This is a genomic window from Candidatus Omnitrophota bacterium, from assembly GCA_021735655.1.
Lineage (GTDB): Bacteria > Omnitrophota > Gorgyraeia > Duberdicusellales > 4484-171 > JAHKAJ01.
This window is the reverse complement of the sequence record JAIPGM010000013.1, coordinates 1-41,502: the sequence shown is the minus strand read 5'-3', so window position 1 is coordinate 41,502 and position 41,502 is coordinate 1. Positions and strand designations below refer to the sequence as shown.

The 41,502-nt window shown below is 38.1% G+C and carries 43 protein-coding genes and 1 riboswitch; of the genes, 42 read left to right on the top strand and 1 reads right to left on the bottom strand.

Annotation, left to right across the window (positions count from 1 at the left end):
• Positions 1–143: 143 nt before the first annotated feature.
• The 41 genes from K9L86_08365 to K9L86_08165 all read left to right on the top strand — a co-directional run bounded on the left by K9L86_08365 (position 144) and on the right by K9L86_08165 (position 39,469).
• Complete coding sequence (locus K9L86_08365; GenBank protein MCF7908865.1) at positions 144–449, top strand: hypothetical protein; 306 nt, start codon at positions 144–146, stop codon at positions 447–449.
• Between the two features lie 213 nt (positions 450–662).
• Complete coding sequence (locus K9L86_08360) at positions 663–911, top strand: bacteriophage holin (protein ID MCF7908864.1); 249 nt, start codon at positions 663–665, stop codon at positions 909–911.
• A gap of 36 nt (positions 912–947) precedes the next feature.
• The gene (locus K9L86_08355; GenBank protein MCF7908863.1) at positions 948–1,475 is read left to right on the top strand and encodes a hypothetical protein; all 528 of its coding nucleotides are present in this window, start codon (positions 948–950) and stop codon (positions 1,473–1,475) included.
• Positions 1,476–1,495: 20 nt separating this feature from the next.
• Entirely contained in the window at positions 1,496–1,840 is a 345-nt protein-coding gene (locus tag K9L86_08350; GenBank protein MCF7908862.1) for a hypothetical protein, read from the top strand.
• 299 nt (positions 1,841–2,139) lie between these two features.
• Complete coding sequence (locus tag K9L86_08345) at positions 2,140–2,769, top strand: OmpA family protein (GenBank protein MCF7908861.1); 630 nt, start codon at positions 2,140–2,142, stop codon at positions 2,767–2,769.
• Complete coding sequence (locus K9L86_08340) at positions 2,766–3,101, top strand: hypothetical protein (GenBank protein MCF7908860.1); 336 nt, start codon at positions 2,766–2,768, stop codon at positions 3,099–3,101. Before K9L86_08345 ends, K9L86_08340 begins: the two co-directional genes overlap by 4 nt.
• Before the next feature lie 99 nt (positions 3,102–3,200).
• Entirely contained in the window at positions 3,201–3,905 is a 705-nt protein-coding gene (locus tag K9L86_08335; GenBank protein ID MCF7908859.1) for an isoprenyl transferase, read from the top strand.
• On the top strand, positions 3,898–4,689 hold the full coding sequence (locus K9L86_08330; protein ID MCF7908858.1) for a phosphatidate cytidylyltransferase: 792 nt from the start codon (positions 3,898–3,900) through the stop codon (positions 4,687–4,689). The genes K9L86_08335 and K9L86_08330 overlap by 8 nt, the downstream gene beginning before the upstream one ends.
• 7 nt (positions 4,690–4,696) lie before the next feature.
• Positions 4,697–5,851: a 1-deoxy-D-xylulose-5-phosphate reductoisomerase gene (gene dxr / locus K9L86_08325; GenBank protein MCF7908857.1), complete on the top strand. Its 1,155-nt coding sequence runs from the start codon at positions 4,697–4,699 to the stop codon at positions 5,849–5,851.
• Positions 5,848–7,233, top strand: a complete 1,386-nt coding sequence (gene rseP, locus K9L86_08320) for an RIP metalloprotease RseP (protein ID MCF7908856.1) — start codon at positions 5,848–5,850, stop codon at positions 7,231–7,233. Before dxr ends, rseP begins: the two co-directional genes overlap by 4 nt.
• Complete coding sequence (ispG, locus tag K9L86_08315) at positions 7,226–8,284, top strand: flavodoxin-dependent (E)-4-hydroxy-3-methylbut-2-enyl-diphosphate synthase (protein MCF7908855.1); 1,059 nt, start codon at positions 7,226–7,228, stop codon at positions 8,282–8,284. The genes rseP and ispG overlap by 8 nt, the downstream gene beginning before the upstream one ends.
• The gene (locus K9L86_08310; protein ID MCF7908854.1) at positions 8,271–9,521 is read left to right on the top strand and encodes a CpaF family protein; all 1,251 of its coding nucleotides are present in this window, start codon (positions 8,271–8,273) and stop codon (positions 9,519–9,521) included. Before ispG ends, K9L86_08310 begins: the two co-directional genes overlap by 14 nt.
• A 20-nt stretch (positions 9,522–9,541) precedes the next feature.
• Positions 9,542–10,702: a proline--tRNA ligase gene (gene proS, locus K9L86_08305; GenBank protein MCF7908853.1), complete on the top strand. Its 1,161-nt coding sequence runs from the start codon at positions 9,542–9,544 to the stop codon at positions 10,700–10,702.
• Entirely contained in the window at positions 10,692–11,156 is a 465-nt protein-coding gene (locus K9L86_08300) for a ribosome maturation factor RimP (GenBank protein MCF7908852.1), read from the top strand. Before proS ends, K9L86_08300 begins: the two co-directional genes overlap by 11 nt.
• Before the next feature lie 7 nt (positions 11,157–11,163).
• Entirely contained in the window at positions 11,164–12,399 is a 1,236-nt protein-coding gene (nusA, locus tag K9L86_08295) for a transcription termination factor NusA (GenBank protein ID MCF7908851.1), read from the top strand.
• 32 nt (positions 12,400–12,431) lie between these two features.
• The gene (gene infB / locus K9L86_08290; protein MCF7908850.1) at positions 12,432–14,339 is read left to right on the top strand and encodes a translation initiation factor IF-2; all 1,908 of its coding nucleotides are present in this window, start codon (positions 12,432–12,434) and stop codon (positions 14,337–14,339) included.
• 20 nt (positions 14,340–14,359) lie between these two features.
• Positions 14,360–15,355, top strand: coding sequence for a tryptophan--tRNA ligase (gene trpS, locus K9L86_08285; GenBank protein MCF7908849.1), 996 nt, complete (start codon positions 14,360–14,362; stop codon positions 15,353–15,355).
• A gap of 8 nt (positions 15,356–15,363) precedes the next feature.
• Positions 15,364–16,074 carry a segregation/condensation protein A gene (locus K9L86_08280; GenBank protein ID MCF7908848.1) on the top strand — a complete coding sequence of 237 codons (711 nt, stop codon included), beginning with the start codon at positions 15,364–15,366 and terminating at the stop codon, positions 16,072–16,074.
• Positions 16,075–16,079: 5 nt separating this feature from the next.
• Positions 16,080–17,105 (top strand): Holliday junction branch migration DNA helicase RuvB, encoded by a 1,026-nt coding sequence (gene ruvB / locus K9L86_08275; GenBank protein MCF7908847.1) that lies wholly within the window; start codon positions 16,080–16,082, stop codon positions 17,103–17,105.
• A gap of 17 nt (positions 17,106–17,122) precedes the next feature.
• Positions 17,123–18,241 (top strand): tRNA guanosine(34) transglycosylase Tgt, encoded by a 1,119-nt coding sequence (gene tgt / locus K9L86_08270; protein ID MCF7908846.1) that lies wholly within the window; start codon positions 17,123–17,125, stop codon positions 18,239–18,241.
• A gap of 5 nt (positions 18,242–18,246) precedes the next feature.
• Positions 18,247–18,942 carry a tRNA (guanosine(37)-N1)-methyltransferase TrmD gene (gene trmD / locus K9L86_08265; GenBank protein MCF7908845.1) on the top strand — a complete coding sequence of 232 codons (696 nt, stop codon included), beginning with the start codon at positions 18,247–18,249 and terminating at the stop codon, positions 18,940–18,942.
• 3 nt (positions 18,943–18,945) lie between these two features.
• Positions 18,946–19,293 carry a 50S ribosomal protein L19 gene (gene rplS / locus K9L86_08260; GenBank protein ID MCF7908844.1) on the top strand — a complete coding sequence of 116 codons (348 nt, stop codon included), beginning with the start codon at positions 18,946–18,948 and terminating at the stop codon, positions 19,291–19,293.
• Complete coding sequence (locus K9L86_08255) at positions 19,293–19,862, top strand: ribonuclease HII (protein MCF7908843.1); 570 nt, start codon at positions 19,293–19,295, stop codon at positions 19,860–19,862. The genes rplS and K9L86_08255 overlap by 1 nt, the downstream gene beginning before the upstream one ends.
• 29 nt (positions 19,863–19,891) lie before the next feature.
• Positions 19,892–20,404 (top strand): cyclodeaminase/cyclohydrolase family protein, encoded by a 513-nt coding sequence (locus tag K9L86_08250; protein ID MCF7908842.1) that lies wholly within the window; start codon positions 19,892–19,894, stop codon positions 20,402–20,404.
• Complete coding sequence (locus K9L86_08245) at positions 20,395–21,222, top strand: bifunctional 5,10-methylenetetrahydrofolate dehydrogenase/5,10-methenyltetrahydrofolate cyclohydrolase (protein MCF7908841.1); 828 nt, start codon at positions 20,395–20,397, stop codon at positions 21,220–21,222. Before K9L86_08250 ends, K9L86_08245 begins: the two co-directional genes overlap by 10 nt.
• A 1-nt stretch (position 21,223) precedes the next feature.
• A complete protein-coding gene (locus K9L86_08240) occupies positions 21,224–22,201 on the top strand; it encodes an NAD(P)/FAD-dependent oxidoreductase (protein MCF7908840.1) in 978 nt (325 codons plus the stop codon).
• Entirely contained in the window at positions 22,198–24,207 is a 2,010-nt protein-coding gene (locus K9L86_08235; protein ID MCF7908839.1) for a tetratricopeptide repeat protein, read from the top strand. The genes K9L86_08240 and K9L86_08235 overlap by 4 nt, the downstream gene beginning before the upstream one ends.
• 12 nt (positions 24,208–24,219) lie before the next feature.
• Positions 24,220–25,380, top strand: coding sequence for a GuaB3 family IMP dehydrogenase-related protein (locus tag K9L86_08230; GenBank protein ID MCF7908838.1), 1,161 nt, complete (start codon positions 24,220–24,222; stop codon positions 25,378–25,380).
• Complete coding sequence (gene guaA, locus K9L86_08225; protein ID MCF7908837.1) at positions 25,377–26,918, top strand: glutamine-hydrolyzing GMP synthase; 1,542 nt, start codon at positions 25,377–25,379, stop codon at positions 26,916–26,918. Before K9L86_08230 ends, guaA begins: the two co-directional genes overlap by 4 nt.
• On the top strand, positions 26,918–30,322 hold the full coding sequence (locus tag K9L86_08220) for a DNA polymerase III subunit alpha (protein ID MCF7908836.1): 3,405 nt from the start codon (positions 26,918–26,920) through the stop codon (positions 30,320–30,322). The genes guaA and K9L86_08220 overlap by 1 nt, the downstream gene beginning before the upstream one ends.
• An 87-nt stretch (positions 30,323–30,409) precedes the next feature.
• Positions 30,410–30,682 (top strand): integration host factor subunit beta, encoded by a 273-nt coding sequence (locus tag K9L86_08215; GenBank protein MCF7908835.1) that lies wholly within the window; start codon positions 30,410–30,412, stop codon positions 30,680–30,682.
• A 73-nt stretch (positions 30,683–30,755) separates the two neighbouring features.
• Positions 30,756–32,012 carry a histidine--tRNA ligase gene (gene hisS / locus K9L86_08210; GenBank protein MCF7908834.1) on the top strand — a complete coding sequence of 419 codons (1,257 nt, stop codon included), beginning with the start codon at positions 30,756–30,758 and terminating at the stop codon, positions 32,010–32,012.
• The gene (gene aspS, locus K9L86_08205) at positions 31,982–33,361 is read left to right on the top strand and encodes an aspartate--tRNA ligase (protein ID MCF7908833.1); all 1,380 of its coding nucleotides are present in this window, start codon (positions 31,982–31,984) and stop codon (positions 33,359–33,361) included. The genes hisS and aspS overlap by 31 nt, the downstream gene beginning before the upstream one ends.
• An 82-nt stretch (positions 33,362–33,443) precedes the next feature.
• A complete protein-coding gene (locus tag K9L86_08200) occupies positions 33,444–33,890 on the top strand; it encodes a LysM peptidoglycan-binding domain-containing protein (GenBank protein ID MCF7908832.1) in 447 nt (148 codons plus the stop codon).
• A gap of 30 nt (positions 33,891–33,920) precedes the next feature.
• On the top strand, positions 33,921–35,312 hold the full coding sequence (locus tag K9L86_08195; GenBank protein MCF7908831.1) for an HDIG domain-containing protein: 1,392 nt from the start codon (positions 33,921–33,923) through the stop codon (positions 35,310–35,312).
• Complete coding sequence (gene ybeY / locus K9L86_08190) at positions 35,263–35,694, top strand: rRNA maturation RNase YbeY (GenBank protein MCF7908830.1); 432 nt, start codon at positions 35,263–35,265, stop codon at positions 35,692–35,694. The genes K9L86_08195 and ybeY overlap by 50 nt, the downstream gene beginning before the upstream one ends.
• A complete protein-coding gene (recO, locus tag K9L86_08185; protein MCF7908829.1) occupies positions 35,676–36,428 on the top strand; it encodes a DNA repair protein RecO in 753 nt (250 codons plus the stop codon). Before ybeY ends, recO begins: the two co-directional genes overlap by 19 nt.
• Before the next feature lie 68 nt (positions 36,429–36,496).
• Positions 36,497–36,925: a preQ(1) synthase gene (queF, locus tag K9L86_08180; protein ID MCF7908828.1), complete on the top strand. Its 429-nt coding sequence runs from the start codon at positions 36,497–36,499 to the stop codon at positions 36,923–36,925.
• A 31-nt stretch (positions 36,926–36,956) separates the two neighbouring features.
• Entirely contained in the window at positions 36,957–37,907 is a 951-nt protein-coding gene (locus K9L86_08175) for an FAD:protein FMN transferase (GenBank protein ID MCF7908827.1), read from the top strand.
• The gene (gene panB / locus K9L86_08170) at positions 37,900–38,697 is read left to right on the top strand and encodes a 3-methyl-2-oxobutanoate hydroxymethyltransferase (GenBank protein ID MCF7908826.1); all 798 of its coding nucleotides are present in this window, start codon (positions 37,900–37,902) and stop codon (positions 38,695–38,697) included. The genes K9L86_08175 and panB overlap by 8 nt, the downstream gene beginning before the upstream one ends.
• 178 nt (positions 38,698–38,875) lie before the next feature.
• Positions 38,876–39,469, top strand: coding sequence for a hypothetical protein (locus tag K9L86_08165; protein ID MCF7908825.1), 594 nt, complete (start codon positions 38,876–38,878; stop codon positions 39,467–39,469).
• A gap of 42 nt (positions 39,470–39,511) precedes the next feature.
• On the opposite strand, the gene K9L86_08160 is transcribed toward K9L86_08165, so the two are convergent.
• Positions 39,512–39,841, bottom strand: coding sequence for a hypothetical protein (locus tag K9L86_08160; GenBank protein ID MCF7908824.1), 330 nt, complete (start codon positions 39,839–39,841; stop codon positions 39,512–39,514).
• A 93-nt stretch (positions 39,842–39,934) separates the two neighbouring features.
• A riboswitch (cyclic di-GMP riboswitch) is annotated at positions 39,935–40,013 on the bottom strand.
• A gap of 136 nt (positions 40,014–40,149) precedes the next feature.
• Here K9L86_08160 and K9L86_08155 point away from each other — a divergent pair.
• A complete protein-coding gene (locus tag K9L86_08155) occupies positions 40,150–41,376 on the top strand; it encodes a hypothetical protein (protein ID MCF7908823.1) in 1,227 nt (408 codons plus the stop codon).
• The last annotated feature ends 126 nt before the right edge of the window (positions 41,377–41,502 follow it).

The window sequence follows — 41,502 nt, the reverse complement described above, 5'->3', positions numbered from 1 at the left end:
GGGTATTTGAAGATTTTAGTAATTTTAAATTACAATCTGATAAAAAAGTTTACCATTTATCTCCAGCCTAATGTAGGGCTTGCGATAAATGGCTTGATATTTTGAGAGTAGAATATACTGGACAATTAACATAGGAGGATGTAATGACAGAAAATAATGGATTTAAAAAATTAATAATTACGGTAGTTATACTACAGATCGTGACTCTAGCCGCCCTTATTTTTTTACTGACAGACAGATTAGAATCAAAGAAGCAATATTTTAAAAATATGCAAGAATACGATCAACGGGTGAAAGAAAGAGATGAAAAATACAAGCAAGAAATTAAAGAGTACGAGCAAAGAGTGAAAGAGCACGAGCAAAGAAAGAAGAGAGACGATGAAGAGTATGAGCAAAAAATGAAAGAGTATGAACAGAGAGTGAAAGAAGATCAACAACAGAATAAATAATAACGAATATAAAAAAATAAAATAAATAATTTATAGTAATATCTTTGAATAAGACAATTCAGTGGATCCCAACTCCAATTGATATAAATCCTTTCCGGGGACTATTCTTTTCTATTTGACCGATTCTTTTTCCGGAGCTATCATATATTTGTAATTTTGGTAATCTAGAATTTTATTCAGGTCATTAGAGCCTTTAAGAAATAAGGAGGAACTATGGCAAAATTAGATGTAAAAGCTTTAGGGCTTACTTTGGGTATTGTTTGGGGGGTAGCTTTATTAATTATGGGCATGGTAGCAATGTTTTTTAACTACGGGGGTGGGTTTGTAAGAGCTCTGGGTTCAATTTATTATGGCTATGAGGCTACAACCTTAGGAAGTTTAATCGGAGGCTTTTGGGGATTTATAGATGCGGGTATTTGTGGAATTATAATAGCCTGGTTGTATAATAAGTTTGCTAAATAGATAGATAAAGTTCTGCAAAAACAAGGAGACGTGGAAATGAAGGTAGCACTTAAATCATTAGTTTTTTTGGCAGTTGTTATAATTGTTTTAGGATTTTTTCTTCCTTGGGTGCATGTTGAATCAAAACAGGTAGGAGCAATATCAAAGCTTCTAACCGGTAAAGCACAAAGTAATATTGCGGCAATTTCTGGTTTTCAAATCCCGGTTATGGCTAATGGCGCCGATTCAAGATTGGTTATTAGTATTATTCAGATATTTAATCCCGGCATAAAAAATACCGACAAGAAAAGCTTTGCCGTCTGGGCAGCTCCGGTTTTAGCGGTTATTATTTTTCTTTTAGTTTTGTTTTTCGGAAAGAACCGTTGGCTGTATCTTACTTTTGGCATAGTTGGCCTAGCAATATTTTTTGTCGGTGTTTATAAAATTAAAACTACTGATTTGGATAAATTGGTCTTACAGGTAAGAATTGGTTTAGGACTTTGGATGATTCTTTTGGGGTATTGTCTTTTAGGGGCATCAGGAGTTTATAACTTTTTTGGTTTATTGAAAAACAAGAACGGTTAAAGTAATAGGGAGGTGTTAGTATGAGAAAAGGGTTGATTGTTCTAATGTTGGGGATTTTTGTAGCAGGATCTTTGGTTGGTTGCAGTTCGAATAAAGCTGGATCAAGTAAGGAAGCCATAAACATTGCTAAAGCTATCGAAGACACTCAGGAGAAGGCGACTTATTTAATTTCTCAGGCCAAAACTTTTTATAATTCTAAAGAGTTCCAGCAGGCAGTTGATCTTGCCCAGTATGTCTTGAGATATGTTGATAAAGATTCTCAAGATGCAAAAAGTATTCTTGAGAAAGCCAAGACTGCCTTAAAAGAAGCTGCCGGCCAGGCTGTTAACGATGTTAAGAGTAAAATGGACAATCTTATAAAGTAATAAGGAGGTAACTCATGGCTTGTGGATGTGGTTCTAAGAGTAAATGTAAGCCTAAAAAGAAGCCTAAAAAGAAGGCTAAACCTAAGAAATAAAATAGCAAAAAGTATATGTTGAGAGGCAACTCTTCTTTTGGGGTTGCCTCTTATTATTTGTTTTATTTAAAGGAGTTTTGAAGGTTAGGGGGGTAAGTTTTGAGGTATCAAATTACTTGACTTGTAAAGCCTATTATGATAACCTAATTTTGGTTTGTTTATGGTAAGTAACTTATAGTCTAATAGTAAATAAAGAGTGAGGTTGTGATGAACAAAAAAGGCCTTTTGTTATTAGTTATTTATGTTTTTGTTCTTAACGGATGTGCGATAGTTTTTCAAAAAGGAAGACGTTCAGATCTCGAAAAAATACAGGTGCTTAAAAGTGAGCTTCAAGAGCTAAAAAGTACCCAGCAGCTTTTAGAAAAAAGGCTGTCCGGTGAGATAAAGGATAAACAGGTACGCCTTGAGATGGCTGAGAAGGGGTTAGTGATAACCTTTGTTGCTGAAGTTCTTTTTGATTCAGGAAAAGCTAAGCTAAGAAAAGAGAGCTTACCAATTTTAGATAAGGTTATCAAAATCCTCAAATCGGAAGTTCCCGACAATGATATTGGGATTGAAGGCCACACCGATAACGAACCAATAAAATTCTCTCGTTGGAAAACAAACTGGGAGCTTTCAGCTCAACGTGCTCTTGGTGTGCTTTATTATCTTGAAGAAGAGGGAATTAATCCTTTGCGGTTGTCAGCGATTGGCTATGGAGAATACAAGTTAGTTGCATCTAATGACACCCCTGAAGGTAGACAGACGAATCGACGCGTAGAGATTGTAATTTTACCTAAGGTGGTTAAGAAGGCAGATCCTTTAGGCTCGCAGCTAGAAGAGGAGGAGTTAAAATGAAAGATAGCCCATTAATTATAAGTCTTTTGATCGGTTTAATCGTTGTTCTGGTGATTGCCGGTGTGTCGATATTGGTTAAAATGAATTCTTTGTCTAGTGAATACAAAAAACAGCTTGCTAAGAACATAAGCTGTGAAAAGGCCACTGAAGATCTAAAAAAGACAATAGAGACTATCCAGGGTGATAATGATAAGCTAAAGGAAGATATTACCCTTTTGAATGTTCAGCTAGAATCTTTGAGTTTAGAGAATTCTAAGCTTGAGAAGCTTAAAGATAAGCTGGAAGATAATTTGAAGGAAGAATTAATGAGGCAGAAGCTCGGGGAACGTTAATTTAACCATAGTAGCCGACGTATTCTTGCAAGAGGGGGCCCCAAAGCCCCCTTTTTTAGTGACATAAATTAATCAATTGGTAACGCTAACAGGCTTAGGATGGAAGTTCCTCAACATATTGCTATAATTATGGATGGAAACGGCCGTTGGGCAAAGAAAAAAGGCCTTTTGCGAACAGCTGGCCATAAGCGAGGCATAGAGAAGATAAAAGAAATAGTTCGTGAGACTAAGAAACTAGGCGTACAGGCGCTTACTATTTTTGCTTTTTCTACCGAGAATTGGAATCGACCGAAAAAAGAAATCGATTTCCTTTTTCGTTACTTAGATAAGTTTCTTGATGATTACAAAAAGGAATTGATGAAGGAAGAGATAAGACTAAAAGTTATCGGTCGGAAGTCAAAACTTAAAAAAACAACGGTAAATAAAATCAAAGAACTAGAAAATCTTACCGAAAATCATAAGAGTTTTTTCTTTAATATTGCTATAGATTACGGAGGACGGTGGGATATCGTAGGAGCCACCAGAGGTATAGTGTCTGATTGTATTAATAAAAAATTAACCGAATCTGACATAGATGAAAAGACATTCGGGAGTTATCTTTCTTTGGGGGATGATCCCGAGCCGGATCTTTTAATCAGGACGTCAGGGGAGCAGAGGATAAGTAATTTTCTGCTTTGGAATTTAGCGTATAGCGAACTTTACTTCACCGAGACTTTTTGGCCTGATTTTGATCACAGCGAACTCAAAAAAGCAGTTGCTGCCTATTCAGCCAGAGAGCGCCGATACGGAGAGATTCATGGCTAAACGATTACCTCCAGCAATTATTTTGATTTCGCTTACTATTTTTTGTCTTTTTTACTATCCCTTGTGTGGTTTGTTCGTTACCTTGTTGATTGTTATCGGGCTTTATGAGTTTTTCTATATGGTTGAAAAGAAGGGAGTGAAAATGTTCAAGCCTTTAGGGCTTTTTGTTGGAGCTTTGATACCGGTGACTATTTATTTTGGTTTTTCTCCCGGTGAAGGCTGGCAATTCATGTTTGTTGTTATAGCTCTTTTTATTTTGTTTTTATTAGAACTTACTAAAAAAGAGACTCATCAGTCGGTGCTGTCAATTTCGGCAACTGTTTTTGCGGTTATTTATATTTCCTGGTGTTTTTCTTTTTTAATCAGGATAAGACAGCTTCCCGAGGGGGCGCTACTTACCGGGTTTTTAATTTTGGTCACCAAGTCTTCGGATATGGGAGCCTATCTTTGGGGAAAGAACTTCGGTAAAACTTTACTTATTAGAAGGATAAGCCCCAAAAAGTCTCTTGAGGGTGCAATCGGAGGATTTTTTACTAGTTTAGGAGTAGGTGTTGTTTTTTCGTTGTTTATTGGAAGTATTAATTTTTGGGAGAAGTTTTTCCTAATTATTATTTTAGCTATTGTCGCTCAGCTGGGAGATCTTTTTGAGTCTTTAATAAAGCGGGATTGTCAGGTAAAGGATTCAGGTAAGCTTCTTCCTGGCATGGGTGGAGTTCTTGATGTTATGGACAGTTTAATTTTTACTGCTCCGACTTTTTATCTATATTTGACTATGATGCGTTGATAAAATCATGAAAAAAGTATTAATATTCGGTTCAACCGGTTCAATTGGCAGGAATGCTTTAGCGGTAATTCGTAAGACCAAAAATGAATTCAAAGTCATTGGTCTTACGGCTAACAAAGATATAACTACGCTTAAGCGTCAGATTAAGGAGTTTCATCCTTCCTATGTATGCGTTAATGATGAGGCTAGGGCTAAGCGCTTGAAGTCAGAGTTACCCAAAGGCATAAAGCTTTTTGTCGGCCAGAAGGGTTTGTTGGAGTTTTCGAGTTTAGAGTCAGACATTTCTCTTATGGCAATTTCCGGTGTTTCATCGCTATTGCCTCTTCTAGAAAATATAAAATATACCAAGAGAGTAGCTTTAGCTAATAAGGAGTCTTTAGTTACCGCTGGTGATTTAGTTTTTAAAAAAGCCACCAAACATAATACCGAGATTCTACCGGTGGATAGCGAGATCAATGCTTTGTTCCAGCTTTTTGAAGAGAAAAGATCTTTAACCAATGGAAGTCTGGGTAAGGTTTATCTTACTGCTTCCGGAGGTGCATTGTTCGGCTATAAGCAGAAAGACTTATCTCGGGTGAGCGTAAGCGAGGTCTTAAATCATCCAACCTGGAAGATGGGTGCGCGGATAACTGTAGATAGCGCTACTTTAATAAATAAAGCATTTGAAGTTATTGAAACTCATTTTTTCTTCGGTTTGCCTTATGAAAAAATCGATATTCTTTTGCACCGTGAATCAGCAATTCATGCTTTAGTTGAAAAAACCGATGGTACTCTTTTTGCTTGTATTTATCCACCGGATATGAAGATGCCGATTTCTTTCGCCCTTCATTATCCGAAGCGTAAAGCTCAGAATCAGAAAATTAACTTTAGAGGTAGTTTTTCCTATAACTTTAAACCAATTCCTTATGCGAGTTATCCCTTGCTAAGAATAGTCCTTGAAGCGGCTAAGAAACAAGATAATGGTTTGGCAGTCCTAAATGCCTCTGACGAAGTGGCAATTGATCATTTTTTAAAAGGAAAAATAAAGTTTACTGATATTTATAAAATCATAGCTCATATCTCTAAGATTTACCCATCTTGTGATATTAAGAACGTTAATGATGTTCTTTATTGGGATAAGTGGGCTAGAAGAAAAACCGAAGAAAGGATAAATAAACTATGAGTTTTCTGTTAACCCTTGTAATTTTTGGTATTCTTATTGTGGTTCATGAATTTGGACATTTTATCGCCGCACGTCATTCCGGAGTTAGGGTCGAAAAGTTTTCAATAGGCTTTGGCCCACCTCTATTTAAGTTTAAAGGTAAGGAAACAGAATTTTTAGTTTGTATTTTTCCTTTGGGCGGATATGTGAAGCTAGCCGGCGATAACCGTTCTGAATCTGAAGGCAAACCGGATGAGTTTTTATCGAAATCACCCGGGATAAGAGGGAAAATAGTTTTTGCCGGGGTATTTTTTAACTATTTATTTGCTTTAATTATATTTTGGCTGATTGCTTTAATTGGTTTTCCTTATCAGGATACGGTTATCGGTGGTGCCTTTAGCGATTATCCGGCTCATGAGTCCGGCCTGGAAGAAGGTGACCGGATTGTGGCTGTCAATGGTAAAGAGATAACCGGTTGGAGAGAGTTAGAGAGAAAAATTCACAAGTCCCAAGGTGAGGTTTCACTCTCAGTTGAGAGAGGTGACCAAATTATATCAGTGTTAACATCTCTTAAACAGGAAGAGATCACCGATGAATTTGGCCGAAAGGTTACGGTTTCGATGTTGGGAGTTTTCCCTTATCGTAATACCACGATCGGGAACTTGCTGGAAAAATATCCGGCTAAAGAAGCCGGTTTAAAGCAAGGTGATAAGATTGTGGCTGTCGGTGGTGTCTATGTAGACAGTTGGAAAGAGATGGCCGAACTTATTCATAAAACTAAGGATAAGGTATCACTTACTATTGAGCGAGAAGGTGAAATTATATCAGTAGTTACCGACGTTAAAAAAGACGAAATTACTAATTCTGATGGCAAAAAAGAGTTAGTGTCTTTAATCGGAATCGGTCCTTATGCTGAGGTTCAGTTTAAGCGATACCCGTTTTTTAAAGCCTTTTTAAAGGGCACCGAGACTCTTTTTGGCTTAACTGCCGATATCTTGAAGGGTTTTTCGGCAATCATTACCGGAACCATATCGTTTAAGGAGGGGGCAGCCGGACCAATCGGTATTTTTTATATTACTTCTGAATACATAAAGGTTGGCTTTGTCGCTGTGCTGCAGCTTATGGCGGCTTTAAATATAAGTTTAGCGATAATCAATTTGTTTCCGATTCCGGTATTAGACGGTGGGCATATTTTATTTTTGTTTATTGAAAAACTAAGAGGGAAACCAGCCAGCGATAAAGTAGAAGATTTCGCAACCCGGGTCGGATTAACTCTCTTGGGTATACTTTTCGTATTTATTACCTATAACGATATTGTCAGGTTTGGTTCTGAGACTTGGAGCAATATATCAAATGGTAGTGTCCAAGTTTGGAATAAATTACAGGGAAAAACTAGTGAATAGATTTAAAACTAAAACAGTAAAAATTGGAAAGTTAAAGGTAGGAGGGGCAAATCCGATAAGGATAAAGGCAATGCTAAAGACGCCGACCCGAGACGTTAGAAATTTAGTCAAAGAATTAAGGCAGCTTGACACCGAAGGAGCTGAGGCGGTCCGTCTTGCGGTAAGAGTTGCTGAAGATGCCAAGCTAATTTCAACTTTAAGAAAACAAACTAAACTTCCTTTTGTTGCGGATATTCACTTTGATTATCGGTTAGCTCTCGCAGCAATTGATCAGGGGTTTGATGCGATTCGACTGAACCCTTTGAATATATCTAAACCAAAAGAAGTTAAAGAGGTCATTCGGGCGGCTAAAGCTAATCGAATTTCGATTCGTGTTGGGGTTAACTCAGGAGGATTTAAAAGAAAATTTGCGACACCGACAAAGCTGGCCCAGGCGATGGTTAAATCCTGCGAAAATTATCTTAAGCTATTTGAAGCTGAGGCTTTTTTTGATTTAATGTTTTCTTTAAAAGGCTCTAGCGTGACATCGACAGTTCAGGCCAACAAGCTTTTTGCTAAAAAATATAATTACCCATTGCATTTGGGGGTTACTGCCACTGGGCCATTTTTAGAGGGTACCGTTAAGTCATCGGTAGGTTTGGGAGCTTTGCTTAATGAAGGTATTGGTGATATTATAAGAGTGTCATTGACTGCTCCTTCTTTTTGGGAGGTCCGCATAGCCAAGCAAATTCTTCAGGCACTTAACCTCAGGCGGTTCGGTCCAGAAATTATATCTTGTCCTACTTGTTCGCGCTGTGAGGTTAATTTAATAGATATAGTAGATAAATTTAAAAAAAGGCTTGAGAAAGCAAAGGTGGAAGAACCTTTAGAAATTGCTTTAATGGGTTGTGTGGTTAATGGGCCAGGTGAAGCCCGACAGGCTGATATCGGTGCAGCTTTTGGTAAAAACAAAGCTGTAATTTTCAAGGGTGATAAAATTTTAAAACGAACTAGCCAGGGAAAGGTAATTGATGATTTGCTAAGGGGGGTGACCGGACATGGATCTAGGTAAAATTAAGAATGACGTCAGAAAAGAGATAAGTCTTTGGGTCGGTGAGGCACAAAAATTAAGTGAAGATTTTATTCGTGAGCGAGCCGAACTTTTTTTCAAGCATAAGGTTGAACAAGGTCATTATCTTGATCTTAAAAAGGAAGATAAGGAGCAAATAATTCAGTCCTTATGCGCTGATTATACCGGCTTAGGTCCGATACAGAAGCTGATGGATGACCCAGACATAACTGAAATTATGATTAATGGCCCCGAAAAGGTATATATCGAAAAAGCCGGCAAAAAAGGCAAGACTAAAATAAAATTTGAAAACAGCGACCACTTAAGATATATCGTTGAAAAGATGATTCAACCTACCGGAAGAAGGGTTGATGAGAGCTATCCTTATGTTGATTTTGCTCTAGAAGACGGTTCCCGGGTAAATGTTATTTTGCCGCCGCTTTCAGTGGGTGGAGCAACGGTAACCGTTAGAAAGTTTTTACGTTCGATCGAAACTGTTAACGATTTAGTGAAATTAGGCACGATTGACGATCGGATGGCTGAGTTTTTAACTGCTTGCATTAAAGTTAGGGCTAATATTCTTTTCTCCGGAGCTACTGGAAGCGGTAAGACTACGACTTTAGAGGTACTTTCTTCTTCGATTGGTCCTGATGAGCGGATTATTACTATTGAGGATGCTTTGGAGTTGACTTTACGCCAGGATCATGTTGTACGTCTTTTGACTCGTCCGCCGAATATTGAGGGAAAGGGTGAAGTTGCTATTCGGGATTTATTCTGCAATACCCTGCGTATGCGTCCGACCAGAATTATTTTGGGGGAAATTAGAAGTGAGGAGGCGATGGATTATCTTCAGGCTTTAAATAGCGGACATAAGGGTTCACTTGCGGTAATTCATGCTTCTAATCCAATGGACACCCTAACTCGTTTAGAGACTACAGCACTTTATGCAAGCCTTAATTTGCCTACTTGGGCGATTCGTGAGCAGATTGCCTATGGTTTAGATTTAATTGTTCAACACGAGCAACTTATTGACGGTTCACGAAAGATAACTTATCTTACTGAAGTGCAGGACTTAAAAGATAACCATATCATTCTTAAAGATATTTTTCGTTATGAATCAGAAGGGGTGAGTGAAGATTTAGTTTCTCAAGGTAAATTCAAAGCCTATGGTAAACCGAATTTCTTCTCATTGTTTAAAAAGAAGGGAATAAAAATAAATGAAAATATATTTAAAGATTAACAAAAGAGGTCGTATCTAGGATGTTATTCTCTGAAAGTTTCATTACTACTTTGCGTCAAGATCCAAAGACAGCCGAGTGTCAAAGCCATAAGCTTTTACTGAAAGGAAACTTTTTGTTTATGGTTTCTTCGGGGATATATTCTTATCTTCCTTTGGGCTGGCGGGTTTTAACCAAGATAAATAATTTGATTCGCAAAGCTATGAATTCAGCTGGTGCTCAAGAAATATTTATGAGCGCTCTTCAACCAATTGAAATTTGGCAGAAGACCGGACGAGATAAAGATTTGGCCGAGGTTATGTTTACTTTTAAAGATAGAAAGAAGCGTCAGCTTTGTTTGGGGCCCACCCATGAAGAGGAGATTACTGAGATTGTGAAGAGGTCGATCTCTTCCTATAAACAGCTTCCGACGATACTCTATCAGATACAGACTAAGTTTAGAGATGAACCCCGACCAAGATTCGGTTTAATGAGGAGTTGTGAGTTCATCATGAAAGATGCTTACAGTTTTGATAAAGATGAGGAAGGGTTGGATAAAAACTACCAAAAGATGCTTTCGGCTTATAAAAGTATATTTAAAGAGTGTGGTTTAGATTTTGTTATGATTGAGGCTGATTCCGGAGCAATGGGGGGTAGTGCTTCCCATGAGTTCATGGTTGCCGGTGAAATTGGCGAAGATATTGTTGACGGAAAGAAAATGATTGAGATCGGCCATATATTTAAATTAGGCACAAAGTATTCTCTTGCTCAAGATGCCCTTTTTGTCGATGAAAAAGGAAAGCGATTACCTTTCATTATGGGCTGTTATGGTATTGGAGTGAGCAGGATTCTTTCTGCGGTTGCCGAGCTAAACTCTGACGAAAAAGGGCTTATCTGGCCTAAGAGCTTAGCTCCCTTTGATTTAACTCTAGTTGTACTTAACGACAAACTTATCGAAGAAGCGGTAAAACTGTCGAAAGAGCTAGAACAAATTGGGTTTTCAGTTTTAGTTGATGAACGCAATGAAGCTGCTGGAGTTAAATTTAACGATGCTTATCTTTTAGGTAATCCTTATATTGCAGTTATTGGTAAGAAGTATTTAAACGATAAAACTATAGATTTAGAAGCTCGGTCAGACGGTAAAAAGATGAGCTTTAAGAGCCAAGAGCTGATTAATTTTCTAAAGACTGAATATGGCCGATAACCAAGGAAGAATTGAGGAGATAGTTGGGGCAGTGGTTAAGGAGGCCCAGCTTGAGTTAATTGATTTAAAGGTTATCCAAGGATCGTCTAAAACAATTCGTGGTGCGGTAGATTATCCTGAGGGCGGCGTGACTTTGAGGACTTGCGCTGAAGTGAATAAAAGAATTGTTTTTCGCTTAACTGAGGAAGGCATCCCGGTTGAAGATTACAGAGTAGAGATAAATTCTCCCGGTTTGGACCGGCCGCTAAAGGAGTACAAAGATTTTTTAAAGGCTAAGGGCCGATTTGTTTTATTATGGTTAAATGAGCCGGTCGAAGGCAAAGAGTATCTGGAAGGTGAGCTCAAAGAGGTAGGTGTAGATAAGATAGTGATAAGCGCTAAAGATAATAATTTTAAAATTGATTTAAAGAAAATAAAATTAGGAAAAGAAAAAATAATGATTAAAGGAGGATGAATATAAAGTGAAAAAAGAATTTTTAACTATTCTTTCACAGCTAGAGAGGGAAAAAGGCCTTGATAAGGAGGTTCTTCTTGATGCTGTAAAACATGCTTTGATTGTGGCAGCAAAAAAGATTGCCAAAATAACGAACCCTTCTCTAGAGGAGGATCCAGAGGTAAGTGTAGAAATAGACCCTGCAAAAGGAGATATAAGCATTTACGTTGACGGAAAAGAGTTAAAATCAAACGATTTTGGGCGGATTGCAGCCCAAACTGCTCGGCAGGTGATTATTCAGAAAATTCGTGAGGCTGAGAAGGATAACATTTACGATGATTACAAGACTAAAGAGGGGGATATTGTTGGAGGGGTTGTATATCGAATGGAGCAGAAGGCAGTAATTATTGACCTTATGGGAAGAGCTGAGGGGATTATTCCTAACTCTTTCCTTTCACCTTTGGATCGTTTTAGACTCGGTGAGCGGGTCAAGGCTTTTGTTTATGAGGTAAAGAAAGAAAAGGGAGTTCAGATAGTTCTCTCTCGTCGACATGAAGGATTGGTGCGTAAGCTTTTTAATTTGGAAGTTCCCGAAATCGGTGAAGGAATCGTTGAAATCAAGTCGATTGCTCGTGAAGCCGGTGAAAGAACAAAAGTGGCTGTAGTTTCTAAAGACGATAAGGTTGACTGCGTCGGAGCCTGCGTTGGTATAAGAGGCTCTCGGGTAAAGAGTATAATTGAAGAGTTACGCGGTGAAAAAATAGATATTGTTAGGTGGAGTGAAGACATTAAAGAGTTTATGAAGGCAGCACTCTCACTGGAGGTTGTTTCAATGATTGAACTTGATCGGGATCAAAGAAGAGCTAAGGTATTGGTTGCTGGAGATCAGCTATCTTTGGCTATTGGTCGAAGGGGCCAGAATGTTTGCTTAGCTTCAAAACTCGTGGGTTGGGACATTGATGTTCGTTCTCGCGAGAGCATAGAAGAAAGTATAAAAAAATTACTTAAACTTAAAAGTATAGGCAAAACAGTGGCCGCTGTCTTGGTTGATTCTGGTTTTTCTGATATAGCTTCTTTAACCAGGAAAGATGCAGATTATCTTTCTAAGTTAAAAGGTATCGGAAAGAAGAAGGCTGAGGGTATAATTTCTGAGGCAAAAAAGATTAGTTCAGCTGGTCAAAAACCGAAAGAAGTAAAAAAGGTTAAAGAAGAACCAGTTAAGAAAGCTAAAGATAAGGTTAAGGAAGATTCGAAAGAAGAATAGAGTGTAATTCTAACACCAAGGAGAAATTTTAGATGAGAATTCATGAACTGGCAAAGGATTTAGGGGTAGACTCTAAAGAGCTAATTAAAAAATTAAAGAAGCTTAATGTCCAGGTTAAAAACCATATGTCGAGCATAGATGCTGAAACCGCAGAAATTGTTAAGCATGAGCTTGGAGAGATTGAGCGTCAAGAAATTGAAGGCAATGTGATTGAGGTTGATTTTCCGATAACGGTTAAGGAATTGTCAGTTAGGCTGAACAAAAAACCTTCAGAGCTTCTTGGTGATTTAATAAAACAGAGGAAGCTATTTACAATTAACCAGAGTTTAGATGAAAAGGCAGCTTGCGAAATTGCCTATAGTTATAAAGTTAATCTGCGTCAGAAGCCTTCTCAAGAAGAGACAATTCTTAAAAGCACGCCGAAAAATTTGAAAAAGCGAGCCCCAATCGTTACTCTTATGGGGCATATTGATCACGGTAAAACCAGTATTCTTGACTATATACGTAAAAGTAAGGTTGCTGATAAGGAAACCGGAGGCATCACTCAGCATATGGGGGCCTATCAGGTAAATCTTGACAAGGGTAGTGTTAGTTTTCTTGACACCCCTGGCCATGAAACTTTTACCGCCATGCGGGCTCGCGGTGCAAATGTTACTGATATCGTAGTAATCGTAGTTGCCGCTGATGATGGCGTTAAGCCTCAGACTATTGAAGCTATTGATCATGCTCGGGCAGCCAAAGTACCGATAATTGTTGCTGTTAATAAAATTGATAAAGCCAATGCTAATATTGATATGGTTAAGCAGCAACTTTCAAAGCTTGACCTTACTCCTGAAGATTGGGGTGGCAAGACCATTACGGTTGGTGTTTCAGCTAAGACCGGTGATGGAGTTGATGAACTTTTGGATTTAATTATTCTTCAAGCTGAGATAATGGAGCTTAAGGCTGATTACGAAAGACCTGCTATCGGAATTGTCGTTGAAGCCAGACTTTCCGGCGGTAAGGGTTCTTTAGCTACGGCTTTAGTCCAAGAGGGAGTTTTAAAAGTAGGAGATTGGTGTATTTGTGGAGTTCATTGTGGTCGGGTTAAGGCAATGCATGATGACCGTGGCAAACTAATAAAAGAGGCTGGCCCAGCTCATCCGATTGAAATCCTTGGCTTGGGCGGAGTGCCTAATCCCGGGGATCAACTTTTAGTTGTTCCTGAGGAAAAAAGCGCTCGGGAAATTGTTGCCAAAAGACTGGCTGTCCAAGAGAAGAAGAAATTGGTGCCTACGGCCCATTTAAAATTAGAAGATCTTTATCAAAAAATGAAAGAAAACGCCTTAAAACAGCTCAAGGTGATTCTTAAGGCAGATGTTGGCGGGACACTTGAGGCTGTTGAACAGGCACTTTTAAAAATTCCTTCTAAAGAGGTAGAGCTTAATATAATTCATAAGGGGGTCGGTGCAGTTAATTCTTCTGACGTTCTTTTAGCTGAGGTTACCGATTCGATTATTGTTGGATTCAAGGTAGGAATAGATGCTCAGGTCAGAGAACAGGCAAAGTCAAAAGGCATTGAATTGAGATCCTATCAGATAGTTTATGAACTTATTGATGATGTTAAGGCAGCTTTGGAAGGTTTGTTGACTCCTCAAATTAAACGTACCTTTTTGGGAAGAGCCAGAGTTAAAGCCGTGTTTAAACTGTCTAGGAGTGGTATAGTCGCCGGTTGCATAGTGGAAAAAGGAAAAATTACCCGCGGGGTTCCTTGTCATTTATTTCGGGCTAATGAAATAATTTTTGAAGGGAAAGTTGTTACTTTGAAACGCTTTAAGGACGACGTAAAAGAGGTTACTGAAGGGACCGAGTGCGGTATTGGCATCGGTTATGAAAAATATCAAGAAGGCGACATTATCGATGTTTTCAATGAAGAGATTATTGCCCGTAAATTAAAATAAGACTTAGATTTATGGCAAAGATGAATAAAAAGGTGATTTTAAGTGGAATGCGGCCAACTGGTAAACTGCATTTAGGACATTGGGTTGGAGCAATTTCTAATTGGATTGAGCTACAAAAAGAATATAAATGCTTTTTCATGGTTGCTGATTGGCATGCCTTAATGAGCGACTACGAGAACCCTTCGAATATTAAGGAAAACAGTATTGAGATAGTTAAGGATTGGCTTTCTTGTGGAATAAACCCCGAGCAAAGTCCGCTGTTCATTCAAAGTTCCATACCTGAGCATCTTGAATTAGCAATGGTTTTTTCGTTGATTACCCCTTTAGGGTGGCTTGAGCGATGCACTACCTATAAGGAGCAACTTAGAGAGTTAAAAGGGCGGATGTTAGCAACTTATGGATTTTTGGGCTATCCTGTGCTTCAGGCTGCCGACATAGCTTTATATGGCGCCGATAGTGTTCCGGTGGGCATAGATCAGGTGCCACATCTTGAATTAGCCCGGGACGTTATTCGTAAATTCCATAAACTGTATAAAAAAAATATCTTTAGAGAGCCAAAACCAATACTTACTTCAGTTTCCAAGCTTGTTGGCATTGACAATCGAAAGATGTCAAAAAGTTATAACAATTCAATTAATTTATCTGATTCTGAAAGCGCACTAAAAAAGAAAGTTTTTAGTATGTATACTGATCCTAAACGTACTCGAGCCGATGTTCCGGGTACAGTTGAGGGTAATCCGGTTTTTATCTATCATGATCTTTTTAATTCTGACAAAAAAGAAGTTATCGATTTAAAAAAACGCTATCAGTCAGGAAAGGTAGGCGATGTAGAAGTTAAGGAGAAATTATATCAGGCCTTAAACGGTTTTCTGGCTCCGATACGAAAAAAACGAGAGTCTTTCTCTGATGGCGATGTTAGATCGATATTAGATCAAGGCACCAAAGAAGCAAGGCTAGTAGCGCAAAAGACAATAGCTAAAGTTAAAGATTGTTTGCATTTGGGTATAGGTTCTTAAAGTAAAATATGAAGATTAAGTTGGACATATTCGAAGGGCCCCTGGATTTACTTATTTATTTAATTAAAAAAGATCATCTAAATATTTATGATATTCCGATCGTTAAAGTTATCGACCAATATTTGCAGTTTCTAGAGTTGATGCAGCTTCTTGATATCAATATGGCTTCTGAATATTTGGTTATGGCTGCTAACTTGATCAATATTAAGTCTAAAATGCTCCTGCCGCGCGAAGAAGAACCGGAAGAGCTTGAAGAAGACCCGAGAGAAGAATTAATGCGTCGGCTTCTTGAATATGAAAAGTTCAAAGAAGCGGCAGAGTTTTTAAAGGATAAAGAGATTGAGCGCAACCGGTATTTTAAGCGTCAAGGTACTTCCGATTTAGGTAATTCGGAAGTCTACATTGAGGCTTCAATTTTTGATTTAATCAGCGCTTTCAAAACTGCCCTTAAAGAAATACCTAAAGATATATTTTTTGAGGTGGTTAAGGATGAATTTACGGTTGAGGAGAAGATCCACGATTTACTGCATCTTTTGTTAGTAAAGGATAAGGTTTCTTTAAGTGATTTGTTTTCATCGGCAAAAAGTAAGCTAGAAACGGTCGTTACTTTCTTGGCAATATTAGAGTTAATAAAATTAAGGGAAATAGCGGCAGTACAGGAGGAGCTTTTCGGTCCAATACTAATCACCCGCAGAGAGAATGTTTTTACATCCCTTTAATGAATATGGAAAAAAATAGATTTGTTGATTCTTGGAAGGAAAACGAAGAAGAGCAGATTATAAATCTCTCTTTACGGCCTCAAAGTTTAGATGAGTTCATCGGCCAAGAGAATGTAATTTCTTCTTTAAAGATATCAATCGAAGCTGCCAAAAGACGGTCTGAGCCACTGGAGCATCTTTTATTGAGTGGACCTCCTGGCCTGGGAAAAACCTCTCTGGCTTATTGTATTGCTCATCAGATGGAGGGAAAATTTACCGCAACTAGTGGTCCGGCTATTGAACGCGCTGGGGATTTAGTTGGTATTTTAACCAACTTAGAAAAAGGTGATATTTTATTTATTGATGAGATACATCGGCTTAGTCGAGTGATTGAGGAGTTTCTTTATCCGGCTATGGAAAATTTCCAGATTGATTTTATTATTGATAAAGGTCCTTACGCTAAGAGCGTTAAATTTAACCTTAAGCCTTTTACCCTTATTGGAGCAACGACTCGAAAAGGCCTTTTAAGTGCCCCTTTGCGCGGAAGATTTGGTTTGTTTTTTGATTTTGATTTTTATCAACCGAATGAGCTTTCTGAAGTAATAAAAAGAAGCGCTGCCTTACTAGATATCCATATTGATCAAAGAAGTAGCCTTGAGATTGCTGGGCGTTCACGCGGTTCGCCGCGGCTTTCTAATCGTCTTCTTAAAAGAGTCAGAGATTATGCACAAGTAGTTGGAGAGGGAGTTATTGATTTAGAAATTACCAAAGAAGCCTTAGAAAAAATAGGGGTAGACGCCCAGGGGCTGGATGATATGGATCGTCGCTACCTTTCTACAATAATAAAAGTTCATAACGGTGGGCCGGCTGGGATTGAAGCGATCTCAGCTTCTCTAAGCGAGGATAGGATTAATTTAGAAGATGTGATTGAACCTTATTTACTTAAAGAAGGATTTGTTATGCGTACTCCGCGTGGGAGAGTCGCCACCAAGAATTCCTACCAGCATTTAAATATCCCTTACGACAAAGAAGCTCAGGAAAAACTTTTTTAACTGCCGAGGAAATCATAATGTTTAAAATAATCAAACAGGATACTACTAGCCAAGCAAGATTGGGCACTTTTACCAGTGGTCATGGCCAGTTTACTACGCCGGCTTTTTTCCCGGTGGCTACTCAAGGTGCGGTTAAAGGCCTAACCCCTAGAGATCTTTCAGATATCGCTACTGATGGCCTCTTGGCTAATGCTTATCATTTATATTTGCGTCCGGGATCTGAGTTGATAAAAAAAAGCGGCGGACTGCATAATTTTATGAATTTTGATAAGACGATTATTACTGATAGCGGCGGGTATCAAATTTTTAGTTTGGCCCGGTTACGTAAGGTAACTGATTCTGGAGTTACTTTTCAGTCGCATATAGACGGTAAAAGTATTAAATTAACCCCTGAAGATGTTATTCAAATCCAGCTGGATTTAGGTTCGGATGTGATAGTTCCTTTAGACGAATGTGTAAAATTTCCGGTTGATCACAATACAGCTGCCGAGAGCGTTGAGAGAACCATAGACTGGGCTAAAAAGAGCAAGGCCTACTTTCAGGCTAATGGTAGTGATAAGGTCCTTTTTTTCGGTATTATTCAAGGTTCTACCTACCCAGACCTAAGAAAACAGTGCTTGGAGGCTATATCTGACTTGGACCTTGACGGTCTTTGCATCGGGGGTTTAAGTGTTGGCGAACCGCATGATTTGAGGTATAATATCCTCTCATTTATAGGTGAATTTGCTCAAAAAAACCTGCTGCGTTACTTTATGGGATCGGGCAAACCACCGGAGATAATTGAGGCCATAAGTTTAGGAGTAGATCTCTTTGATTGCGTTGTCCCTACTCGTTATGGTCGCACTGGCACAGCTTTTACTAGTCGTGGCGAACTAGTAGTAAGGAACGCTCCTTATATTAATGATTTTTCAAGTCTTGATGAAAAGTGTCAATGCTATACTTGTAAGAATTTCTCAAGAGCTTACTTGAGACACTTAATCAATGTTAAGGAGATGCTAGGAGTGCAATTGGTAAGCTACCATAATATATTTTGGTATAAAAAGTTTATAGAAAGAATTCGCCAAGCGATTAAAGATAATAGTTTTATTCAGTTTAAAAAGGAATTTTTGGCTGAATATAACAACGCTGCTTCTTGAAAGATATGATTATTGATATAGTTACTATATTCCCTAAGATGTTTTATCCGGTCTTGGGCGAGTCAATTATAAAGAGAGCTCAGGCTAAGGGATTGGTAAAGATAAACGTTCATGATTTACGCAACCATACTAATAGCAAACACAAGAAAGTAGACTCTCCTTCTTATGGAGGAGGCGGTATGGTTTTCGGTGCTGAGCCGTTCTTTAAAGCCGTAGAATCAATCTTGGGTCGTTCGGTTTATCCTAAACCGGCCAAAGATAAGGGTTGTAAGATTTTGCTTTTAAGCCCTAAGGGCAAGAAGCTAAATCAGACAATGATTAAAAAGTTTTTAAAATACGAACGATTAGTTTTATTAACTCCTCGTTATGAAGGAGTTGACTATAGGGTGCATAAGCATTTAGCTCAGGAAGAGATATCGATTGGTGACTATGTGCTTACCGGCGGAGAATTACCGGCGATGGTATTTATTGATTGTTTGGTGCGGCTTATTCCGGGAGTGGTTTCCGACAAAGAGTCAATTAAGAATGAAAGCTTTGAGAATGACCTTTTAGATTATCCGCATTATACACGGCCCGATGATTTTAGAGGCTTAAAGGTGCCAAAGGTATTGTTAAGCGGTAATCATAGTCAGATAAAAGAGTGGAGAAAAGCTAAAGCTTTAGAAATAACTAAAATTAAGAGACCAGATTTAAGGAGGTAAGCGATGGATAAACTATTTATGGTTGAGAAAGAGCTAAAGGAATCATTAAAAAAGGATCATCCTGTTTTTAGGGCAGGTGATATTATTAAAGTTTACTATAAGATTAGGGAGAAAGATAAGGTGCGCTTGCATCCGGTTGAGGGAGTGGTAATAAAAACCCAAGGAGCAATGCATCGTAAAACTTTCACGGTGCGGAGGCTGGCTTACGGAGAGGCTTATGAGGTAACTTTTCCTTATTATTCTCCGAATATCGACAAGATAGAACTAGTTAAACAAGGTAGTCGTCGGCCACGTAGGAAACGACTCTATTATTTGCGAGGAAGAATTGGTAAACGAGCTACAGCAGCATAATGATTGTTGGTGTAGATGAGGCAGGCAGAGGTCCTTTGGCCGGAGTAGTGGTCGCTTGCGCTTTACATCTTAGGAAAGATCCTCCTTTTGAAGTTAAAGATTCCAAGCTTCTCAGCGCTAGATTAAGAGAAGAAGCTTTTTCCTGGTTAATTGAAAATTCTCAGTTTAGGGTTGGGATAGCTGAAGTTAGCGAAATTGATAAGTTTAATATTCTTGAGGCAACTTTTTTAGCTTTCAATCGAGCAATAAGATCTTTATTGAAAGATTCACCAGCTTTAAATAAGGCAAAGTTTATCATCGACGGACCCCTTTTTCGTACTGATTTATCGTTGGATTATTTGTGCATGAAAGGGGCAGACAGAAAAGTTAGAGAGGTCTCTTGTGCATCAATTATGGCTAAAGTAACTAGAGACCATCTGATGAAGACCGCTCACTTTTTATATCCGGAGTGGAACTTTTCAAAGCATAAGGGTTATCCTACAAGTGAGCATTTTTCGTTGATAAAAAAATATCAATTATCACCACTGCACAGAAGGAGCTTTAATTCGACTAAGGCTTTTTTAAAATAGTAATTTCAAAAAAACCAAGTCTCATTAAAATGAAAACCTATCGAGCTAAATTTAAGACTTATTTGAATGATTTAGGGAAACGAAAACCATCTCCTGGAGGCGGCAGCGCGGTTTCTTTAGCTTTTTGCCTGGGGGTTAGCTTGATCGAAAAGGCGATTAATTATTCCGATCCTAAAAAATTTAAAAAACAAATAATTATTTTAAAAAATTTAAGAAATAAGGCCTACATTTATGTTGATAAGGACGCTTATCTTTTCGAAAAAATCATGAATAGTAAAGGGGCCAGGCGTTTAGCTAATATTTGTATTAGCGAGAAGATGATCGTTGACCTAGCAAAAAATTGCCAGCAGGTGTTTTCGCTTGCGAAAGCTATGGAATCTGGTATAAAAAAAGGTATAATTAGCGATTTCCATATCGGTTTAAAGTTTGTAAAGATAACTCTCTTTGGTTGTATTTCCAATTTAGAGGCTAATTCTAAGATGTTTGGCAAAAAGAATAAGCATCTAGGAGAATTGAAAAAGGCTTTAAGAAAATGTCAGTAATTTTGCACGCTGATAAACTTTGTGAGGGGTTAAAAAAACAAATCAAGATAGACTTAGAGTCTGTGGGCAAGCTCTGTTTAGCCTCAGTACTGACAGCTCAAAAAACCTCCGAATACTATCAAGCCCAAAGGAAGTTAGCCGAAGAATTAGGTGTAGACTTTCCAATTATATCCCCAGCAGTTTCATTGGCAGATCTTAAATCTAAACTAGAAAAATTAAACAATGATCCAAAAGTAATCGGGATAATCTTAAATAAACCTTTATTTCCGGATTGGAATGATCAGGAAGTGTTCTCTTTGCTTGATCCGGATAAGGACGTTGAGGGGATGCATCCATTAAATTTAGGTAGATTTTTTAGCGGGGAAAATAAGTTTATCTCACCCACGGCTGCTAGTGTTATTGAGCTACTTAAGGAAACCAAAGTAGAGCTTAAAGGAAAAAGAGTTGTAATCGTCGGTTTTTCTTCACTTATTGGCAAACCTTTGACTTTATTTTTAGCTAATGAGATTGCTACGGTAACTATTGTTCACAAGGCAACTAAGAAAGAGGATTTGCCTTTCTATATAGCTAATGCTGATATTTTGATTTCAGCAGCCGGGGTCCCAGAGTTGATTAAGGCTGACTGGATAAAAGAGGGGGCTGTGGTAATTGATGTTGGTACTGGCCAAAGGAACGGAAAAACCGTGGGGGATGTCGAGTTCGATAAAGCCAAAGAAAAGACTTTGGCTATTACGCCGGTTCCCGGCGGTGTAGGTAGATTGACTACAATGTTTTTATTTGCTAATTTAGTATCAGCAGCGAAAAGTCAGAAAAAATAGAATGGAAAACATTACTGTTATTGGAGCAGGTTTATCAGGGTTAGCTTTTACCGAAAAACTGCGCGCAGGAAATCCTACCTTAAAGATTACTCTGATTGATAAAAATAAGTATTATTTTTCTAGGCTTGAAGTGATAACTCATCCTGGAGATATTTCTCGTCGGATTGATTTAGCGGAATGGGCCAATAAATTAAATATTGAATTTATCCAGGCCCAGGTAGAGAGAATTAATCCTAATCGTAAACGGATTTTTTTCAAGAAAGCCGAACCTTGTGAGTATGAAGCAGTTGTTTTAGCCACAGGCCTTAAATCAAGAAAAATAGAGGTTAAGGGTGATCATCGGGAAGGATTTTTTTATCTTTCTCAGATAGACCCATTAAAATTAAAGGATCTTTTGCGTATATCTCATGAAGCAACAGTTTGTGTTTCGAGTTGGTTGGGGATCAGATTGGTCATCTCTTTAATTAATTTAGGCAAGGAAGTTAATTTGGTAGCTGATAATTTGGATTTTCTTAATGGCCACAAGGAGAAGCTTATTGAGTTGCTAGAGGCTAAAAAGGTGAAATTTTACCTTGGCGTTAATATTGAGGAGGCAGTTGGAGAAGGTATGGTTAAGGCGGTTAAAATTTTGCCATTGAAAGTATTTTCTTCACAGCTAGTATTCATTGATAGTGGATTTATTGCTAATCATGATTTTTTTGAAGAAGAGATAGTGATAGTTAACAACTTTTTGACTAAATATAAAAGTTTATATTTTTTAGGAGATGTTCTTAGGAAAGGCATAAACCAGGAGCATTTTTTTGTTCATGACCAGGATAATGTTAGAGATGAAGCCCAGGCCCTTTCTAATTTTATTCTTAAAGGAGAAGAGATTGTTTTTAAGGAAAGACTTATTGATGATCTTGAGGAAACTGCGGCTATCGATAAGTTTATGAGTGAACTAGGGGTTGCCCAGACAGAAGATATCAAAAATTTATGAAAAAAGTAATAGTTGTTTTATTGCTAACAGTTTTATTCGTAACTTCGAGTTTCTCCGAGACGATTTATCTTAAAAACGGGAAGGTAGTTCGGGGGAGAATCGTTGAGCAAAATAGCGATTCAATTCGTGTCGATATCGACGGAATAATGATTAAATACTATCGCGATAAGATTGAGCGAATTGATTCTGGTTCGAGTGGTAGTTCATATCCAGATTTAGAAAGGCAGCCAACGATTATTTTACAAAAAACTCCGACCGAAGTGTTTCAGCAAGTTTCTCCAGCAATTGTAGTTATTTCGGCAATGTCGGCTCATGGTAGAAGTCAGGGTAGCGGGTTTGTCGTCGATTCAAATGGAATAATCGTAACTAATTTTCATGTTGTTGGCGGGGCTGAAGATATAGAGGTTAGACTTAAGGATGGCCGCACTTATCCAGTAATCGAAATCGCTTACTATGATGTGGTTAGGGATATTTGCATGCTTAAGATAGGTGTTAGTGGTTTGTCTACGGTTAGTTTAGGAAATTCCAATTATTTACAGCCAGGGAGTAAAGTCTTGGTTATCGGGGCCCCTTTAGGTTTAGAATATTCAATAACTGAAGGTCTTTATAGCGGCAAGCGTTTATTCTCCGGTCAAGACGCATTGCAGTTTAGTGCGCCGATATCTCCGGGAAACAGTGGTGGGCCGCTTTTCGACGTTTCTGGTCAGGTAGTAGGCATAACGACCTTTATCAAACCTGAAGGTCAGAATGTTAACTTTGCTATTCCAATTAACGATGTTAAGCGTTTTTTTAATTCTACTTCAAGGATGAGCATGGGAGACTTTGCTACTAAGTTAAGCAAAGCCTACAATTATTTCTTATCAGCTAAGGATGAAATGTATGTAAAGAATTCAGCTGCGGCAATACGTTATGCTGAAAGGGCCGTTGAGGCTGACCCTAGCTTTATTGATGGCCATATCTATCTATCGGCTCTTTACGCATCGACTGGGAGGTTAAATGATTCCGTAGCTCAACTAAAGAAGGCTTTAGCTATTGATCCGAGTAATATACATTTATATAACGAGCTCGGAGCAACTTATTTTCAGCAAGGAAGAAGTCAGCTAGCGATTAAAGAGTTTAAGAGGGCAATTGAGGTTGCTCCTAGAGAAGCCATTGCTTACAGTAACTTGGCAGCAGCTTACGAAAAGATAAACAAAATTGATGATGCGATTAAAATATTAAGAAAAGCCATAGAATTAGAGCCAGATTACTCTATGGCCCATAAAAACCTTGGTTGGGCCCATTATCGGAAAAAGAATTTCAAAGAGGCAGTTGATGAAACTAAAAAGGCTATTTTATTTAACCCTTATGATGCTCATGCTTATTTAAATCTTTCGCATATATATTTAGAAAATAACCAGCCGGATATGGCAATTAGGTATTGCGATCAGGCGCTTGATTTGGGGTTAGTAATTAGTCATACCTTTTTAGCTAGATTAAAGCCTTACAGAAAGCAAGCTGGTGGCTATGTTGACGAGTGGCATGTAGATGAAATATATAAGCAAAGAGTATATAGTCCTGATGATCAGAAACGGATTTATGGTAAGCTTAAAATGGATGTTGCTGATTTGACTGAATCTGGCGAAAAGGCGATTCTAGATAGTGAATTTAGGATAGCAGTCGATTATTTTAAAAAAGCTCAAGCTAAAACTGAAAAGGGAAGCGAGGAATACTATTACGCCACAGAAGGGGTGGTTAGTTCTCAGCACATGATGGGTTTGAGTTATGCTAAGAAGGGATATTATGATGCTGCCATTGAGTCTACCGAGGAAGCTCTCATGATGATTGGCTCAGCTCCTAAGAATTTTGATATTTTAAGGGCGCAGTGTTATGTTACCTTAGCTAACGTTAATGCTCAGAAAAAAGATAGATCAAAAGTAAAAGAATATATTAATAAGCTTCAGCTAATATCAACGGCTGCGGCAAATTCTTTGGAAAAGAAAATACGCGATCAACACGGTTATTAAAGGAGGTTAATTATGGCTGAATGGATTGGTATAGGAAGAAGAGCTCGTAGGTGCTATGGTTTTGATGAAATTGCCCTTGCTCCGGGAAATATTACTTTAAATCCTGAAGAAATAGATATTTCTTGGGATTTTAATGGGAAAAAGTTTGCAGTTCCGATATTAGCGGCGGCAATGGATGGAGTGGTTGGAGTAAAATTCGCTTCTGAGATGTCACGCTTGGGAGGAATCGCAGTTTTAAATTTAGACGGGGTACAAACCCGATACGATAACCCTGATGAAGTATTAGAGGAAATATCAAATACTGACCCCCAGGTGGCAACTAATCTTATTCAGAAGCTTTATACGACCCCGATAAAGGAAAAGCTAGTCGCAAAAAGAGTTCAGGAAATAAAGAAGTCTGGCGGCTATGCGGCAGTAAGTTGCATTCCACAGAATGCCGATAAATTTTCTGTGTTAGCTGAGGAAGCCGGAGCAGATTGTTTTGTGGTTCAATCAACTGTCACTACAGCCAGGCATATTGCCACTAAATATAAACCTTTAAATTTAGAAAAGTTTTGCAAGCAAAGGAAGATCCCGGTAATTGTCGGTAATTGCGTAACTTATGATGTTACCTTAGAGCTTCTTGAAACCGGATGTGCCGGTATTTTAGTCGGCGTAGGCCCCGGAGCTGCTTGTACGACTCGTGGTGTTTTGGGTATCGGAGTCCCCCAGGTGACGGCAACAGTTGATTGTGCTGCAGCTAGAGATTTTTATTTTCAAAAGACCGGAAAGTATGTTTCGATTATTACTGATGGTGGGATGAGTCGAGGTGGAGATGTTTGTAAAGCTTTTGCCTGCGGTGCTGATAGTGTGATGATTGGCTCGGCTTTTGCTCGTTCAGAAGAATCACCAGGAAGGGGATTCCATTGGGGGATGGCCACTTCTCATGGCAACCTTCCTCGAGGAACTCGAATTCAAGTTGGCGTGACCGGAAGCTTAGAACAGATTATTTTTGGCCCAGCTAGTGTTGATGATGGGTCACAAAACATTATGGGCGCGCTTTCAACGTCAATGGCCTCTTTAGGCGCAAAAAACATTAAAGAAATGCACTTCGTTGAGATTATTATTGCTCCTTCAATCCAAACTGAAGGAAAGGTTTTTCAAGCTTCCCAGAGAGTTGGTATGGGCAAATGAAAAAAGACACGATTTTAATTCTTGATTTTGGTTCGCAGTATACGCAGCTTATTGCCAGAAGAGTTAGAGAGCTGAAAGTTTTCAGTGTAATTGAGCCCTGCAATATAGCGATTGATAAGATCAAGAAGCTTAAACCTAAAGGAATTATCCTTTCCGGCGGTCCGCATAGCGTTTATGAAAAGAAAGCTCCTAAGATTAAGAAAGAAATCCTTGAACTAGGTATACCAATTCTAGGAATATGCTATGGTATGCAGATTTTTGTTAAAACTTTAGGCGGCAAGGTCGGCGAGTCAAAGAAGCGAGAATATGGCCGAGCTGAGATGTATATTGATCAGCATGAGGACCTTTTCTTTTCGCTGGCAGCTAAAATCACTTCTTGGATGAGCCATACCGATAAGGTTTTAAGCTTACCCAAAGACTTTAAAGTTCTAGCTCATACGATTAGCACAAAGTTTGCCGCAATCGGTAATGCAAAGAAAAAGATCTATGGGGTTCAATTCCATCCGGAAGTGGTTCATACCGAATTAGGTATTCAGGTTATTTCTAACTTTTTATTTAGAATTTGTGATTGCTTTGCTAACTGGCAGCTAGAAGACTTTATATCCGAACAAATAGAATCGATAAGGAAAAAGGTTGGTAAAAAGAATGTTATTTGTGGTTTAAGCGGAGGAGTAGATTCTTCAACCGCTGCAGTTTTAATTAGCAAAGCGGTGGGCAGAAAGCTTAAGTGTATTTTTGTAAATAACGGAGTGTTGCGTAAAGGCGAAGCTCAGCAAGTTATTAAAATATTTAGAGACCATTACAAGATTGACCTGCGTTATGTTGATGCCAGTTCCTCCTTTTTGAAAAAGTTAAAAGGGGTCGTTGATCCTGAGAAGAAGCGTAAGATTATCGGCTATGAATTTATTCGAATTTTTGAGGAAGAGGCAAGGCAGATAAAGAATGTTGAGTTTCTTATTCAGGGAACTTTGTATCCTGATGTGATTGAATCGATACCTTTGTTCGGCGGCCCGACTGCTCGGATAAAATCTCATCATAATGTCGGCGGACTTCCTTCAGATATGAAGTTAAAGTTGATTGAGCCCTTTCGCTTGCTTTTTAAAGATGAGGTTAGAGAAATCGCTAAAATTCTCGAACTTCCAGAGACGATTATCCAAAGGCAACCTTTTCCCGGTCCTGGTTTAGCAGTGAGGGTTATTGGAGAGGTCAAAGCCAGCGAGCTTAAAATATTAAGAGAGGCTGATGCAATTGTTGAAAAAATAATGAGAAAAAGTGGTCTTTATAACGAAACTTGGCAGGCTTTTTGTGTACTTTTGCCTTTAAAAACGGTGGGAGTCATGGGGGACAAGCGCACTTATGAGCATGTGGTAGCCTTACGGGCAGTGACTAGCTCTGACGGCATGACCGCTGATTGGGCTAAGCTTCCCTATGAAGTTTTAGATGAGATTTCAAATTCGATAATTAATAAAGTAAGAGGAATAAATCGAGTAGTTTTCGATATTAGTTCAAAGCCTCCAGCCACTATCGAGTGGGAATAATGGAACATTCCGATTTTGTTCATCTGCATGTACATACTCAGTATAGCCTTTTAGATGGGGCCTGCCTCTTAAGTCGTCTAGTCGATAAAGCAGTTCAGCTTAAATTACCAGCCTTAGCCATGACTGATCATGGGAATATTTTTGGGGCAATAAAATTCTATAGTCTTTGCGTTAAGCGCGGGATTAAGCCGATAATTGGTTGTGAGGTTTATGTTGCTGCTGGTTCGCGATTCGACCGTGAATATAAGCCTGGTGTTGACACTAATCATCACCTTATTTTGTTAGCTAAAGATGAAGTAGGTTATGCTAACCTCATTAGGCTGGTAAGTTTAGCTCATTTAGAAGGTTTTTACTATAAGCCTCGGGTTGACCATGAGCTGCTGGCACAACATAGCAAGGGTTTAATTGCCTCTAGTGCTTGTCTTAAGGGAGAGGTTCCTTCTTATATTCTTTCCGGTGACCTAAAAGGTGCTTACAAGTGTGCTGATAAATATTTAAATATTTTTGGTAAAGGTAACTTTTATCTTGAAGTTATGGAGAATGGGCTTGACGAGCAGAAGAAAATAAATTCTGAACTAGTTAAGATTTCAAAAGAGCTGGGAATACCCTTGGTAGCTACTAACGATATCCATTATTTAGAGAAAGAAGAAGCTTTTGCTCATGAGGCACTTTTAGCTATCCAGACCCAGGGGATGTTATCTGATCCTAAGCGTTTTAAATTCAATAGCGATACGTTTTATTTTCGTACGCCTGCTGAGATGAAGGATCTTTTTAAAGAAATTCCCCAGGCTATAAAAAATACCTTAGAGATTACTCAAAAGTGTAATCTGACTATGGATTTTTCTAAAATACACTTGCCGCATTTTCCTTTACCGGAAACCGAAGTCGAGGAAGACTATCTTAAAAAAATTTGCGTTCAAAATCTAAGTGAACGTTATCCTAAAGTCAATAAAGAAGTTAAGGATCGCTTGGACTATGAGTTGGGTGTAATTAAGAAAACTGGTTTTGCCAGCTATTTTTTAATTATTTGGGATTTAATTAAATTTGCTAAAGAGAATCATATCCCAGTGGGACCCGGTCGAGGATCGGCCGCTGGAAGTATTGTTAGCTATCTTTTGAAGATAACCGATATTGATCCTTTGGCTTATCAGCTTCTTTTTGAGCGGTTTTTGAACCCAGCACGAATTTCAATGCCTGATATTGATATTGATTTTTGTTATGAAAAAAGAGCTCAGGTTTTAGAGTATGTAGCAAAAAAATACGGTAAGGATTGTGTTGCCCAGATTATTACTTTTGGAACTATGTTAGCCCGAGCCGTAGTTAGAGATGTTGGTAGGGTTATGGGATTAAACTATTCCGAAGTCGATAGAATAGCCAAGATGATTCCTTATACCCCTGGTCAAAACACAACTTTAAAAGGTGCCTTATCTTTAAGTCCGGAACTTCAGGAAGCCTACGATGCTGATGCTCGGATAAAGCGCCTTATTGATGTGGCTATGCAGTTGGAAGGTCTTTCGCGACATGCTTCAACCCATGCGGCGGGAGTTGTGATATCTGATCGGCCCTTAATAGAAAGAGTGCCTTTAATCAAAGGTTCTGATGGTGAGACGGTTACTGGTTTTGATATGGGGTCACTTGAGAAGACCGGATTGCTTAAGATGGATTTTTTAGGCCTTAAGACTCTTACTGTAATTGAAGAGACCGTAAAAATTATCAGGCGAACTAAAAGTAAGGACGTAGATATCGCTAAGATTCCACTTAATGATAAAAAAACCTTTTCACTCCTGGCTAAGGGCGATACAGTTGGAGTGTTTCAGCTTGAAAGTAGAGGGATGAGAGGCATCTTAACTAAGATGATTCCAACTAAGTTTGAGGATTTAATTGCTGTTTTAGCTTTGTATCGTCCGGGACCTTTAGGCAGCGGCATGGTTGATGATTTTATTAACCGCAAACAGGGCAAAAGACAGATTACCTATATTCATCCGGCTCTCGAATCAATCTTAAAAACAACTTATGGAATAATTCTCTATCAAGAGCAGATTATGCAAATAGTTTCAAAGCTGGCTGGATTTGATATGTCCCGGGCCGATCTTTTGCGTAAGGCTATCGGCAAGAAGATTCCTGAAATTATGGATGAGCAGCGACATTTGTTTATGGAGGGTTGTGCTAAGAATAAAATTCCGGCTTCAATCGCTAACCAAATTTTTGATTTGATCGATTATTTTTCCGGTTATGGATTTAACCGTAGTCATTCGGCTGCCTATGCCATGATTTCTTATCGTACAGCTTATCTAAAGGCAAACTATCCAGTTGAGTTTATGGCTGCTCTTTTAACTAGCGAGCGTAATAATACTGATAAGATTGTTGAGTATGTTAATGAATCGGCTCAAATGAAAATTAAAGTTCTTCCTCCGGATATAAATACTAGTTTTGCTAATTTTACGGTAACTGATGATAACAATATTCGATTTGGCCTTTTGGCAATTAAGAACGTAGGCCAAGTAGCCCTAGAAAGTATTATTGCTATGAGAAAAGAGGCTAAGTTTGAGAGTATTTTTGATTTTTGTGAGCGAGTGGATTCGCGGGTAGTTAATAAAAAGGTTAATGAGAGCCTTGTAAAAGTAGGAGCTATGGATTCTTTTGGATTAAAACGTGCTCAGATGGTAGCGCTTTTAGATAGATTATTGGAAAAGGGTGGTAAAAAAAGAGATGCTTCTCAACTTATGCTTTTTGAAATGCCTAAAGATGAAACAATTCCTGATGTTGAAGAGTGGCCGATTTCCCAGATTTTAAACTTTGAAAAGTCGCTTTTGGGTATTTATTTAACCGGGCACCCTCTGCGTTCTTATTCGGATGTTATTAATTATGTTAAACGAGAAAGAATTTCTTCGCTCTATGAGCGTCCAATGCGTCAGGAAGTGATAGTCTGCGGGGTGATTGAGAAGCTACGTCTGATTACTACTCGCAAGAAAGGCCAGCGAATGGCCATTTTAAAGATCGAAGATGAAACCGGCAGTATTGAAGTTTTTGTTTTTCCGCGTCTCTTTGAGGAGGCCGGAATGTACCTACGAGAAAAGATAGTTATAACTTTAAAAGGTCAAGTTGAGTCTAAAGAACGAGTACCTAAGATATTAGCTTCTAAGATTATACCGGTAGATAAGTTAGTTGATAGTATTAAGCAGATGAATATTTTTATTGAAGGTAATGGTTTGCCGCTAGATAAGCTAAAGAAAGTTTTTACTGATAATAAGGGCGATGTCCCGATTCTTTTTTCTTTCAAGGATCCTAGATTCGGCGGGGTTAAGGTTAAAACTGCCAATTCCTTTAGTATTACCGTTAACGAGCAGGCCTTAAAAGAGGTCTCTTCGGTGGTCGGTAGTGATAATTTATCCCTTGTTTTATAAAGGAAAATTGGTAAAAAAGCCAATTTTTAAGGTTTTTCAGAGAAATTTATTCTTGACACTAAGACTTGAGGTTGATAGACTTAGAGTATGAGAAAACGCGATATAGTTCTTAAAATCAGCCAGGACACCGAGGTAAAGCAGGTAGTCGTAAAGGAAGTGGTCCAAAGGACTTTTGATGCCATTTTAGAAGCCCTTAAGGCTGGCAATAGGATTGAGCTGCGGAATTTTGGGGTGTTTCAGGTCAAGAAAAGAAAAAAAAGAATTGGCAGAAACCCGAAAACCGGAGAGGTCGTGCCTGTTCCGGAGAGACGGACTGTTGTTTTTAAGCCTGGCCTGGAAATGAAAAAGCACATAAAGTAGCTCTTCCTAATATGAACCTCAGCAGCTCCCTCCCACGGGTACCTTTCCGCAATCTTACAGGAGGAAAAAATAAGTGAAGAAGACGTATAATAATATACGCGGGACTTTAGATTTTGATGCTTCTCAAGCCTTAACTTTTCGAGCCATTAGTGATGAAGCTCAGAGAATATTCGGTTTGTACGGATATCAGGAAATTATCCTGCCTTTATTGGAAGAGAAGGATTTATTTATTAGAGGGGTAGGGCAAGGTACTGATATTGTTGAACGTCAGATGTTTAAGATAGAGGGTAAGGATGTTGTTTTACGCCCTGAAGGCACTGCCCAAGTTGTTAGATATTATCTTCAGAACTCACTGCATAAAAAAAGCGATTTTCATAAATTCTTTTATGTCGGTCCAATGTTTCGTGGCGAACGTCCCCAGAAGGGGCGCTTGCGCCAGTTTCATCATTTAGGTGCCGAAGCTATTGGCTCAGACAGTTTTTATCTTGATGCTGAGATGATACTTTTGAGTTTAGAGATTTTGGATTCAGTTGGGATCAAGGAGAAAAAGTTACTGATAAACTCTTTAGGTTGTAAGAAGGATAAGGACGCATTTAGCCGTTTACTCAAAGAGAGTTTAACTAAGGCTAAAAAGCAGCTTTGCGAAGATTGCCTTAGGAGATCAGAGGTTAATCCTTTAAGAGTTTTAGATTGCAAAAAAGAAGAGTGCCGTAAGCAAGTTAAAAGCTTTATTGGACAAGATGGGTCAAGCAATCATCTTTGTTCTGATTGTTCAAAAAATTACAAAAATTTAACAAATTTACTTAAAGATTTAGGCGTCAAATATGTTCATGAGCCTTATTTGGTTCGTGGACTCGACTATTACACGAACACGGTTTTTGAAATTACTTCTTCTAGGCTGGGTGCTCAGAGTGCGATTGGAGCCGGAGGCAGATATAATAACCTAATTGATGCTTTAGGTGGTCCAAGTAAGCCAGCCATCGGTTTTGCTTTAGGTGTTGAGAGAATACTTTTGGCTTTAGATAAAAAAGATGATCAGCCTAAAGTTGATGTTTTTATAGCTATTGCCGGAGAAGATCTTAGAGAACCGGCTTTTAAAATCTTGAATAGTTTACGAAAAGAAGGGATAATCTCTGACTATGATTATTGTCAGAAATCTTTAAAAGGCCAATTAAGGTTTGCTCAGAAAAATGGTGCACGCTACGTTGTAATTGTCGGCGATGATGAATTTAAGCAAGGTTGCGTGCTTTTAAAGGATATGGAAAAAGGAAGTCAAAAACAAGTAAAGATAGGAGATTTATGCTCAGAACTCACACCTGCGGTCAATTAAATAATGATAATATCAATCAAGAAGTAAGTCTTTGTGGCTGGGTTGCTTCACGGCGCGATCATGGTAAGCTTATTTTTATCGACATTCGTGATCGTTATGGAATCACCCAAGTGATATTTTTACCCAAACCTAATCAGGAAACTTATGAGAAAGCAAAAAAATTACGTAATGAAGATTCGGTAAAAATTATCGGTAAAGTTGGTTTAAGACCGAAAAATACCGAAAATCCTAATATTCCTACTGGGCTTATTGAAGTTTGTGCTGAGCAGCTAGAGATTATTGGCAAGGCTCAGGATTTGCCTTTCGAGCTTGATGGCACGGCTGAAATTGGTGAAGAAACCCGCTTGCGTTATCGTTATCTTGATTTACGTCGTGAAGAAGTTAGGAAAAAACTTGAGTTAAGACACAAGTTTAACCAGGAATTTAGAAGCTTTTTGAACAAAGAAGATTTTTTAGAAATTGAAACTCCCTTTCTTAATAAATCAACACCTGAGGGAGCCAGGGATTATCTTGTGCCTAGTCGTCTCCAGCAAGGTAAATTTTACGCTCTACCTCAGTCACCGCAACTTTTTAAGCAGATTTTGATGGTCGGGGGTATTGATAAATATTATCAGATTGCTCGTTGTTTTCGTGATGAAGATTTGCGTAAGGATCGCCAGCCGGAGTTTACGCAGTTGGACATGGAATTATCTTTCATCGAGGAGGATGATATTTTTTCGCTAGTCGAGAGAATGTTTGCTGAAGTTTTCTCTAAAGCTTTGGGAGTTGAGATCAAAACTCCTTTTAAGCGTATTACTCATCGTGAGGCAGCTGAAAAATATAAGAGTGATAAGCCTGATGTCGGTGAAGGGGATTATCGCTTTGTCTGGGTTGTTGACTTTCCGCTTTTTGAGCTTAATCAGGAAGATAAGTCTTGGCAGATGAGCCATCATCCGTTTACTTCGCCTAATACTGAAGATATGAAGTTTCTTGATGGAGACTTATCAAAGGTGAGAGCTCGAGCTTATGATTTAGTATTAAATGGCCAGGAACTAGGTAGTGGCTCAATAAGGATACATTGTCCTGAACTGCAGCAGAAAATTTTTAGTATTTTAGGGATTTCTAAAGAAGATGCTGAGAGTAAGTTCGGTTTTTTATTGAGGTCTTTTAAGTACGGCGTTCCGGTTCATGGCGGTATTGCCTTTGGTCTTGACCGACTCTATGCTATAATAAGTGGTTCAGAAAGTATCAGGGAAGTTATTGCTTTCCCTAAGACTCAAAAAGGTATTTGTCCTTTGACTGAAGCTCCAAGTCAGGTTTCAAAGAAGCAGTTAAAGGAACTTAATATAGAGTGTCTCAAAGAAGAATAAACAGAATAGATAAAAGAGTAAAGAGGGGGTAGTGATGAGAAATATTTTAGTGTTATTAAGCGTTGTTTTTTTAGTTGGTTGCATGACTGTGCGGACTTATGAGATCGAAAAGCCCCGAATAGATACCGAAGTTAATGGAAATCAAGGGGTTCTTTTTGGAGATGCTGAGGTTGAATCTAAAGAAAGTAAATTAGGTCCGAATCGGAAAGTATCAGTTGTCGAAGTAGAGTTTGGATCGTTTAAAAGTAAAGCTCAGAAAGATGATGCGCTTTATCAAGAAACCACCGATGCTGAGGTTGACGTCGAAGTGGTTACTTTGGATCAGTTAGATGAGTCTGACGCTGAGTCGACAGATGAAGCTTATACATTATATAAGGTTAAGAAGAACGACACTCTTCAGAAAATTTCTCATAAATTTTACGGAACTACCAGAAAGTGGAATTTTATCTATGATGTGAATAAAGATGTTTTAAAGAGTCCGAATAAGGTATATCCTGGTGTTAAGCTGAAAATACCCACTTTGGATTAACAGTTTTTAGTTTAAAGAGCAGTTTAGTTTATGAAAATTACCATAGCTAAAAAAGGGATTAACTTTGATAATTCTATTATTGGTATAACTTTTTTTTCGATTGTTGGCTATGTTTTTTTTATCTACTCGATTGATTTTTCTTTTCTGGCCTTAGCCTTAGTTCTTTTTATCTATGCCAGTTTTTTAAGAAAGATAAACAACCTGCCTAATTATTTGGACTTATCAATATTGGCTGCGATTGCTGTATTGATACCGCTCCTGACCATTGTAATTTTCCCAATTTCCGGTTATGGCGTTATTGCTATTGGTTTTGCAATACTGATTACTCTTTTGTTCAACAACCTAGAGTTATCATTGTTGTTTATTATTTTTATTTCGGCTTTAAGCGCCGGAATCGATGGAGGAAATTTTAATTTAGGAATTAGTCTTTTCATTGGTTCACTGTCTGCGGCTATGCTTAGCTATCGAGCTCGGCGGCGTTTTCAGATTATTAAGGCGGGGCTAATTGCCGGAATTATTCAATTTTTGATAGCCTTTCTTATGGAAAGGGAACAGAATCTTTTTGTTCTATCGGGTATTGATTTAAGTTTACTTAAGGTTTGCGTGCTCAATGGTGTTATATCTTCAGGAATCGTTTTGTTGTTTCAGCCGGTTTTTGAATATGTATTTAAAGTTGTTACTAATGTATCTTTGCTTGAGTTGTCTGATTTTAATCACCCTTTATTAAGGAAGTTAATTTTAGCAGCTCCAGGCACATATCAACATTCTTTGGTGGTTGCTAATTTGAGTGAAGCTGCTGCAGAAGCTATCGGCGCGAATCCTTTGCTCGCTCGGGTCGGTGCATATTATCATGATGTTGGCAAGATGATAAAACCCGACTATTTTGTAGAAAATCTAATTAGTTATCGTGATGTTCATAAAAATCTTAAGCCTTCAATGAGTAAGTTGATTATTTTTAACCATGTAAAAGATGGGATTGATCTGGCTAAAAAATACCGAATTAATTCTAAAATTATTGATTTTATTGCCCAACATCATGGACGAACCTTAGTTTATTTTTTTTACCAGCGGGCCAAAGAACTTGAACCAGAAGGAAAGCATGAAGAAGAATATCGTTATCCGGGGCCAAAACCTCAGATTAAAGAAACTGCCATTGTGGCTTTAGCTGATACGATTGAGGCTTTATCGCGAACCCTTGAAGAGCCGACCCCGGCTCGGATAGAGGAAATGGTCAGAGAGGTAGTTAAGAAAAGGTTTATGGAAGGCGAATTGGATGAGTGTAATCTTACTTTAAGAGATATTGAAAAAATTACCCAAAGTTTTACCCGCATTTTAAATGCTATATTTCACACTCGCGTGAACTACCCTAAAGATGAAAATCGAAATAACAAACCGTCAAAAAATAAAGAGAGTAAATCTTAAAACTCTTAGTAAATCTTTAGAAAAAGCAGCCGGTCTTCTGTTAATCCCTAGTAAAACGATATCTTTAACTTTAGTTGATAACGCTTTTATTGTTAATTTAAATAAGCGTTATTTAAAAAAAACAACCCCTACCGATGTTATTAGTTTTGATCTTTCTGATCCTCTAGATCCTGATTATTTGGGTGAGATAGTAGTGTCAGTCGAGGAGGCGGTAAAAGTTGCTAAAAGTTTAAAGGTTGATTGGCAGAAAGAGGTCTTGCTCTATTGCTTGCACGGAATTTTACATCTTATTGGCTATGATGATCGTAGCAAGAAAAAGCGCGATTTGATCGAAAAAAAGCAGAAAGAGTTAATGGAAAAACTATGGTTAAAAAAGACATAGGCTTTATTTTAAAAAGGTACAATTTTCGTGAAACCAGTCTAATCGCTACTATCTATACTGAGCGTTTTGGTAAGATCCGTGGTATCTTAAAAGGGTTTTATACTAATAAACGTGAATTTTCATCATCATTAGATATTTTTAGCCTTAACGAATTTCTTTTTTATCCTAAAAAAAGCGAAATCTGGCTTGTTTCTCATGTGGATATGATATCCGGTTATAGTTATTTGGGTTCAGATTTGGAAAAAGCAAAAATAGCCGGACAGATATTCAATTTTGTCGATAAGGTAACCCAGATTTGGGATAGTAATCCTTACGTTTTTAACTTATTGAGAAATTGCTTAAATTTACTAGAGAATGATAAAGAATCTATGGTTTTTTATGTTTTCTTAATAAAATTTTTAACTTTATCGGGATTCAAACCAGAACTTAACCATTGTATTAGTTGTCAGCGAGTATTAGAGAAAGAGAATACTTTTAGTGTCTCTAAGGGGGGGTTTGTTTGCCCGGGTTGCCGCAGTCAGGTTAGAGATGTCCGGATTTTGAGCCATCAGGCATCGCGCTGCATTAGCTATATACAAAATAGCGAATTTACTATGGTTAACCGTTTGCAAATTCCGGTTAAATGTCAGGAAGAGATATTGTCTATCTTGAGGAGCTTTACCGCTTATCATTTTGATACTGATTGCTTAAGTAAATGGGCTAAGCCGGTTTATGAGCGGGTTGAAGTGCATTAAAGACTGTTTAAAAAAAGATAAAAGGTTTTGTTTTCACCTATTTCCAAAAATCTGATATAATACTGCCGATGATTTACGAAGATAGAGTTCAAGATCAGTGTGAAAAGAAGGCTAAAAAGACAGCTGGTAAAGCTTTTTTGCCGAAAGATATAGATTCTAGTATCTTACAGGTTATTGATTATGAGTATCCTAAGCGTAAAATAACCGTTGAATCAACTACCGATGAGTTTACCTGCATCTGTCCTTATTCCGGGTTACCTGATTTTGCCAATTTAACCATACGCTACATTCCCCGTCGCAAGCTTATTGAGTTGAAGAGTTTAAAATATTATCTTTATTCTTTTCGGAGTGTAAAAGTTTACAATGAACATGCGGTTAATAAAATTCTTGAGGATTTAAAAGTTGTTTTAAATCCTTATGAAATCATCATAATTGGTGAATTTTCAAATCGTGGTGGCATAAAGAATAAGGCAACTGCTCAATGGAAAGGCAAGTGATTTTCCTGTTTTTAGGTTTAAAACAAAACTCATGATTAGAAAACTATTAGTTTTAATTCTATTAATTTTTTTAGTTGCTTGCTCTAAGCCACTATATAAAAATAAGTTTGTAATTGCCGGAACTTATCTAGAGGTAACATCTCCTAATCCTGAGGCGTCAAATATTGTTTATAGTGAGTTTAGGAGATTAAACAAGATTTTTAATGCTTTTGATTCGGAATCAGAGATTTCAGTTTTTAACAGAACTTATGCTGTGCCATTTAAGGCTTCAGACGATTTAATCGAGATTTTAGAGCTTTCTAAAAAGTTAACAGATTTGACTGAAGGTAGCTTTGATGTGAGTCGGGGTATTTTGTATAAATTTTGGAAAAGGTTAATAAAGAAAACAGATCAAACGTCACTACCTTCGCAAACTTTGATTGAACAGATTAGGGATTTAGGCGGAATTAGCGGCCTTGAGATTGATCTTGAGAACCAAACCATAAAAATAAATAAAAAAGGCGTGGTCATTGATTTGGGCGCTATCGCTAAAGGTTATATGGTTGATAAAGCAGTTTTAAAATTAAAAGCAAAGGGTGTGAAGTCGGCCTTAATCAATGCTGGCGGCGATATGTATTGTTTAGGTAAAAAATACGCTAAACCTTGGCAGGTTGGAGTGAGAGACCCCAGAGAACGTGGTCAGATAATTGAAACTAAGGTAATAGTTAATCAGTCAATAGCTACTTCAGGCAATTATGAGCAGTTTTTCGATCGAAACGGAAAGCGTTATTCTCATTTAATAGACCCACGTACCGGATATCCGGCTAGTAGCAATATTATAAGTGTTAGTGTGATTGCCGAGAGTTGCGCTGTGGCCGATGCTTTGGCTACGGCCTTTTTTATAAGTGGCAGAGAGGGTATAGAGAAATTTCTGATTAAAAATCCCTCATTAGCGAAAATATTTATTGTTGAAGAGGGAGGAATCGTAACTAGTTATGAATAAGGTTAAAGTTAAAGATATTCTAGCCAAGAAAGCTAAGCAGAAGATAACTGTGCTTACTTGCTATGATTATTCTTTTGCCCGGATTTTGGATGCTTCGGGTATAGATATAATTTTGGTCGGAGATTCTTTAGCTAATGTTGTTTTGGGATTAAAAGAAACTCGTGAAGTAACTATAGCTGAGATGCTTAATCATACACAAGCTGTAGCTAGGGGGGTGGCCCGAGCCTTAGTAGTTGCTGACATGCCTTATGCTAGTTACCAGAAAGATCCTGCTAAATGCCTTTATTATGCTAAAAAGTTTATTGCTCATGGGGCTGATGCAGTTAAAATTGAATGGTTTAGTAAATGTCCCCAGGTAGTAAAAAAATTAATTAAAAATAAAATTCCGGTTGTCGGTCATATCGGACTTACTCCTCAGACTGCTCATCTTCTCGGTGGCTATAAGGTTCAGGGTAAAGATGATAAGTCAGCTAAAGATTTATTTAACCAGGCAAAGCTTTTAGAGGATTTAGGAGTTTTCAGTTTAGTTTTAGAGTGTATACCTTTGTCGGTCAGTCGTCAGATTACTAAAAGTTTAAAGATTCCGACCATTGGCATTGGGGCTGGTAAATATTGTGATGGTCAAGTTTTAGTTCTTTATGATTTTCTTGGTCTTTATCCGGGCAAAGAACTTAAATTCGTCCGGCGTTATAAAAGTTTAGGCCAGGAAGTGCATTCGGCTACTTTAAAGTTTATTCAGGATGTAAAAAATGGCCAATTTCCTTCAACAAGCGAGAGTTTTCCTTCTTAAACTACCTCCTAAATATAACATAAAATTAGACTTGTTTTTTTTAGGATACCATGTTATATTCTAATGAAAGCGTTTACAGTATTCTAGCATCGTTGATTTTAGTCTTATTTTAAAGGGTTTTTTGAGATTATTGATATTTAGTGTCCAGAAATCGGACAAGACAAAAAAAGGAGTAGTTATGTGGCGAAAAAGTTACAAAATCAGTCTTTTGCTCTTGGTAGCATTAAGCTTAGCTTTTACTAGCTTTGCTCAAACGGCCCTCCAAACCGACAAGTATGATGTCAAGGCCAACATACCGCAACAGAACGGGTTTAACGTTGATATTAGCAAGATTGCTGGTGCTAATTGGTCTCCGGCTGGAAATGTTGACTTTGGAGAACTTTGGTTGGATTCTCAATATAATGTTTTTAGGTCTGACTTTACCTATGCTGTAGACGTCGGAATTACTGCTAATGTTCCTAGCTGGACCATACAACATACCAGGACATCAGTAGTAAGAACTGGTGGAACGGAGACCTTAGATCAGAATATCAACGTAGTGTTTGTTAAGCAGACGGGGCCACAGTCAGCTATTGATTTGAATAAGTATAGTTATCTTAACAGTGATGGAATAGATTATACTAATCTTGAGCTTGCTGGTGGTTGGTTGAGAATTTTCTATGGCATTGGTACCGGCGATGCTAATGACGCACCAGGAGTATTGCCAATTGGCTTGGATAAGCCAGCTGGTGACTATTTAGGACAGGTTACTTTAACTTTGTTCCAAACCTAATAAGTTATACCTTGATTAAATTCAGGTTGGGTTAGGTTACAATTAAGGCTCTTGGACAATAGTTTTAACGATTATCGTGTAGCCTTCAGGGTAGTCTAGCTTGTTTGAATTGCTCTCGTCGGCTTCGACTTCGTTTTTTTTGTCCCTTTCCCCTGTGTCTTTTTCTTCAGGCTCTTCTGCTCTCAGAAGAGGGGGATTAAGAGGCTTATTTACTTGTTCTATGATTTTGGGAATAGTTATCGAGATGCTGAAACTCTTACTTTCCTTGGCATAGCAAGGATTGGCCAAAAATGCCCCCACAACCACGGAAACCCCGCATACTAGCGCCATCAACCCTTTAAATCGTCTTGTGTAGAAACTTGTGTTTTTCATCGTCTTTAAATTAAAAAACCCTTCAGGCAATATTGACTGAAGGGTTAATAAAAAAACCCTAAGGCAATAAATCTTAGGGTTTCGAGTACGTTCTTTGGTAACCCCTCTTTCCTGTTAATCAGGACAGGTGGCTTTGCGTCTTTCGATCACTCGAAATTTGCCTTTATCAAAGGAAAACTAATTATCAAATGAACCATCTCAACTGTAACATATTTTGTTTGAAAAAACAAGCTAATTTCAATTTTTAGCTTTAAATTGACAATTATAAATCATTGGTATATAATGAGTTAAGAATAAAGACTAATAAAATGCGAAAATTACTCATAATTTTGACTCTTTTTTGTCTAATTGGGCCTTATCAGGCTCAAGGCTTTTCTTTGGTAGTTAAGCCCCCGAGCTTGGAGATTATATCGAATCCTGGAGGTTCAAGATCGTTTATCTTGAGATTAACTAATTCTGGGTCTGATGGGAACTTAAAGGCTAAGGTTTATATCGAGACAGTATACATGAGCGAGGATGGGGAGTTAGTTTTTCTTGAACCTAGCGATGACCCTAAAGGTGTTGGAAACTGGATTGAGGTGCGTGATAAGATAATAAGCCTTAAACCTTTAGCTACCAAGAAAATACCTTTAAGGCTAAGAGTTCCGGCTGGAACTCCTTCTGGTGGCTATTACGCAGCAGTAATGTTTGAGCCAATTGGTGAAGAAGAGACCACTCAAAAGGGGTTAAAGGTTGCTTTTCGTCTAGCCTCTTTATTGCAGATTACGGTTAAGGGCAGTAAACCTTTAATAAAACAGGCTGAGGTTAACGATTTTTTTTATTTTTCTGGACCAATTGATTCTAAAAGTTTAACTGAGGTAGAGGCGAACGGATTAAAAGGAAAAGTAGTTAAGGAGTTCCCTAATCAGAAAGGGAGTTTTTTTGCAGCCTTAGTTAAAAATACTGGAAACGTTCATTTTCGCGGTGAGGCCACAGTTTTAATAATGACTAAAGATAAGAAGCGAAAAGGAGAAGTAACCCTAAGATCCGGGAAGGGCATGGTTTATGCGAATGCTGGAAGATACTTCATTGGTCATTTTCCAAATACATTAGCTGCCGGTGATTATATTGCTCAGCTGCGTCTTAGCTATCGTGGCCCGAGTAGATTAGTTAAGGAGTTTCCTTTTTCAGTAAAAGTTGCTCAATTCGGCCAAGAATCTCAAGGCAATTTGCTTTCGGCCTTAGAAGTAATACCAAAAGATATAAAAATCGAAACTGTAAGTGGCGTTTTGCGTAGTCAACAATACACTCTTTTAAATCGTCTAGATAAAGAGTTAAACTTGAAATTATCAGCTAGCGGCCAGATAAAAGATTGGTTTGAACTAGTATATACAAATTTAAAGCTTCCTTCGGCCCGCGAGAAGAATTTCATTTTTAGATTACAGATACCTAAAGAAGTAAGCGAAGGTTTTTATCGAGGCATGATTATTTTTGAAGATAGTCAACAAGGAGTTAAAGAAGACTTGCCAATAGAGGTTGAAATTAAAAGGAGATGATACGATAATTGTTCAATGATAGTTGGTGAAAACTCTGGATTATCAGTAGAATAAATAGATAGTCACAGAGTAGATAGGTTATAGGTTGTATTGTTTTTCTGGGGCTTAATTGACCCCGTAAAGGAG

Bases quoted from the DNA above. Each gene is read 5' to 3' on its own strand.
- proS (MCF7908853.1), top strand. From the start codon at position 9,542: ATGTTATTCTCTGAAAGTTTCATTACTACTTTGCGTCAAGATCCAAAG.
- K9L86_08235 (MCF7908839.1), top strand. From the start codon at position 22,198: ATGAAAAAAGTAATAGTTGTTTTATTGCTAACAGTTTTATTCGTAACT.
- recO (MCF7908829.1), top strand. From the start codon at position 35,676: ATGGTTAAAAAAGACATAGGCTTTATTTTAAAAAGGTACAATTTTCGT.
- queF (MCF7908828.1), top strand. From the start codon at position 36,497: ATGATTTACGAAGATAGAGTTCAAGATCAGTGTGAAAAGAAGGCTAAA.
- K9L86_08160 (MCF7908824.1), bottom strand. From the start codon at position 39,841: ATGAAAAACACAAGTTTCTACACAAGACGATTTAAAGGGTTGATGGCG.
- K9L86_08200 (MCF7908832.1), top strand. From the start codon at position 33,444: ATGACTGTGCGGACTTATGAGATCGAAAAGCCCCGAATAGATACCGAA.
- K9L86_08250 (MCF7908842.1), top strand. From the start codon at position 19,892: ATGAAAACCTATCGAGCTAAATTTAAGACTTATTTGAATGATTTAGGG.
- K9L86_08280 (MCF7908848.1), top strand. From the start codon at position 15,364: ATGAAGATTAAGTTGGACATATTCGAAGGGCCCCTGGATTTACTTATT.
- K9L86_08335 (MCF7908859.1), top strand. From the start codon at position 3,201: ATGGAAGTTCCTCAACATATTGCTATAATTATGGATGGAAACGGCCGT.
- K9L86_08220 (MCF7908836.1), top strand. From the start codon at position 26,918: ATGGAACATTCCGATTTTGTTCATCTGCATGTACATACTCAGTATAGC.
- rseP (MCF7908856.1), top strand. From the start codon at position 5,848: ATGAGTTTTCTGTTAACCCTTGTAATTTTTGGTATTCTTATTGTGGTT.
- K9L86_08355 (MCF7908863.1), top strand. From the start codon at position 948: ATGAAGGTAGCACTTAAATCATTAGTTTTTTTGGCAGTTGTTATAATT.
- K9L86_08300 (MCF7908852.1), top strand. From the start codon at position 10,692: ATGGCCGATAACCAAGGAAGAATTGAGGAGATAGTTGGGGCAGTGGTT.
- rplS (MCF7908844.1), top strand. From the start codon at position 18,946: ATGGATAAACTATTTATGGTTGAGAAAGAGCTAAAGGAATCATTAAAA.
- K9L86_08345 (MCF7908861.1), top strand. From the start codon at position 2,140: ATGAACAAAAAAGGCCTTTTGTTATTAGTTATTTATGTTTTTGTTCTT.
- K9L86_08310 (MCF7908854.1), top strand. From the start codon at position 8,271: ATGGATCTAGGTAAAATTAAGAATGACGTCAGAAAAGAGATAAGTCTT.
- ybeY (MCF7908830.1), top strand. From the start codon at position 35,263: ATGAAAATCGAAATAACAAACCGTCAAAAAATAAAGAGAGTAAATCTT.
- K9L86_08360 (MCF7908864.1), top strand. From the start codon at position 663: ATGGCAAAATTAGATGTAAAAGCTTTAGGGCTTACTTTGGGTATTGTT.
- K9L86_08215 (MCF7908835.1), top strand. From the start codon at position 30,410: ATGAGAAAACGCGATATAGTTCTTAAAATCAGCCAGGACACCGAGGTA.
- K9L86_08245 (MCF7908841.1), top strand. From the start codon at position 20,395: ATGTCAGTAATTTTGCACGCTGATAAACTTTGTGAGGGGTTAAAAAAA.
- trpS (MCF7908849.1), top strand. From the start codon at position 14,360: ATGAATAAAAAGGTGATTTTAAGTGGAATGCGGCCAACTGGTAAACTG.
- K9L86_08175 (MCF7908827.1), top strand. From the start codon at position 36,957: ATGATTAGAAAACTATTAGTTTTAATTCTATTAATTTTTTTAGTTGCT.
- ruvB (MCF7908847.1), top strand. From the start codon at position 16,080: ATGGAAAAAAATAGATTTGTTGATTCTTGGAAGGAAAACGAAGAAGAG.
- dxr (MCF7908857.1), top strand. From the start codon at position 4,697: ATGAAAAAAGTATTAATATTCGGTTCAACCGGTTCAATTGGCAGGAAT.
- K9L86_08255 (MCF7908843.1), top strand. From the start codon at position 19,293: ATGATTGTTGGTGTAGATGAGGCAGGCAGAGGTCCTTTGGCCGGAGTA.
- aspS (MCF7908833.1), top strand. From the start codon at position 31,982: ATGCTCAGAACTCACACCTGCGGTCAATTAAATAATGATAATATCAAT.
- K9L86_08195 (MCF7908831.1), top strand. From the start codon at position 33,921: ATGAAAATTACCATAGCTAAAAAAGGGATTAACTTTGATAATTCTATT.
- tgt (MCF7908846.1), top strand. From the start codon at position 17,123: ATGTTTAAAATAATCAAACAGGATACTACTAGCCAAGCAAGATTGGGC.
- panB (MCF7908826.1), top strand. From the start codon at position 37,900: ATGAATAAGGTTAAAGTTAAAGATATTCTAGCCAAGAAAGCTAAGCAG.
- K9L86_08240 (MCF7908840.1), top strand. From the start codon at position 21,224: ATGGAAAACATTACTGTTATTGGAGCAGGTTTATCAGGGTTAGCTTTT.
- K9L86_08340 (MCF7908860.1), top strand. From the start codon at position 2,766: ATGAAAGATAGCCCATTAATTATAAGTCTTTTGATCGGTTTAATCGTT.
- K9L86_08365 (MCF7908865.1), top strand. From the start codon at position 144: ATGACAGAAAATAATGGATTTAAAAAATTAATAATTACGGTAGTTATA.
- guaA (MCF7908837.1), top strand. From the start codon at position 25,377: ATGAAAAAAGACACGATTTTAATTCTTGATTTTGGTTCGCAGTATACG.
- K9L86_08350 (MCF7908862.1), top strand. From the start codon at position 1,496: ATGAGAAAAGGGTTGATTGTTCTAATGTTGGGGATTTTTGTAGCAGGA.
- infB (MCF7908850.1), top strand. From the start codon at position 12,432: ATGAGAATTCATGAACTGGCAAAGGATTTAGGGGTAGACTCTAAAGAG.
- trmD (MCF7908845.1), top strand. From the start codon at position 18,247: ATGATTATTGATATAGTTACTATATTCCCTAAGATGTTTTATCCGGTC.
- K9L86_08230 (MCF7908838.1), top strand. From the start codon at position 24,220: ATGGCTGAATGGATTGGTATAGGAAGAAGAGCTCGTAGGTGCTATGGT.
- K9L86_08330 (MCF7908858.1), top strand. From the start codon at position 3,898: ATGGCTAAACGATTACCTCCAGCAATTATTTTGATTTCGCTTACTATT.
- K9L86_08165 (MCF7908825.1), top strand. From the start codon at position 38,876: ATGTGGCGAAAAAGTTACAAAATCAGTCTTTTGCTCTTGGTAGCATTA.
- K9L86_08155 (MCF7908823.1), top strand. From the start codon at position 40,150: ATGCGAAAATTACTCATAATTTTGACTCTTTTTTGTCTAATTGGGCCT.